Below are 57,671 nucleotides of genomic sequence, written 5' to 3' on the forward strand. Positions count from 1 at the left end.
TTCTTGCATATTGCTATCGAAACCACCGCCTTGGATCATAAACCCCGGAATCACGCGATGAAAAATGGTGCCATTATAAAATTGACTATTTACATAGTTTTTGAAGTTTTTTACTGAGATGGGTGCTTGCTGGTCATATAGTTCAATTTCTATATCACCCTGATTGGTTTTAATTTGCATATGTGTGTTGGCAAATATTGAACTCGAAGCCACTAAAAGTAACAACGATAGACTCAGTTTTTTCATGCTTTATTCCTTGGCTTAAATTTCAGTTCTTATAGACTACGATGAACTAGCATGCAGTCTTTATCAATAATGCTTTTATTTACCATTGGATTTAAAGAAGCTGAATGTAAAGCTGAACTCGGGTTTTAGAAATGCTTTCATTTCACATAAAACAAAAGTATTTCTCTAGATCTCATGATTATTTATTTTTGTCCCAAAATTTTCTGAACTCTCTACTCATTTCAATCACGTTTCTTTTTGCTTTTCGTGAAATTGGAGTCAAGTTGATAAAACCATGCGTTTGATCTTCGTAATCATGATAATGAACTTTGACATTGTTTTGACGTAGCTTATAAGCGTAAATTTTACCTTCGTCATGCAATACATCATGCCCTGCTGTAACAATGAAAGCGGGTGGTAATTTCTTAAATGTGCCATAGGTTGGTGAAATTATGGTTGCATCAAGTGGTACATTGTATTTTGTCGCATAGTATTCAGTCACATAGTCAATGTCTGAGCTAGTTAAAACCAAACCATCCTTATAGGCAAAGAATGATGGATGACGGCTCTTAAAATCGACCGCTGGATAAATCAAAAACTGTGCTTCAGGTGCATAAGCTTTATTTACTGTTCGTTGTGACAGGACTGCACAAATATTTCCACCTGCACTATCGCCTGCAATCGCTATACGATTTTTAAATATTTTGAATTGATGACGGTTCTGATAGACCCAAGCCAACGCATCTTCACAGGATTGAATTAAATCATAAGGTCCAACCTCTGGTGCAAGTGGATATTCAATACTCAGTACTTGTACTTTGGCATGCATGGCAATGAGTCGACAGACTTCATCATGCGTGTCCACACTTCCCACCACAAAACCACCACCATGATAAAACACCACGATAGGTAGTTTTTTGCTTGGTGCAGGATGGTAATGGCGTGCATAGATACTGCCACTTTGCAAAGGTAGACGAATGTCTTCAACAAATTGCACAGATGTAGGTCTGTTCACAATCGATTGCATTTGCATTTCAAATTGTTTACGTGAAGATTCAACATTTGCACCAATAAATCCAGCCTTACCCTGTTTTAATTGGGCAGCCATCATACATTTAGTGAAACTGTCTAATTGTGGGTACTGATAGGGATAGCCCAATAATTTTGTTAATGATTCTTGCACAAACTTAGGTAAACGATCCAAAGAACGCGCCGCAGGACCTTGTGCCTTTTCTATTAATTCTTGGATGTTATTGTTCAAAGCGACCATAGCTCGTCCTTCTGTTTACTTGATTCTTCATATTTTCTACACGATCAGCCTTTAGCTGACTATATTTGTATATAAGTCTCGCAATCCATATACAAATATAAAACTCAGATACGCTAATCTGACTACATAGTGCTTGTCATTAGCATTTTTGCTTTAAATCAGTTTTTTTATGCTATTCGGTTAATTTATTTTGGAGGCAGTCAAGATGATGAAAACAATTATTGTATCAATAACAACTGCTGTATTGACTGTCGGTTGTGTGGCTTTTCCTGATGATGGCTCTTATCGTCAAGGTGGTTATTACGGTGGAAATTATGGCGGTTATGATCGCGACCGCCGCTATGACCGCGATCATGATCGTGACCGTTGGGAAAGAGAACGCGCTTATCGTTTACAGCAAGCTCGCTTAGAACAACAACGTCGCCAACAACAAGTTGACCGTGATCGACAACATCAACGCGACTGGCAACAACGCGAAAGACAACAACATTTAGATCGTCAACGTAGAGAACGTGAACAGCAACGCTTACAACAAATCCAAAGACAGACTTGGGAGCAGCGTCAGCAGCAGAAACCAAACTTTGACAACAATAAACGAAAATGGGAACAACAAAACCAACGTCGAGATGATAAAAAACGTGATCAGCGCAGAGAGCATGATCGTGACTAATCACCTCTATACATCATAAATCAATCAAAACCTGTATTCACGCAGGTTTTTTTAATTCAAGCTTAAATATCTTTAAATCTCAATACTTAAAAAAACAAGTCATTAAAAAATAGACAGTAAGGCATCCTAACTACTGTCTATCTATTTCACCTAAATTTAACGGTTATTGTGCAGCAGGCTGCTCAACCACATCGGCTTCTGGATTCACTTGCACAGGTGCAGCTTGTTGTAATGTTGGGTCAGATTGCACCGCAACACCTGTTTGTGATGATGTCTCCACGCTTGCAGCTTGTGCAGAGCTATCTACTGGTGCTTGTTGTGTTGCTGCGGTTTCTGGTGCAGTGCTCGATTCTGTTGAAGTACATCCAACGGCAGCCAAAGATACGCCTGCCAATACAAGTGAAATTAAACCTAACTTTTTCATTTAAAAATACTTCCTTTCTAGACTCTATAAACAACACAAAGATTCAAATTCTTTGTGTTGCCTATGATTCCTGATATTTATTTGCATTGCGTGTGTTCTTAGTTAGACTTTTAAGCACATCAGGTAAAATGTTGTAGATATTTTATTAATGTTTAAATCGGTCTATTTTCATTAAAATTAGTCTAAATAATCTACTGTTTTTAGAGTAAAAATAGATAAAATTTTGCTTTAAATTTAACAGATATCCGCACAACCTCAGTTAAATATCGCAATATAAAGCTCTATTTACCTTACATTGTAAAATCGATATTTTAGCCAAAAAAAAGCGTATCCAAGAGGGTCGGATACGCATTGAAAAAGTATTTCTAAATTACACAGGATTAACTACAGCGAAAAGAATAGCGCTTTCAATCCAAAATAAGAAAGATTTTATTTTAATCACATTATTGGTTTTATGTATAAATATTAAGCAGCAAACAAAATGATTCGTACCAACAAAATGCTGATGAGGGGTAAATTTTTGCGAATTTCTCTGTAAATTCCCTACAAAAAATATCAAATTGTAAGTAAATCTTAGAAATATACGAAATAACAGTAAATAATCACCGCAATAACTTGAATTTTTTGGCGATGCCCACACATTTTGAGTATTAACAAATTAAACACTCATGGCAGTTCAGCTTAAACACAGTGAACCCTGATGCCAAAAAGGACTGTACATGTTTAAGAACCCATTTAAACGGAGTAAATCTATGGCGACTGAGCAAAACCAAGACGCTCAAGATCTTCAACAAGAGCAAGCAGAACAGCAAACTCAAGCTGAAACCGAGCAAGCTGAAGTTTCAGTTGAAGATTTACAAGAAAAAATTGCACAGCTTGAAGGTGATTTAAAACTTGAAAAAGCACGTACTGCCAATGCTGTGTATGAAGCACAAAAAAGTGTAGAGCGTATTCAACGAGAGTCTGAAAAACATAAAGACACGGTACTCGAAAAATTTGCTAAAGAGTTATTGGATTCTGTTGATAACCTTGAGCGCGCGATCCAAGCCGCAGGTGAAGACAATGCAGTACTTGAAGGCGTGAAACTTACCCTGAAATCATTACTTACTACACTGGAGAAATTTGGTGTTGTAGAAGCAGATACAGCAAATGGCTTTAACGCAGACTTACATCAAGCAGTAGGTATTGATCCAAATGCTAAAGCCAATGAAATTGGCAACGTTTTACAAAAGGGCTACACCCTAAATGGTCGCTTGCTCCGCCCTGCAATGGTTATGGTCGGTCAATAAGGTCAAAATATTTGAGAGTTTTTTAAAATATTTTCTAAAAAATAACTTGAAAAATTTTGAATGGCTCTCATATCGGATTACAAGAAAATGCCTTTTGTATTCCCTAATGAATAAAAGGGAAAACGAAAGGATTCAAAAGAATTTAGAGGAATAAATGAATGGCTAAAATTATTGGTATTGACTTAGGTACAACAAACTCATGTGTTGCAGTACTTGAGGGTGATAAAGTTAAAGTAATCGAAAATGCTGAAGGCGCACGTACAACTCCTTCTATCGTTGCTTATAAAGATGGCGAAACTTTAGTGGGTCAATCTGCTAAACGTCAAGCAGTGACTAACCCTAAAAATACATTGTATGCAATCAAACGTTTGATCGGTCGTAAATATCAAGACCAAGCAGTACAAAAAGACATCGGCATTGCACCATTTAAAATCGTGAAAGCGGACAATGGCGATGCTTGGGTTGAAGTAAACGACAAAAAACTTGCACCACAACAAGTTTCAGCAGAAATTTTGAAAAAAATGAAAAAAACTGCTGAAGACTATTTAGGTGAAACAGTAACAGAAGCAGTGATTACTGTTCCTGCATACTTCAATGATGCGCAACGTCAAGCAACAAAAGATGCAGGTAAAATTGCAGGTTTAGATGTTAAACGTATCATCAACGAACCAACTGCTGCGGCACTTGCGTTCGGTATGGACAAAAAAGAAGGTGACCGTAAAGTTGCTGTATATGACCTAGGTGGTGGTACATTCGACGTATCTATCATTGAAATTGCTGACTTAGATGGCGACCAACAAATCGAAGTATTGTCTACAAATGGTGATACATTCCTTGGTGGTGAAGACTTTGATAATGCATTGATCGACTATTTAGTTGAAGAGTTCAAAAAAGAACAAAACTTCAACTTAAAACAAGATCCGCTTGCACTTCAACGTTTAAAAGAAGCAGCTGAAAAAGCAAAAATTGAGCTTTCTTCATCGAACTCAACTGAAATTAACCTTCCATACATCACAGCTGATGCAACTGGTCCTAAACACTTAGTGATCAATGTTACACGTGCAAAACTTGAAGGTTTGGTTGCTGACTTGGTTGCTCGTACCATTGAGCCATGTAAAGTTGCGCTTAAAGATGCAGGTCTTTCGACTTCTGACATCTCTGACGTAATCTTGGTGGGTGGTCAGTCACGTATGCCACTTGTACAACAAAAAGTACAAGAGTTCTTCGGTAAAGAGCCACGTAAAGACGTGAACCCAGATGAAGCAGTGGCGATTGGTGCTGCGATCCAAGGTGCCGTACTTTCAGGTGACAAAACTGACGTACTTTTACTTGACGTAACACCGTTGACACTTGGTATTGAAACAATGGGTGGTGTATTAACACCAATCATTGAGAAAAACACAACGATTCCTGCGAAGAAATCTCAAGTGTTCTCAACTGCTGCGGACAACCAACCAGCTGTAGACATTTCAGTTTACCAAGGTGAACGTAAAATGGCTCAACAAAACAAGTTGTTGGGTAACTTCCAATTAGGTGACATTCCCCCTGCTCCACGTGGTGTGCCACAAATTGAAGTATCGTTCGACATCAACGCTGATGGTATCTTAAAAGTATCTGCGAAAGATAAGAGCACAGGTAAAGAGCAATCAATTCAAATTAAAGCAAACTCAGGTTTGAGCGATGCTGAAATTGAAGCGATGATCAAAGATGCTGAAGCAAATGCTGAAGAAGACCGTAAATTTGAAGAGTTAGCAAAAGCACGTAACGAAGCTGATGCACTTGTATCTTCTGCTCAAAAAGCAGTAAAAGATTTAGGCGAGCAAGTGACTGCTGATGAAAAATCTGCAATCGATGCTGCTGTGTCTGAGCTTGAAGTTGCTGCAAAAGAAAATGACGTTGATGCGATCAAAGCAAAAACTGAAGCTTTACAAAACATCATTATGCCAATTACGCAACGTGCGTATGAAGCGGCTCAAGGTCAAGGCGGAGCTCAAGGTTTCGACCCGAACCAATTTGGCGGTGATGCTGGTCAACAACAGCAAAAAGCGGATGATGGCGTAGTTGATGCTGAGTTCACTGAAGTGAAAGATGACAAAAAGTAATTTGTCGCTTTAAATAAAAAACCGCTCAAGAAATTGAGCGGTTTTTTTATACTTCAATTTACTCTATATTGATCACGTTTATAAAATGAGAATGACAAGAATGCAAAAATCCCCTGCTATTTCTTTACCTATATTTTATAGCTTGATTGCAGCCCAATTCATTCTGCCAATCATTGCAGCATTGGTCGATATACTCAGTCCACAACCTGAACTTGCATTACTCGACAAAACCTTATATATCGAACCACAAAGCCTTGAACTCTTTATCATCACAGGCGCAACGATTCTAATTTCCATCATTAGCATTGGCTTATTTTTACGAAAAAATTGGGCTCGAAAAGCTTATTTATATACATTTTTCCCAGCCTTTCTCATCTACTTTTTGCCTTATATGCACTGGATTTATATGAGCAGTTTTGCCGCTATTTTCAATGACTTGGCTTTTGTAGCTGCAGGCATTTTGCTAACAATCTTAGCAATTCCAGCATTGTATCAGCCTTTATTTGAAGAAAAAAATTAATTTCTTAAGATTTCAGCATAGCGCACACTTAAAGTTCACTTGCGCATTTTTGAATTTAAGTTAAATTAGCAATATTGCAACTTTCAAATATAAAAAATGCGCTTTTGGTTGATTGTTTTCACGATTATTTTTACTGCTTATTTTTCTATACAGCGTTATTTACACCCGCACCTAAACCACAATTCTACGATTGACCGCATTTCTCACCCGCTAGATACTCGCTTACGTTATCGCATTGGTGAAATTGACCCACGTTTTCATATGAGTCGTGAACATTTAGCACTTTTAGCACAACAAGGTGCAGATATTTGGCATCAAGGTACAATGAAAAGACTATTTGTTTATGACCCTCACGCCAAATTAGCCATTAATTTAATTTATGATGAACGCCAAGCAGAGTCCACAGCACGCCAACAAGAATTAAACATTTTAGAAAATACACAACAATATCAAAATAATGAAAGATCAAATATTGAAAAATTACGTGCCGAATTAGATCAGTCTAATCGTGAAATAAACATCTATAAAGTAAATTATGAAAGCAAAGTTTCCCAATATAATCAGTTTGTGCAAAGTATTAATCAATTACATCAATCCTTGCATCCATCAACGCAAGCACAATTAGAACAATTAAAAAATCAACTAGATACTGAACGTATTAATCTCAGTCAAAAACTGGCACTACATAATCAAAAAGTAAATCAACTCAATCAACTCGTGGATGCCTTAAACTCAAATACCCAACAATTCAATCATTCAGTCGATCAATTTAATGCTCGTTTTCAACCGCGCCAATTTGATAAAGGTGTGTTTAATGGTGAAAGTATTAATATTTATGAATTTCAATCTGATGCAGATCTGCGTGTAACGATTGCACATGAACTTGGTCATGCACTCGGACTTTTACATAATACCGACCCAAAAGCACTGATGTACCCTATGATGAAAGAACAAGATTTGCAAAACTTTAGATTAACCGCTGCAGATTTAGCCATGCTAAACTCACGCTAAACATGATTTTATGCTTATTTAAAACCCATATTATAAATAAGTATTAATTTTATTTTCTGAAAATCATGCTATGGTGATCATAGATATTTAAAGGAGATTCCTGTGAGTTATTATCATATTATTCTTGAAGTAAATGATCATATCAGCACGATTGAACAAACACGTGATATTGAAATTTTTGATATTACTGAACTTCAACCTTATCTCCATGCTATTTTATTGCCTTATTTCAATGAACAACAAATCGAACTCGAAGATGAAAATATCGAATTCGCTGATATTTTACATATTGAAATTAAACAAACTTTGCTCCCGATCCAACATTTAATTGAAGAAGAACAAAAACAATTACCAAGCGATACAGATGTAACCATCACCGCTTATGAAATTTTCAATGATCGTGATCATACGCAAGATGTTACGGCTGTGATTTTAGATTTATTAGAAGCTGTGAAAATTGATCAAATAGATATTGAATAAATCTTTATACCTCACTACATCATATAAAAAGGTCTGCCATTGCAGACCTTTTTTAAAATTTAAGTGATCAATACATTTTACTGCATCATACTTTTTGCCGCCTCATTACGAAATGCTTTTAAAATCTGCTGCCCTGCACGACCTGTTGGCTTTAAACCCAATTTATTTTGTTCTTGTTGAATGGCTTGACGGGTTTTATCGCCAATCAAACCATCTGCATCACCAATATCATAGCCTTTTTTCAACAAATAATTTTGAATTTCACGACGTTCCGCACGAGATGTTCCCGCATCATCTGTTGGCCAAGCTGTTTGGAAAGCTCCCTTACCTTGTAAACGATCAGATAAATGAGCAATCGCCAAAGCATAACTTTCTGCTGCGTTATAACCATAAATCGCATCAAAGTTTTTAAATACTAAAAATGCCGGACCATTCGCACCTGCAGGCATCATCAAACCTGCTGATGACGCACCTGATAAATTACCTTGAATAATCGGTGTACCATCTACACGGGTAAAACCACGACTTTGCCAAGAACTTAACGACTTTTTATTACGTCGACTTTCACCACCAACCGAAGCACCATCGGGAATTCTGACTTCAAAGCCCCATGGCATACCTGTTTGCCAACCACGTTTTTTCAAGAAATTTGCAGTAGATGCTAAGGCATCAGCAGTACTTGAAACTAAGTCACGACGACCATCTCCATCAAAATCAACGGCTAATTCTTCATAAGTAGATGGCATAAATTGAGTATGACCAAATGCCCCTGCCCACGAGCCTTTTAATTGTTCTTCACGTAGATCACCGCGCTGTAAAATACGCATAGTGGCAAAAAATTCACCTCGGAAATAATCTTGACGACGCCCCTCACAACTCAAAGTGCCCAAAGCTTGTAATAACGGATATTTACCTGAAATATCACCAAAATTACTTTCTACACCCCATACAGCAACAACCGTTTCAGCAGGCACACCATATGCCGCAGCCACACGATTTAGAATATCGCGGTGCTGCGCTAACATTTGACGACCTTTTTCTACACGTTCCTCATCCACCAAACCCGAAAGATAATCCCAAATCGGGGTAGAAAATTCAGGTTGATAATTCAACTTCGCAATCACTGAATAATCAGGTGTTAAATTCTGCGTATAACGGTCATAGGTTGAACCACTCACGCCTGAAGCAATCGCACGTGAACGTAAATTGGCTAAACAACCTTGAAAATCACGTTGGGGGGAATAATCTGAAGTTGTATTGGCAATCACAGAAGTTGCACTAACGGATGATGTTTGACCATTAATCACCAATTCAGCATTTGCCTGTGTCATGGCTAAAAGAGCAGTACCACATAAAAAAGATAAGCTACGCATATAATCCACAAAATCTTTGTTCATTAAAATTATGTAATTAACATACCATTCTGTGGATAAAATGACAGAAACAAAACGTAAATTTTAAATTCATTTTCTACTTTTTAAATTCATAATTCACTTTTGAATTTAAAAAAACTATCCACAGACTAAACATTCTTTAATGTTTGAATTTAAAACTATCTCAAAGTTTTAAATTCAAACTATTATCAAAGTTATCCACAAACCTTTCGATTTTAAATCTTGCAAAAATAAGATCTAAAGCATTTAATTTTATTCATTTTTATTTAAATTCAAAAGCGGATTTTTTAAATTTAAAAAGCAATTTAGATTGAATTTAAACTTTACCTTTTTAAATTCAAAATTTTTGAATTCATTTCTCAGAATTTAAATTCAAACATTGCAATAGGGTCAATTTAAATTCAAAAATAAAAGTTTGAATTTAAATCATGAATTAGCATAATTAGAGGAGATTAATGTTCATACATGCTCAATGCTGAGATGATGAAAATGAAAGGTCGACATCATACTGAAATAAAAAAAATAAAAAAGCGACCAAAGGTTTGATCGCTTTTTTTACATGCAAATTTAGATTTAAATGCTCATATCTTCGCTAAGTGCCAAAGGGTTTGGTAAAATTTTCGCCAATTGACGGCATAAAGTCGTCAATTCAGCGCTGTCATTTGGCATCAATGTAATATGACCAATCTTACGACCTTCACGCTCTGTTTTATTGTAAAGGTGTAAATGAGCACCATTTAACGCTAAAACTTCTTCAGATTTTGGATATTGCCCAATGATATTGATCATCACCGTTGGACGAACCACTTCAGTTGAACCAAGCGGTAAACCTGCCACTGCACGAATGTGATTTTCAAACTGAGAGCATACTGCTCCTTCAATCGACCAATGTCCTGAGTTATGCACACGTGGTGCCATCTCATTGGCATATAAGCCTTTTTCAGTCACAAACAACTCAAGGGTCAGCACACCAACATAGTTCAAATGATTAAGCAGGCGAGTGATGTAGTCTTGTGCCACAGGTTGTAAATCTGTGCTATTCGGTGCAGGTACAATCGAATGTGACAAAATACCATTGTGATGATGATTTTCAGCCAAAGGCCAAGTTTTCACATCACCATCTATACCACGTACGGCAATAATTGAAACTTCACGAGAGAAAGTCACAAAACTTTCTGCAATGAGTTCACCTGCTGGACCTAATTCTGCCCATGCTTGATCAATTTGATCTGCTGAGCGCAAGACGAACTGACCTTTGCCATCGTAACCACCACGAGAGGTTTTCAGCACAATGGGTAAGCCAAGTTCTGCCACTGCCGATTGCAAGCTTTCCAATGAAGTTACTGCTTTATAGGGTGCAACAGGAATCGCAAGCTCATCAAATAAAGCTTTTTCAGATAAGCGATGTTGTGCAATCGCTAAAGCTTGACGTGGTGGGTGTAAATCTTTTTGCTTGGTCAATACATCAACATCAATCAACGGCGTATTTTCAAACTCAAGACTAAATACATCTGCACTGGCAATGAAGTCTTGTAGACTATTTGCAGCCTTGGTTGAAAATACTGGGCCTAATGCTGCAGAAGGACAGTCTGTATTGGCTTCAAAGAAAGTACATTGAATATTGAGCGGTAAGGCAGCTTGCGCCATCATACGACCCAATTGACCGCCACCAAAAATCCCAATGGTTTTATTCATAATCTATGTCCTATGTTCAGCTTGGCTTTAGATTTGACCTGGAATATTTTTGCTCGCCACTTTTTCAGTTTGCGCAGCACGGAATTCTGCAACATTTTTTGCGATTTCAGGACGTGTTAAACCTAAAATTTGTGCTGCCATAATGGCTGCATTGGTTGCACCTGCAGGACCAATTGCCAATGTACCTACCGCAATTCCCGCAGGCATTTGTACAATTGAAAGTAATGAATCCACACCATTTAAGATCGAAGATTTTACGGGTACGCCCAATACAGGAAGATCAGTTTTTGCCGCACACATGCCCGGTAAATGTGCTGCGCCACCTGCACCTGCAATAATCACTTGAATACCACGTTCACGTGCAGTTTCAGCATATTCAAACAAACGATCTGGTGTACGGTGTGCAGAAACAACTTCCGCTTCAAAAGGAACACCAAGCTGTTTAAGCATATTGGCAGTGTTTTCTAAGGTTGCCCAATCTGACTGAGAACCCATGATAATTCCAACTAGAGGTTGAGCGTCTTGTGCTGCGGCCGCATTCATTGCAAATTTTCCAGAGATTAAAAAAGTAGAGATAAATCTCGACGAGAGAGCCAAGCTTTAATAAGAGCCCCATATTATAGACTGATTTTTCATCTCAAGAAAATTTAACGGACGTAGTAGGGCGATATTTTCATTATTTTTTTGGAGAATATGAAAATTATTTAAATACTTTGGTTTATTGACTTCTAAACACAAAATATACACAGCCCAATAAGCATAAACCTGCCCATACATAATCAAGTTTAAAGGGTTGTTTAAATAGGAAAATCATAAAAGGAACAAAAACCAGTAGAGTCACAACTTCCTGTGTTATTTTCATTTGCCCAATAGCCCAACCTTGTTGTGCTAAAAGTTTAGTTGCAGGAATCATTAGACTATATTCAAACAGGGCAATCACCCAACTGAATAAAATCGCCTGCCAAAGCGGTGCATCGTGCGGTAAAAATTTTAAATGCCCGTACCATGCAAGCGTCATAAAACAGTTGGCAAGGATGAGGAGTAAAAAGGGAAGCAGCATGTTATTTTAAACACAGTATAATGATGCTAAATTACACAAAAATATCAACAAAAAAGAAAGCTATTATTTATAAATTTTTATTGGAAATAGACGTATGGGTATAGATCTTGATCTTATAAATTCTCAATTAGATTTTTCACACGAAACTCCTCAATATTCAGAAATTCAAGCCTTATTCAAGAAAAGTTTAATTGAAGGAAATACTGAATATGCACAATCAATTTACTTTCATCATGATCACTTTCAAAATACCTCCAATTCATTCGAACTGGATGAATTTGCCATCCGCTCTAAAGAGCAAATGTATGTTGACTGGAGAAAAATAGATGCACTAGATGTAGCAGCATCGCCATACAATTACATGTTATTTGCATTTTACTTATATCTTGCATTATTTAAACAACAAACCATTACGCTTCATTTAAATCATAAAAATTCTTTTATTGATCAAATCGTTATTAAACCTATAGCATTTTATCAATTTGATATAAATATAGAAAAAATAGAATATTCATTTAGCGAAATTTATTCATATCTAGATGCCTTATATCAAACTAAACAAAAATTAGAATTTATTCAAACGACAGGTTTAGATGAAATTGAATCTCATAAAATAAATTGGGAAAAAGATCGCAAAACTATTCTTATTCAAGGAGATTTTTTTCGCCTTTTTCATACTGCTGAATTGATTCTAAACTTTATCCACCCATTAAATACCACTGATGAGTTAGAACTGACAGGCATTGTAGGATATAAAGAACACTTAACGGCACTCAGTGCAAATATTGTTTTTTGGCGACCAAATTCAATCGGGTACTTTCTAGGTTGGGATGAGGGAGAATAGATCATTAAAACACAACAAGAAAAACTATCTTTTCCCTTAAACCCTTGCTATCGTTGCTTTCAAATCGAATCAACCTTTTAAGTTAAATTTATAATGACAACACCACAACAACAAAGTGATGTGTCTATAAAAGCAGTGGAGTAAGAACGAATGCATCTGCATATTTTGGGTATTTGTGGCACTTTTATGGGTTCATTGGCACTGTTAGCACGTGACTTGGGACATAAGGTGACAGGTTCAGACGCAAACGTCTATCCACCCATGTCAACCCAACTTGAAAATGCAGGCATCACCTTGATGCAAGGCTATGACCGCAGTCATTTACAACCCCATCCTGACCTTGTCATTGTGGGCAATGCCATGAAACGCGGTATCGATGCTGTGGAATATATGCTCAACGAAGGTCTACCCTATATCTCAGGTCCACAATTCCTTGCAGATCACGTATTACAAGGCAAGCACGTACTGGGTGTTGCAGGCACACATGGTAAAACCACAACCACAACCATGTTGGCTTGGGTACTTGATCAGGCAGGTTTAAATCCAGGCTTTTTAATTGGTGGTGTTCCTTTAGGTTTTAGTGAAAGCGCACGTTTAGGCGGTGGAAAATACTTCTGTGTTGAAGCCGATGAATACGATTCTGCATTCTTCGATAAACGTTCTAAGTTCGTGCATTACCATCCCAAGACAGCCATTTTAAATAACCTTGAATTTGACCATGCGGATATTTTTGATGACTTAGCCGCAATTCAAAAACAATTCCATCACTTAGTTCGTACCATTCCAAGTGAAGGTCGTATCATTGCGCCGATCACTGAAAGCAATATTGATGAAGTCTTGGAAATGGGCTGTTGGACACCTGTGGTTCGTACTTCTTTAGATGCAAATGACTCTACTGAAGTCTATGCAGAACAATTGTCTGCGGATGGTTCACATTTCAAAGTCTTACAACACGGCGTTGTCAAAGGTGAAGTGAAATGGAACATGACAGGGCAACACAGTGTCGCCAATGCTTTGGCGACGATTGCAGCTGCTGAACATGTCGGTGTTTCAATTGAAACTGCATGTGAAGCTTTATCTAACTTTGGCGGTGTAAAACGCCGTATGGAACTGCTTGACACAGTGAATGGTATTGAAGTTTATGATGACTTTGCACACCACCCAACGGCGATTGATACCACACTTGAAGGTGCACGTAAGCGCTTAGGTGAACGTAAACTTTGGGCAATCATTGAACCACGTTCAAATACCATGCGTATGGGTTCGCACAAAGATGGTTTGGCGCATTCTGCACGTTTGGCTGATGAAGTCATTTGGTATCAACCTGAAGGTCTAGACTGGGATTTACAACCTGTCATTGATGCCGCACCGAATAAAGCTGTGGTTGCTCGTACTTTGGATGACATCATCAACACTATAGTTGCTGAAGCAGGTGAGGGAGATGCGGTGGTGATTATGTCCAACGGTGGTTTTGGTGGTTTACATCAAAAATTGATTACGGCATTAAAAGCTAAATAAGCTGTTATAAAACCATTAATTTAAAAAAACCCGCAAAAGCGGGTTTTTTTATGTAGTGAAAACATGGCGCTTAAAAATAATTTTGATAACCTCGATTTTGATAACCAATATGATGTTTTGTAGGTTTTTCTACATTTGCAGTCTGTAATAAAATTTTGAGAAAGCCATCCATCTGTTCGACTGTTAATAAATTAGGCTTAAAATGGCTTAAGCCAATATTTTTAAAGTAATTTGAAATTTTAGTATTAGGATTTACATATTTCATCGACCATTGTTTAAAACTCAATTCAGTAATAGAGCAAATATGAAATAGATGAATATCAGTATGTCGAATATCGCGTTGGATCGACTCAAATAATGCAAAAACGTGTTCTCTTTCACCTTCGAGACATTGAAAAAATGAACCCTCAGCATAATACAGTACCCCGACAATACCTTGTTGGGCATTAAATCCTCGCGCTCTGGATAAAATATCACTTAAATCAAGCAGCAAATCATTGTCACTTTCTACTCGAACACTGGCATAGCATAAGCGAATCATAACTTTTCTTCTTTATCATGGTTAATTTTATTATTGCTCATTTTTTAATCATTTGTAATTTTTTTCTCACAAAATTCATCTGTTCTGATCACTCAATTTTCTCTGACCACTAAGCGATAATAAGAAATAGGAGAAGTAAACCGATTTTTCCCTGAGTGAACCTAATTGTTAAGTTTTTTTATTCGAGAATAAAATGATTAAAAATTTATTATTGCTCACGATCCTACAAATTTTTTACATTGGTCTTGTACTATTCTTACATAAACTTGGGTTGAACGAGTTTATCAATATTGCCATCATGTCATTTATTTTAGGTATATGTAGCCATTATCTACTTAACACTTGGATATTTAAATTAATACTAGTTTTTTGCCTATCCATACTCTTTATTGCTTTACATGGTTATCTGATGTGGGCTGTATTTATGAGTTGTTATGGTTTAGCACTCACGATTTTTCAATTTAATCTCAATCATTCTGTCCAAAGTAAATATAAGCTTCATCCCCATTGAGGCTTATATTCCTGCAATACATTTCTTTTATAGCATCACATCAGCAAAGCTTTTATCACGTCTAAACATAACATCCACATAGGAGCAAGTCGGCACAATTTTTAACTGCTTTTTACGTGCAAAATCAACCAAGGTATCCAATAACTGACGTGCCATACCTTGCCCACGTAGAGAGTCATCTACCCAAGTATGATTAGCGATGATCTTATCTTCACCACTCCACACATAACTGATCTCAGCGATGCGTTGACCTTGCTCATTTTCTAAAAAAAATTCACCTTGATTTGCATCATCAATATGTTGGAATTGCATATTTTTATCTCATCAATAATTTATCAATATAAATTTAACAAAGTTCATGCAAAAAGAAAATTTGATTAAACAAGATCCTTACGATGAAAATAACACATCACGAATAGATTCATCTTTATCAAAGACTGACTTTGCAAAAGGACAAAGCGGTATCACTGCTATGTTTTTTTCACGTGCAAATTCAACTAAATTATTTAACAATTTACGTCCTACACCTTCACCACGCAATTCATCTTCAACTGTGGTATGGTCAATAATCAATTTATCCTCACCTGCCCATGTATAGGTCATTTCAGCCAAACGATGACCTTCCTCGCCAATATAAAATTCGCCTTTTTTAGCATCATTTTTATGCTTGATTTCTAACATTTTTCTACCTCTTGATAAAATCAGTATTTTTCAACATGCCATAAATATTCAATATTTTCTGTTAAGTTTTTTTATAAATTTAAAATCATCAGCACAGCACTTAAAGTCAATAATCACAAAATCTTCAACTTAAAATATAGCGTAAAATGCTGTTAGACTCAGGTTTATCGCATTCTACTCACAGATCAAAGAAGGGCACTATGAAAAAATGATCACGACCAACTAATGATCTTCTTTCTACATATTTCTAAACTTTATTTCACTTAACAAGCCCGCCAAATCAGCCTAAAATTTAGCACGGATCATTTAAACGATTGACAATGTCAGCCTCTACTCCCCAAAACCCAAGATCAGCATCCACACCAAATCAAACACAACAATGGATCAGTGTCATTAGCCTTGCTTTTGCTGCATTTATTTTTAATACCACAGAATTTATTCCTGTTGCTTTGCTCAGTGATATTGGTCAAAGCTTTGCTATGCCTGCCACCGATGTAGGCATCATGATTACCATTTATGCATGGGTAGTTGCACCGATTTCCCTCCCCATCATGTTATTGACTAAAAATTTTGAACGTAGATTTTTACTCATCGCATTATTTTTAGTCTTTATTCTCAGTCATACTTTGTCTTATTTTGCATGGAATTTTGAAGTTTTATTGCTCAGTCGCATTGGGATTGCTTTTGCCCATGCTTTATTTTGGTCAATTACGGCTTCTCTTGCTGTGCGTGTTGCCCCTCAGGGCAAAGCATTTCAAGCCTTGGGTTTACTTGCCACAGGCACGGCTTTGGCCATGGTCTTAGGCATCCCATTTGGGCGCATCATTGGTGAAACATACGGATGGCGTAATACTTTTGCACTGATTGCCATTGGGGCTGCGATTGTTTGTTTAATTTTAGCCAAAACTTTACCCAAACTTCCGAGTGTCAATTCAGGCTCATTAAGCAGTTTAAAAGTATTCTATCAACGTCCAGCCTTAATGATGGTGTTCGCACTCACCATTATTGTGATTACGGCTCAATTTACTGCATATAGTTATATTGAGCCTTTTGCCCTAAATATTGCACATTTCAGTTCATCACAAACGACAACCTTATTGCTGATCTATGGTGCTGCTGGCTTTTTAGGCTCTTATTTATTTGGAAAATTTGCTAAAAAATATCCAAAACTCCCGATCCCATTGAGTAGTGCTGTACTTGCCATTTCAATGCTATTGCTGATTCCACTTGCAACTGACTTTATGTATTTTAGTGTGGTGAGTTTATTCTGGGGAATGGCGATTATTTGTTTTAGCCTCGCACAACAAGCCAAAACCCTAAATCTAGCCTCGGATGCCACAGATGTCGCAATGGCAATCTATTCAGGACTTTATAATGTCGGCATCGGTGGCGGTGCTTTACTAGGTGGGTTCGTCACAGCGCATTATGGTTTAAATCAGATTGGCTTAGTCGGAGGTGTCTTAGCACTGCTCGGCACAATATTGGCCTGCATTTTAGTGACTCGTAAAGATTTTTAACTGCAATTATTCTGAGGAAATGTGTAAAAAGAAATTGCGTCAGTTTAAAAATTATGCAATATTAATCACATTAAGTATCCACGTTTGATACTTATTCCAAATTCATTGAACAAGGGGAGTAGCCTCTCCAAATGATCTCTATAGGATTATAAATTTTATATAGAGACCAGATGTCAGAATATCGTCATTACGCATTTTTTATTTACACAAATAAAAAAGCCGGTATCTGAGCATTATCTGTCACAGATAATGTAGGCAAGACTTTGATCATGTTGATACAGATGTTTAATCGTCTGGCAACTGGTCAAGGTCTTTTTTTATGCCTGATTGATTGCCAGAAATGGAGTTTTTATGGAATCAATCGGTAATCTTTGGCTGTATTTTGCATTTTTTGCAATTGTTGCAGTCATGCTTCTCATCGACTTTCTAGGCTTTAAACAAAAAGAAGGGCAAGAAGTAAAAGTTAAAACCGCAGCGTACTGGAGTATTGCTTGGGTCACGGTTGCAACTTTATTTGGTGGTGGTTTGTGGTTGTATCTACAACAAACCGCAGGTGTGACCATCGCCAATACCAAAACCATGGAATATTTTGCAGGTTATTTACTCGAAAAATCCCTCGCAATTGACAACGTTTTCGTCTGGATGATGATCTTCGCAGCTTTTGCTATTCCGCCCGCTTTACAACGTAAATTATTACTCTACGGCGTACTCGGTGCAATCGTATTAAGAACCATTTTTATCTTTATTGGTGCATGGTTCGTTCAAGAATTTTCGTGGATTTTATATATTTTCGGTGCATTTTTGGTCTATACAGGCTTTAAATTATTGAAAGGTCAAGATGAAGAAGACAGCAATATTGAAGATATGGCGATTCTAAAATGGTTGCGTAAACACATGCGAATTATGCCGAATTTGGAAGGTGGAAAATTCTTTGTCCGTCAAAATGGCGTGTTATGGGCAACGCCATTATTCTTGGTCTTGATTTTAGTGGAAGCATCTGATGTTATCTTTGCGGTCGACTCTATTCCTGCAATCTTTGCTGTCACAACCGACCCCTTTATTGTATTAACCGCAAACCTCATGGCGATTTTAGGTTTACGTGCAATGTTTTTCCTGCTTTCAGGTGCAGCAGCAAAAATGCATTATTTGCCATATGGTCTTGGGATTATTCTCGTTTTCATCGGCTTTAAAATGTTAATGCTCGATGTGTTCCATATGCCAATTTGGATTTCGTTAGGCTTTATTGTGATTGTCTTAGCGATCACAGCATGGTTATCGATTCTATATAATAAGAAACAAACACTAAACTCTTAAGTTCCGTTTAAAAAGCCTTTCTCAATGAAAGGCTTTTTAAAAATCAATATCAGGACACAATCTCTAACTTTTCCCATCGCTGCAAAAACCGTTTAGACATCACACGTTGCATAAACACATCATGGCTGACCAACCGATCATTCCAGCGTAACTTTAATGCAAATAAATCATACAAACCGAAGGGTGCAATGATCTCTAAATCATCATTTTCTAATAAACGTATTGCGATTGCAGTGGCTGTTTCAGGCCAAACGGACAAAGCCTCATGTAACGAAGCATAAGGCAAAATCGACTGACCATTTTCCGTGCTATACCATGTATGCACAGTGGCTTGATTCACAACATCCCACTCATTTTCAGGGAAATTTTGGATTAATTGTCTCGTAATTTCATGGGTTATTCTTTGATGCTCTTCATGCTCATCAAAGAAAATGACGTCAATTTCGCTGTGTATCACATCATAGGTTTGACCATGTAAAACTGACCATACAAGGTTGCGAATCACACCCGCACTCAAATATGCATCGGGTGCAATGTGTCTTAAATAAACCAATCTTTGCCACAAGGCTTGTTCACGAAAAATTATTTCTATCAGGGCCTGATCAAAATTCTGTTTTGTAAAATCAAATAGTTGTAGGTTTTTCATGCGCTTTCAACATGCTTTTTTGGAAAAATAGTCACTGTACAATTTCAGCACATGCCCATATTATACAGCGCATAAAATTTGTTTTAATTTTTATTCTGTTAGAAAGCAAATAGATAAAAATACTGAAAATGCAAGGCAGACCATGCGTTCAAAAAAAATCAGTTTAGTCATTGTGCCACTTTTGATGACTGCGTGTAGTAGTCATGATAAACCACTTGTTCAAGATGTTTATAACAGCCAATATGATTGTGCATACGATTGGGATACAGAACTCTGTGAAGAAGAACAAACCACGAGTTCATCCCATAGTGGCTATTATGGCGGGATACGTTATATAGGCCCGCAATATTATCAGGGCAATCGTAAAGTGAATTTTGCAGGGCGTAAAATCCAACCCTCAAGCAATCTCAGTGTTGGGCAACCTTATATTTCCCAAGTCGCCAAATCAAATAGTAAATCTTCACCTGTGCGTGGTGGTTTTGGACGTAGTGGCGGATCATTTGGTGGTTAAAACTCACATCCTGAGTTTGCTGTAACAATTCATTTAAAAGTTATTGATGACATTATGAAAAGAAAACTGTTCCAAGCCCGTCCAAACTGGCAGCAAGAACACGAAAATATTGGCTTTGATTATTATAATTTACCTTCTGCGGATGGCTCGATTTATTGGTCTGAAGGGGTAGCATATGAGTTTAGCTTAAAGCAAATCGAACAGCTTGAAGATGCCTCGAATGAACTGCATCAAATGTGCTTACACGTGGCAGGGGAGATGATTCAGCAGGGTAATTATCCTGATTATTTTCAAATACCACACAGCGCTATTCCGCTCATTGAACATTCATGGCATCACCATGCACCCATGCTTTATGGACGTTTTGACTTTGCCTATGATGGTCAACAAATCAAGATGCTTGAATACAATGCCGATACCCCTACAGGTTTACTTGAAGCATCAGTTGCACAGTGGCATTGGATTGAACAAGTTGAACATATTGCAAACCGTGATCAATTTAATAGTATCCATGAAGACCTCATTAAACGCTGGAAAACAATTTTTCCACGTGGCGCACATATCCATTTTGCAGCATGCCAAGAAGCAGGACGTGAAGACTGGGGCAATCTGGAATATTTAATGGATACAGCCTTTCAAGCAGGGCATAAAGTGTCTGAGCTTTCGATGGAAAATATCGGTTGGGATGGCAACAACTTTGTCGATTTGAATGATCAAGAAATTCAAAATTTGTTTAAGCTGTATCCTTGGGAATGGATTTGGGAAGAAAATTTTTCTCAGTACTTAAAACCTGAAACTCATTGGGTTGAGCCGTGTTGGAAAATGCTGTTGTCCAATAAAGCACTGTTGGTCGAGCTTTGGAAGAAGTTTCCACATCATCCGTTATTACTCGAATCACATGCATTTAAATCTGATATGCAGCTGCATGGCAAATGGGTCAAAAAACCTATTTTGGCACGTGAAGGTGCCAATATTCGTGTAGTACAGGACAATGTCGACCAAGGTGCTGCATCGGGTAGTTTCTATTTCGATGATTATGATAAATATGGCTACATCGCCCAAAAATGGGTAGATACGCCGTTATTTGATGGCAAACTGCCCACCTTAGGTTTATGGATGGTGGGACACACCTGTGCAGGTATGTCGATCCGTGAGGACGAGTTTGACATTATTGGCAATGATGCACATTTTGCAGCACATTATTTTGTGGAATAAACACGATGTACTTAAAATGTACATTGATCTACACAAAGCAAAGATGATTTCAAAATTAATCACTCAAAATCAGATCAGATAAAATTCAACAAATTTATTGACCCTAAAATAAAAAAGCCGATCTTATCAATATCGGCTTTTCAACAACATAGACACTCGATGAGATTAAATCGTATGCTCGGCTACTCGTTTCATGTATTTATTCAAACGAGTAAAAAATAAAATCTGTAAAAAAATGGTAAAAGCAGAGACACACCATTCATACCATAGATCAAAAGCAGTATTTTCTAGTTGGAAAAACTGATAAATCCCCAGTAATACCAAGCCAAATACAATACCTGCGACTGTGGTTTGCAACAAAATTGGAAATGATAATGCCGTGATCCGATTCATAAAATGCACACCATGATCACCACCATTGGCAATATAGGTGCGCTGAATCCCAATAAACATAATGATTAAAGTTAAAATTGCTTCCACCCCAATCACACGTATATCGTAATAAGGTGAATACATACCATAGTAATACACAGCACTGACCACCAATGCGGCGATCAAATAATAATTTTTATAATGGCGTTTCTCTAAAGTGTCTTCTGAAAGTTCATGCGCTAAGGCTTTGGTATTCCAAAAATACATAAATATTGTTATCTCTTATTCGTTGATTTGTGCACACTTTACGCATTCTTTTCACAAAGATAAAGCACTAAAACCAACACTTTCATGGCAGCTGTCACTATGCATTCAGACATAAATTACTGAAGCATGCTACTAAATGGGCTACAATCAATCGAAAAAATTCACAACGTAGGTTCAAAATGTCTTCTATCATTGCAACGACGGCAATTCGCGGTCGCTTCCTCGATATTCAGAATACGGTTGCCCAAGCGCGTGATATTCACGACCAAGTGCGATATGTAGAAGATGGTTTATTACTCATCAATGACGGAAAAATTGTTTGGTTTGGTGCTTGGACGGAAGGGCAAACCTATTTGCCTGCTGATCTCAAAGTTGAACATTATGCAAATCAATTAATTGTTCCAGGTTTTATCGACACACATATTCATTTTCCTCAAACAGAAATGGTCGGTGCCTACGGTGAACAACTTTTAGAATGGCTTAACACCTATACCTTCCCAACTGAAATTCAATTTCAAGATAAAGATTATGCTGACCAAATTGCCCATTTCTTTGTCAATGAACTTCTGAAAAATGGTACAACCACAGCTTTAGTATTCTGTACAGTACACCCACAATCAGTTGATGCCTTGTTTGAGGCAGCTGAACGCCATCAAATGCGTTTGATCGCAGGTAAAGTCATGATGGATCGTCATGCACCTGAAGCACTCACAGACACAGCAGAAAGTGCGTATGATGACTCTAAAGCCCTCATTGAAAAATGGCATGGCAAAGGGCGTAACCTGTATGCGATTACCCCACGTTTTGCTCCGACCTCAACGCCTGAACAATTGCAGCGGGCAGGGCAGCTCAAAGCTGAATATCCTGATGTCTATGTACATACGCATTTGAGTGAAAATAAAAATGAAATCGCATGGGTTAAAGAATTATTCCCTGAACAAAAAGGGTATTTGGATGTGTATCACCATTATGGCTTAACAGGGGAACGTTCGGTTTTTGCCCATTGTGTGCATTTGGAAGAACATGAATGGGATTGTATGCATGATACAGACTCAGCCATCGCGTTCTGTCCAACCTCAAACCTGTTCCTCGGCAGTGGTTTATTTCCATTGAAAAAAACATGGGACAAGCAAGTCAAAGTTGGACTCGGAACTGATATTGGTGCAGGGACATCATTCTGTCAGTTACAAACATTAAATGAAGCCTATAAAGTACAGCAACTACAGGGTGACAAACTGTCTGCCTTTGAGTCGCTTTATCATGCCACGCTTGGCGGTGCCAAAGCCTTAGACTTACAAGATAAATTGGGCAACTTTAATGTTGGCAAAGAAGCAGATTTTGTGGTTTTGAACTTAAAAGCCACCGCGCTACAACAGTTACGTCAGCAACGTGCCAAAAATATTGAAGATGCGTTATTTGCCTTATTGACCATGGGGGATGATCGTAATATTCAAGCCACGTATATCTATGGAAATAAAGCCTATGAACAAAGCTAAACAACCACAGCAAAAGCTGAAACAATCCAAGAAAAAATTGATTTTAATTGGAACAGTTTTTGTGGTCTGTGCGTTCCTGCTGAAAAAAGATGCTCACTAAACTTTAGCGTTTTTACATTTCAACTGGCAAAAAAGATGCATCTTCAGTCGATATGTTTTAAAATTGATGCATCTTATAGGTGTTGCTCGTCAACACCTTTTTTACTTTGCGAATTTGATATTTTTAGTTTTAGGTATTTCCCATGACTGTTGAAATGAAAGTAATGATTTCTGCTGAAGAAATTCAAGCAAAAGTTCAGGAACTTGGTCAGCACATTAATGCGCATTATGCCAATAGTGACAAAGAGTTGGTATTAATCGGATTATTGCGTGGTTCAGTGATTTTCATGGCAGATCTTTGCCGTACAATCACCAAAGAACATGAACTCGACTTCATGACCGTATCAAGTTACGGTGGTGGGACAACTTCAACACGTGATGTCAAAATTTTAAAAGATCTTGATGGTGAAATTCGTGGTAAAGATGTACTCATCATCGAAGACATCATCGACTCGGGCAATACCCTAAGCAAAGTGCTCGAAATTTTAAGCACGCGCCAACCCAACTCGATTGAACTTTGTACTTTAGTGAGCAAACCTTCACGCCGTGAAATCGAACTCGATGTGAAATTTTTAGGTTTTGAAGTCGAAGATAAATTTATTGTGGGTTATGGTCTGGACTATGACCAAAAATATCGTCATCTTCCATTTATTGGTGAAATTGGTCTGTAATTCAGCTTTGATATAATTTCCCCCCAATACTTAAGCGGCTTCGGTCGCTTTTTTTTATGTTTCATTTCCACTCCTTTAGAACAAAAATGCAACAACTTGTAGCATATCAATTCTTTCAATCATCATATAAATATTCAAAAATAACAATCAGGTTAACGTTCTAAATTCAAGATCAGACAAAGAAAAGGAGAAGGATTATGATGGCACTGATTGGCGCAATCATCATCGGTTTTTTTGCAGGTCTCATTGCACGTGCAATTCATCCAGGGAATGATAAAGCAGGCTTCATTGTCACAGTTGCTTTGGGGATTATCGGTTCATTGGTTGCAACCTATGGCGGTCGAATCATCGGACTCTATTCTGACGGCTCATCAGCAGGCTTTATTGCCTCTGTGATTGGTGCAATTATCGTTTTGTTTATTTACAACATGGTCACCAAGAAAAGCTAATGCAAACGTGAAAACTTAAAAGCATCTCCATCGAGATGCTTTTTTTTATTTTTTACAAACCAAAATTTTGCCAAATTTTTTCAATTTCTTCGGCAGGGTAGGCACCCATCACAGTATGACCATTCGAGAAAATAATTGCAGGTGTCCCATGTAGACCCAATTGTTTACCCAAAATCAAATTACGTTCAATGGGTGTGGCACAATTGGCTGCAGCTGTGGGTTGAATATTGTTTTGAATTAAATTGTGCCATGCATAGGCTTTATTGTCAGAACACCAGACTTGTTTAGAGGGCAGAATCGACTGATTTTTAATAGGATAAATAAAAGTATAAATCGTGACATTATTCAGCTTGGCTAAATTCCCTTCAAGACTTTTGCAATATGGGCAATTTGGGTCAGAAAAGATGGCGAGCTGACGCTGACCATTCCCCCTGACTGTTTTAATTGCATCATTAAAGGGGAGCTTTTTAAAATCAGCTTTGGGGCTATTTTGAAGTGCTAAATCTTTGGTGAGGTTTTTTTGGTCTTTCAGCCGAATCATTGAACCAATAAACAGATGCTGCACATCTTCATTAACGTAAACCACCTGACCATCTAATGTACCACTGTACAAGCCTTGCATTTCAGTGGCTTGTACATTGTCGATTTTGACATTTGGATATTGCTGCGACAGTTTGGCTTTAACACTGTCAACATTGGCAAAACTACTGCCACAAACAGCGAGACTTAAACTCAATGCGATCAATTGCTTTAACATATTGAATAAATATCTTAGAAATTTAAATAATCAAAATATTAAAGCACAATCTAACACCCCTGATGTTGAAGAACTGTTGTTTCAATGCGTTTCACGTGGAACAAAGTTAAACATTGCAGGACGATTGATTTCCACAGAAATATGTACCAATTCTTCATGTATGGCTAATGCCTGACGAATACGATCTGCGGTTAAGTCCTGCAGTGGTGTTTGCAATGCTAAAATCACTGAAAACTTGCCTTTACCCACTTTCCAAACGTGCAAATCTGTAATCTGAATATCCAATTTTAAATCTGAAATCACTTCGCGGACCTCATCTACGACAGGATGATCCATTTCAGCATCTAATAAAGTTTTTCCTGTTTCCTTGATCAATCCAAACGACCATCTACCCACTAAAATTGCACCGACGATTCCCAATAAAGCATCTAAAAAGTCCCAACCAAAATATTTTCCTGCGAATAAAGCAATGATCGCTAAAACAGACGTTACAGCATCTGCAACTACATGTAAAAATGCTGCTTTTTGGTTTAAATCATGCTCATGATGCTCGCCATGTTCATGAGGGTGATGGTGATGGTGATGGTCATCATGCAATAACCACGCACACATCAGGTTAATCCCTAAACCTAAAATCGCAATAACAATTGCTTCATTATAATGAATCTGTACAGGGTGAAATAGGCGCTCAACCGACTGAAAAGCCATAAATAAAGCCACAACCATCAACAAAATTGCACTGCTATAACCAGCAAGAATCTCGATTTTCCAAGTCCCAAAACTAAAACGGGCATCTTGTGCATAATGCCGTGCTGCTCGATATGCCATATATGCCAAGCCCAGCGCTAACATATGGGAACTCATGTGCCAACCATCAGCAAGTAAAGCCATTGAATTAAAAACCCAACCGCCTGCAATCTCAAAAATCATCATCAGCCCTGTCAAAATCGTGGCAAATAAGATTTTCTTCTGTGCTAAAGGATTGCCTTCGTCAAATTGATGAGAATGCTGCCGTTGAATGGTTTTAAATTGCATGTGAATTGAATCCAATATACTCCCCCAGAGTATATTCTCGGATTTTAAAATATACTATAAGAGAGTATATTTTTTTGGAGCCAATGGATGGGACATTTACATCAAGATCAAAAAGTTTTAAATCGGGTCAAGCGTCTCAAAGGGCAGATCAATGCAGTGGAAGAGTCTTTAATCCAACAGGACAAATCCTGTATTGAGATTTTACAGCAGGTGGCAGCCATTAAAGGTGCAGTAAATGGCTTGATGAATGAACTGATTGAAGCCCACTTGAGAGAACATGTTATTTCAGATCATCAGGCTATAGATGAAGCAGAGCTTGAAATTTTTATGCAATTGTTAAAACGTTACGGATAATTTGACCAACGAATTAAAAACACATTGACCTGTTGCTGATTAAGTTTTAATCTGACATCCAATCAGACTCCTCCCGCCAAACTCAATTTCTTTGAGCTTGGCTTTTTTTATCTGCAAATGATTTAGAAATTAAGTGCTCAATACATGAATCAGCAATCATGGCGTCCATTTTTACTCGTGAGCCTAGCCCTGTGTATCGGAACGATTGGAACCGCATTAGCAAGTCCCTTATATCCGATTTATCAACAATTCTGGCATCTACTTCCAAGTCACATTACTTATATTTTTGTGGCATATATGTTTGGTTGTATGACAACTTTATTATTTTTAGGACGCAGCAGTAATAGTTTTGGATTTATTCGTACCCTGCAAACAGGTTTACTCTTTGCCATCGTTGGCTTGGGACTTTCTGTCTTTGCGAGCAATGCTTATTTTTTAGGATTTGGACGCTTTATTATTGGGATTGCTTCAGGTCTCATCAGTACTTCTGCTATGCTTGGACTGATTTATACGATTCCAGACACACATAAAAACAGTGCTGCACAGCTCAGTTCAATCATCACGGTATTGGGCTTCGGCTTTGGCCCTCTGATTGGTGGTGCAATTGCACAATTTTCGGATGCCCCCTTAGTTACCCCCTATATTCCCGTCATTATTGCAGCAGCGATCAGTTTTTTCAGTTTATTTAGCATTAAAATCATTCAGTTTGAAAAACAAGTTTTTTCAGTTGCACCACATTTAGAACTGCCCGAAATACACTTTAAAACGCTGTTTTATCTTGCCAGTTTTACCGCTTTTTGTGCTTTTGGTTCATTTAGTTTATTCGCTTCACTTGCACCCTCATTTATCAAAGACGTGATTCCTTGGCACGGTCCTTTGGTGAGCGGTGCGACCATTGCCAGTATTTTATTGGTTTCAGCCTGTGCCCAATTTATGGCGAAATCACTGAACATGCATAAAGCCTTGAATGCAGGTTTAATCTTGTTATTGCTCAGTTATCTAATTCTTACGATTTGCATGACCATGCACCTGAGTTTTTTATTCTTTTTGAGTGTTGTTTGTGTGGGCATGGGACATGGCTTAGGTCTACTCGGTGCTTTTGCCTTGATTCATCACATGACCAATATTGATAATCGCGCAGCAGTGGTTTCCACATATTTGTTTATTGCCTACTTTGGTACGATTGTTCCGATTATTGGCGCTGGTTATTTGTCAGATCATTTTGGTTTAATGACAGGCGTATTGGGTTTCTGTGTGGGTATGGGTTTACTGTCTCTGTATTTATTGATTCAGCATTTAAAAATTAAAATAATTCCAAATAATTCATAGATAAAATGAGAATGTAGGGATCACACATTTCGGTATCCCTACATATTTTTATACCAAAAACTTAAGGTAAAATTTCAAACTTTACGACGTCAATGTCTGTCAGTTTATAACGATGCGCATCCACTTCAATATTGATCGTACCTGTATGTGATGTGTGCTGATAAAAACGGAGACTTTAACTTGGTAAACTAAACTTACTCAACAGGAGTTTACCATGAGTAAAAAGCAAAAAATTTATACAACAGAATTTAAAGCTGAAGCAATAAAAGCCATTGAAGAAAACAAAGGTAATGTTTCCGAAACAGCACGACAACTCGGTATTTCCATGCAAACGCTATCGAATTGGCATAAAAAAGCAAAGGCAGGAACATTAGCTGGCACACAACAATATTCGCCTGATCTCGTTGCTCTACTCGAAGAAAATAAGAAGCTGAAACAACAACTTAAAACTTCCGAAATGGAAAGAGAATTTCTAAAAAAAGCAGCGGCGTACTTTGCCAAGGAAAATCAGTGAAGTACGCTTATATGAAAGAGCATAAAAACACATATCCAACAATAATGATGGCTAGGTTGCTAAAAATTTCAATATCAAGGTTTTATGATTGGTTAAAGCGGGGCTTAAGTAAACGAGTTATTCAAAGAAACCAACAGACCATCTTGGTCAAAATTGCCCATCAAGAAACTAAAGAAAGTTATGGACATATTCGCTTAACAAGGTATTTACAGTCACAAGGCATTCAAATTAGCGAGTATGCAGTACGTTGCATTAAACAGCAGAATCATCTGTATTGTAAGCGTTTCAAAAGGACAACAAATAGCGATCACAATCGTTATGTTTACAATAATTTGTTAGAGCAAAACTTTATAGAGACTACCCCAAACATTGCGTGGGTAAGTGACATTACATATATATGGACAGCTGAAGGCTGGCTGTATTTAGCTGTGTTAAAAGACCTTTGCACTAAACAAGTAGTTGGGTATAGCTTGAGTGCAAGGATGACAACACAACTTGTTTGTAATGCACTGAGTATGGCTATTCGCAATCATAAACCACCTCGAAACTTAATTATTCATTGGGACAGAGGCAGTCAATATTGTAGTCATGAATATCGGAATATGCTTGAAAAATATAGTTTTCAAGGTTCGATGAGTAAAAAGGGTGACTGTTTTGATAATGCACCAATTGAAAGTTTCTCGGGTGAGGAACAACGTTCCGCAAGTAAGAACGAACTTGTACATCATCGGAACTATAAAACGAGGGAAGAAGCTAAGGCAGATATTACAAAATACATAGAGCTCTTCTATAATCAGCAGAGAATTCAGAAAGGACTGAATTTTAAGACACCAAATCAAATGGCAGAGGACTTTTACAAGTTAGTTGCCTAGAATCTCCCAAGTGGAAGTGTCCTGTTATTTCAGCACACATCAATTGGGGGGATGTATATTGGCAGTTTGACGGTGAAGAATAAGTGAAAATATGCCCTTCGGGGCAGTTTTTGGGCATAAAATGGATTTAGTTAATATAAAAAGACAACAATTTCTTACACCTCAAATGTATGAAACATTAAAGGCGGAAACTCTGAACACTATTGAAACTTTTAAAGTAAATCCTACAGGTGTTGGTGATTCAATAGAAGAAAGATGGGTATACTCTTATGCTATCGTAGCAGAGGACTATTTAAATCTGCTTATATTGGAATATACAGCTGGCAATAGTTTACCTTTTATTAGAAGCCAAATTGAAATAGTTATTGACTATTATGAGCAATATGTAAGTAAATTAAGAAGTTATCATAAAAATATAAACTTACCAGTTTTTGAATTATTTACTATTGATGGCTATTGTCCATGTATTTGGTTAATCAGTTTGTGTTATTTACTCCACCGAAAGGATTTGCTACCTAGAGTTGCGAAATTAATTGACGGGGAAATGAGAGAAAATGTTGCTCAAGATTGGTTAATTGAAGAGTATTTATCTTTTTCAGATGAAAATAGATATGATTGTTCAACAGTATTAGTACCAAAACCTTACTTATTATTATGTGAAGCATTTTCAAATCAAGATAATGAAATTTCTTTAACTTTTGTCCGTAAGTTTTTAAAGAATTGGTACAAAGATTTATCAGGTGCACCTTGGCATGATACCCATAAATCAGAGGGTGGATATTATGGATATTGGGCTTTTGAAGCAGCTTGCGCTGTTATTCTATTAGAAATAGAAAATGATAAAGAATTTCATGAATACCTCTATTATCCAAAAGACTTAATAGAGTTCTATCGTACATTTAAACCTAGTAGTGCTGAAATTGACCTCCTAACTAAATATCAAAAAGTATCAATTCAAGCAGGTGAAAAATGTCCTCAATCGGGATATTGGTTCACTGTAGCTAAGGAAAACACTCGTAAATACTTTAAACAAGGGGAAATTTTCCCTGATTTTGAAAGTGATTGGGGGGATGTATATTGGCAGTTTGACGGTGAAGAATAGCAATCAATTTACAAGATAAGCCACCTTCATTAGGTGGTTTATTTTTTAAACCCGATTACATAAGAATAAGAAATTAGACCCAAATCAAAAGTATATAGATGCAGAAATTGAGAAGAGTAATTTTCATTTAAAACATGGATTAAATTTACCTTGACAAAAAGCTTCATGGGGTTGTTTTGCAAAACAGCTAAAACAACCCTAAACAATTAAGCTAAACAATAATTAATAACTGATAAATATAAATAAATTAAAAATATAGTCATATAGCATCGTAATCTAATACTTTTTGACAACCATTTATCATTATCAGTCATTTTAAGTCACGTAACTAATTAGTGACTAAAAAAATCATAGCATTAGATGAGTACATAGAACATATAGGAACAATAAAAAGGTAATAAAAAAGCACTAAGTATTTAAAACTTAATGCTATTTGATTTATATAATAACTTACTGGAACATATTGGATTTTTATTATTTTTTGAAATTACTTTCCAATACAGAACGATCCGAAAATTACCCCTAACAAATCATCTGCACTAAAGTCACCTGTAATTTCACCGAGTGCATTTTGCGCCAACCGAAGCGACTCTGCGACCAATTCCCCCGCGTGATATACCACCAACTGCTCATGTGCTTCTGCCAGATAGTGCTGAGTGCGCTTCATTGCGTCTAAATGACGAGTTCGAGCAATAAAGGTATCTTCTTCAGGCTGAAAACCTGCATGCGCTGTAATCGCATCTATGAGCGACTGAACACCCATATCTTGTTTTGCCGATACAGTGATATGCCTAAAACCATCCAAATCACTTAATGCAGGTTGTTGTGTAGTTAAATCACATTTATTTCCAATCAGCATCAAGCGTTTTGGTTCTATATGATCCGCAAAATAATTCTTTGCCAATTCCAAAGGATTTTCACCTTGGCTTAAGTCATATACCAACAGTAAAAGATCGGCTTGTTCAATTTCTTGAATTGCACGACGAATCCCTTCTTTTTCGACAATATCGCCAGTTTCACGTAAGCCTGCGGTATCCGTTAAAGTGATTGGTAAACCATTTAAAGTGATTTTTTCATGTAACACGTCACGTGTAGTACCAGCGATATCGGTCACAATGGCACGATCATTGCCAGCCAAAGCATTGAGTAATGAAGACTTACCTGCATTCGGTTTACCTGCAATCACAACTTGCAAACCTTCGCGAAGCAATTGCCCTTGTCGTGCTGACTGTTGTACAGCGGTGACAGAAGATTGAACATCTTCGAGTAAATTTAAAATTTTACCATCAGCCAAAAAGTCGATTTCTTCTTCAGGGAAATCGATCGCTGCTTCCACATGTAATCGCAAATGAATCAATTTTTGCAGAACAGAATTCACTTTATCTGAAAATGCACCTTGCAAAGAACGTACCGCTGAACGTGCAGCTGCCTGTGAAGTCGCATCAATCAAATCTGCAATAGCTTCCGCTTGCACCAAATCCATTTTGCCATTTTCGAAGGCACGCATCGAAAACTCACCAGCTTTGGCTGCAGTGGCACCCAGTTCCAATAAACGTGCAAGCAATGCATTTTGAATCACAGGGCCACCATGCCCTTGTAGCTCCACCACATCCTCACCCGTAAATGAGTTTGGGTTCGGAAAGCAAATCACTAAGCCTTCATCCATCACTTCATTTTTTTCGTCCATAAACTGGCGAAACCCAGCAAAACGTGCCTTGGGTAAAGCTTTAGCTGTCAAAGCTTCAGCAATGGCATAAGCCTTTGGACCAGACAGACGAATCACCCCCACACCACCACGTCCTGGGGGCGTTGCGATTGCTGCAATGGTGCTTTGGGATACTACATTCGTCATGTAAAGTCTCTATTATCTAATCAATAAAAAATCCGCCTAAGATTACCATCTTAAGCGGATTTAATCAGCTATTGCTTAATTTTTTAAGCTTAAGCTGCTTCTCGTTTTAAACGATCTTTTTCAACAGATTTATTAATAAACCATTGCTGTAAAATTGTGATCGAGTTGTTCACAATCCAGTATAAAACCAAGCCAGCAGGGAAGAACAGCATAAATACTGTAAACATGATTGGCATGATTTTAAATACTTTAGCTTGCATTGGATCAGCAGGTTGTGGGTTCAAACTTTGTTGAACAAACATGGTTACACCCATCAACAACGGCAAGATGAACCAAGGATCCATCGCTGACAAATCTTGAATCCACAGCATCCAAGGTGCATGACGAAGTTCTACAGACTCCATCAGTACCCAATACAATGCTAAGAAAATCGGCATTTGTAGCAACAATGGTAAACAACCAGAAAGCGGATTCACTTGTTCGCGTTTGTAAAGTGCCATCATTTCTTGTGAGAAACGCATACGGTCTTCACCAAACTCTTCTTTCATGCGTTGCATTTCAGGTGCAATCACACGCATTTTCGCCATTGAGCGATAGCTCTTAGACGATAATGGCCAAAGAATCAGTTTCACTAAGATCGTCAATAGAATAATTGACCAACCCCAGTTGCCCACTACGTTATGGAACATTTGTAAGCCCATAAACAAGAGTTTTGCAATCGGCCATAACCAACCATAGTCTACAGTTTGGTTTAAGCCCACAGCTAAATCTTTCAATTCAGATTGAATTTTAGGACCCGCGTAGAATGTTGCATCAATGCTCATCGCTTTACCAGCAGGAACATTAATGGTTGGAGATGTAAATCCAATGATATTCATACCATCTGCAGATTTACGCGACTCCAATTTCGCTGTGTATTCTTGACCACCAAAATGACCAGGAATCCAAGCGCTTACAAAATAGTGTTGAACAACAGCAACCCAACCGCCTTTTGCTTGTGTATCAAGTTTCTCTTCCGAGAAATTAGCAAATTTGAGTTTGTTATAATGTTCATCAGGCGTTCCCCAAGCACCACCTAAGAATGTACCCAAAGTGAAAATACCTTGGTCAGACTTACCTGGGTCTTCAGAATTGTCACGTTTGAGTTGACCAAACATTTGACCCTGCCAATTTTGTGCACTACGGTTGACCACCTGATAGCTCACTTCAATTGGATAATTACCTTGCTTAAAGTTAAAGGTTTTAATGATTTCCACGCCATCAGCAGTTTTGAAAATCATTGGTACAGCAAGTACCTTGATTGCTTTGCCGTCTTTGTCTTTAGCATCTTTTAAGTCTGCTAAAGTATACGCAGTTTTTTCAAACTCATAATTTGGACGACCTGCACGGCTGCTGTCTGGACCATTTAAGCCAATTAAGCCTGATTGTGCGACATAAGTTCGTTTAGGATCACTTTCAAGCATGACAAACGGCTGATCGCTGTTTTTACTTTGGTCATGATTAAGTAATTCAATACGCACAATATCACCACCTTTCGGACTGATCCAAAGATGGTAAAGGTCAGTTTGTACTGAAATCAGTTGTTGATTTGCGGTTGCTGGTACAGTTGTCGGTTGTTGTGCAGCAGCAATATTTGCTTGCGGAACATCGCTAGTTGCCGCAGTCGTTTGACCATTTGGCAAATCGGCAGAAACATCATGCGCTACCACAGCTGCTGGCTGTGTTTTAGTAGTGTTCGCATGACCATAATCTTTTTGCCAAGCCAAAATAAGCAAATATGCGACGACAAACATGGCCCCGAGGATTGCAAACCTGGCCCATTGTTGCATATCTATTACCCCAAGTGGTTAGAGTGATGTTGGTTCGAAAAACGTTCACGCAAGGGTACAGCAACATGAAACGTTTGAGAATCTATTTGCTGAAATGAAATAAAACGAATTGCTTTTTTAGGCACAGGATCATAACCAAATCCTCCCCAAGGATGGCACCGACAAATACGCTTGGTGGCGAACCAACTACCTTTTAAGGCGCCATGGGTGTGGATTGCTTCTAACGAATATTGAGAACAAGTTGGAATATAACGACAACGAGGTCCAATGAGGGGACTAATCGCAACTTGATAGAAACGAATCAACCAATGCAATATACGAACCATTGGCTTGCTCTAATTTTGAGGAGAGGAAATTGCTATTTTATGGTGCTTTTTAACAAGACGCTGCAATTTCTGCCATGCAAACTGTAACTGCTGATGTAATTCAGCATTCGGAATTGCTTCAATACCCATTTTAGGCATCACCACAATATCTAATAAGTCTATATGTTGCTGATTTAGGCGAAAACTTTCACGTGCTAAACGTTTTATTCGATTTCTTTCATGTGCACGGCGCACTTTTTTCTTAGCAACAACAATACCCAAACGGCTATTCGGCTGTTCGGTTACTTTTGCTAAAAATAAGAAATGGGGTTGATGCACTTTAAAAAGCGCACCATCAAATACACTTTTGTAATCTGCAGCACAGTGGAGTCTCACCGCTGGACTGAAACTATAAAGTGACATAACACCCAAATCGTATAACTTGACTATTTAAAAAATTAAACAGTTAAGCTATGACGACCTTTTGCACGACGACGAGCTAATACTTGACGACCAGCTTTAGTTGCCATACGAGCACGAAAACCATGAACGCGTTTGCGCTTTAATTCAGATGGTTGGAATGTACGTTTCATGTTGAAACTCCAATGTTGATCTTTTCTAAAGGTTCGCGATTGTATTGTGCATTCTTTATGCTGTCAATGAATATAGACTTTTCTTTTACTTTTTTTATATATTTTCATATTTTTAATTTCAGCCAACAATTGAATATTTTTAATTGTTTTGACCAAAAACAAATAATATACACAGCTTATGCTTTTGTTTTATAAAATATAAAAACTTATAAACATTTATATCAACAAACTTATCCACAATAAGATTCACTTTTAAATTTAATTTCGTAAGATTTTAAATTTAAATTCATAACTTAAGTTTATCCACACAAAACCGTCTGCTTATAAATAAATTCAAATTTTAAAATTTAAATTTATTATTATTAGGTTGCTATTTTTCTGAGGAAAAGCTACTTTTATTTTTTATAAATATAAACTTAACTTGTGAATAAGTCTGATCTTCAGGTGTTGATAAAATGTGGATAAATACACACCTTTTTTTATCCACAGGTTGTTCTAAAACTTATCCACAATAGGTTTAAATTTAAATTTATTTGCGAAAAGACTCTTTTTTAGCCAATTTGGGTTGAATTAGTCATGACAGATGTGGATAACTTGGTTAGAATGGCGACCCCCGTATGGTCGGGCCGTATTTTTAAATTTAAATAAAGGAGTTTCACATGCTTTGGACAGACTGCTTAACTCGCTTGCGACAAGAGCTCTCTGATAATGTCTTTGCCATGTGGATTCGTCCTTTGGTTGCAGATGAAACGGACGATACATTAAAATTGTATGCGCCAAATCCTTATTGGACTCGTTATATCCAAGAGCATCATCTGGAACTCATTACCATATTGGCTGAGCAACTTTCTGAAGGTCGTATTCGTAAGGTTGAAATTTTGGTTGATTCTCGTCCAGGTGCGATTCTGTCTGCATCAGAACAGCCGGCAACCACAACGGCAGCGTTGGACAGTACACCTGTGCCAAGTGCAAAACCAAAGAAAGACAAAGAGCCAGAATTGGTTGTTACAAAAAATGCGAAAAAGAAATTACTTAATCCTCAGTTCACTTTTGCATTATTTGTAGAAGGGCGTTCAAATCAAATGGCAGCAGAAACCTGTCGTAAGGTGTTAACGCAATTGGGAGAGTCACAACATAATCCATTATTTTTATATGGTCCGACAGGCTTGGGTAAAACACACTTGATGCAAGCTGTTGGTAATGCATTATTGCAAGCGAAACCGAATGCTCGTGTGATGTACATGACAGCAGAAAGTTTTGTACAGGATTTTGTCAGTTCTTTGCAAAAAGGAAAAGTTGAAGAATTTAAGAAAAATTGTCGTTCTTTGGATTTGCTGTTAGTGGATGATATTCACTTATTGGCAGGAAAAGAAGCCAGTTTGGTTGAATTTTTTTACACGTTTAATGCTTTATTAGATGAATCAAAACAAATTATTTTGACATCAGACCGTTATCCAAAAGAATTGACTGAACTCGATCCTCGTTTAGTTTCACGTTTTTCTTGGGGGTTATCTGTTGGTGTAGAACCACCTGATATTGAAACTCGTATTGAGATTTTACTTAAAAAAGCTGAAAGTAATGGTATCGATTTGCCAAGAAATTGTGCGTTGTTTATTGCACAGCAAGTGGTTGCCAATGTTCGTGAGCTCGAAGGAGCGTTAAATAAAGTTGTGGCGATTTCACGCTTTAAAGGTTCAGCTATTGATTTGGATGTGGTACGTGAATCTTTGAAGGATGTACTTGCGATTCGTGCGCGTACTATTAGTACTGAAAATATTCAGCGTGTGGTGAGTGAATATTTCCGTATTCCTTTGAAAGAGTTAGTTGGACCAAAGCGTACACGGATCTATGCGCGTCCACGTCAGTTGGCAATGGGGTTAGCCCGTGAGCTGACAGGGGATAGCTTCCCTGAAATCGGTATGGCATTTGGTGGTCGTGACCACAGTACCGTGATGCATGCATGCGAAAAAGTGCAAAGCTTATGTAATGAAGACCCGATTTTTAATGAAGATTATAAAAATCTCATGCGCTTACTTCAAAGCTAATTTTTGATCAAATTATGTTCTTGCAATGCGATATAATCTGCCGCATAGTACAGGACTAAAAATATATTTATCCTATCATTTTTAATTTGTGTTTAGAGGAATTCCACAGTGCGTTTGAAAATCGCGAAAGAGAGCTTACTCAATGTTTTGTCTAATGTAGTGGGTGCTGTTGAACGCCGTCATACCTTAAACATTCTTTCAAACGTTAAAATCCAAGTGACCGAGCAGGCATTAATCATTACAGGTTCTGACTTGGAAGTGGAATTGGTCGCAAGTACCACCCTTGCTGAAGGGGCATGTATCCAAGCAGGTCAAACGACTGTTCCTGCGCGTAAGTTGATGGATATTTGTAAGTCTTTACCGACAGCAGCATTGATTGATTTACAAATTACTGAAGATCAGCGTTGTATTTTAAAATCAGGCAATAGCCGTTTTGTGTTGGGGACTTTACCTGCTGAAGACTATCCATTATTAGCTAATGAAAATAGTCAAGGGACACAAGTTCAAGTGACTGAACGTGAATTAAAACGTTTATTTGAAAAAACGGCATTTGCAATGGCAGTGCAAGACGTGCGTTTCTATTTGACAGGGACATTGCTTGAAATTGATCAAAATCAATTGCGTGCAGTTACTACAGATGGTCATCGTTTGGCAATGTGTGAAACCTTAGCTGAATCTAATGCAACACAGTTGGTACAAGCGATTGTGCCACGTAAAGCGGTTGCAGAATTACAACGTTTATTGAGTATTGAAGATGATCAACTGGTTTTATTGATCGGACGTGAATTACTCAATGTGACGATTCAAGCACCGAGTCGTGATAAAGAACAAGGTGACATTACAGTACGCTTCACGACCAAACTTATTGATGGGAAATTTCCTGATTATCGCCGTGTGATTCCACGTGGTGGTGATAAAAATGTATTGATTGCACATGATGTGTTTAAGCAATCTTTGCAGCGTGTGGCAATTTTAAGTAATGAAAAATTACGCGGTGTATTCTTAAACTTCAATGCTGATTCTTTGCAATTGCGTGCCAATAACCCAGAGCAAGATGAGGCGGTTGAAGACTTAGCGATCCAATATAACAACACTCCAATGGAAATGTCTTTTAATGCACAATATATCTTAGAGGTATTAGGTGTGTTAGATGGTGATGATGTGTCAATGACCATGACTGAGGCAAATCAGTCGGTATTGGTGCAAGATCCAACCCAAGACAACCAAACCTATGTTGTGATGCCGATGCGTGTTTAATCTTCGGTCTAACGTTTAAGATCATGCAGATTACACGGCTTAATATACAGCGTGTTCGAAATTTAAAAGCGGTTGCACTCCATGAGTTGCAGCCGTTTAATGTCTTTTATGGCAAAAATGGTTCAGGAAAGACTTCTGTTTTAGAGGCGATACATTTGCTTGCGACAGGGCGTTCGTTTCGAACGCATATGCCAAAACATTATATTCAAAATGACACTGCAGATGCGTTGATCTTTGCTCAATCTGCGACTGAAAAGATTGGAATGCAGAAATTACTCAGTGGTGAGCAACTGATTAAGGTCAATGGTGACTCTGTCGCAACACAAGGGCAGTTGGCTAGGATTCTACCTTTACAACTTATCGATCCTTTAAGCACAGATATTATTGATCATGGGGCAAAACCTAGGCGACAGTTACTCGATTGGCTTATGTTTCACGTGGAACCTGATTTTTATCATGCATGGCAATATTATTCACGGGCGTTAAAACAGCGCAACAGTCTCTTAAAAATGCAGCGTAATCTCAGCTTACAAGATCTTGAGCCGTGGAACAAAATGCTGAGTGAATATGGTGAGATTTTACATTCACAACGCGTGGAAATTGTTGAGCAATGGAAAACCTATTTGGCAGAAGATCTTGCTGTATTGTTGCCAAATTTAAGCATTGAAATGGACTATAGTGCAGGGTTTCATGTAGAGCAAGGACTAGCACAAGACTTGATTCAATATCATCAAAAAGATGTTGAGCGCCGCTATACGGAGTATGGCCCACATCGTGCTGATTTGCGTTTAAAAACCACAACAGGCGATGCTGATGTAGTGCTATCTAGAGGGCAAAAAAAGTTGCTCATCATAGCATTAAAACTGTCACAAATTGCCATGTTACATGCCTGTAATAAGGAAACTGTGGTATTATTAGATGATGTGACAGCAGAATTAGATTTAACTGCACAACAGCGTTTAATTGAACGATTAAGCCAACTTGGGAGTCAGGTTTTTTTGACGACTTTGGATCAAGATTCAGTAAAAAAACATTTACATGATTTGTCTATTTCCTACCAATTATTCAATGTTGACAACGGTCAAGTTCAACGTGTTGCGCCATGATTTTTTATTTTACGCTAATTCATTTAGACCTATTTTTCACTAGGGAGAAACCATGAGTTCAGAAGATCAAATCGCTTCTCAAACAGATCCAACCACTGAAAAGGCTTATGATTCCTCTAGTATCAAAGTATTACGTGGTCTAGACGCAGTCCGTAAGCGTCCTGGAATGTATATTGGTGATACAGATGATGGTTCAGGCTTGCATCATATGGTGTTTGAGGTTGTTGATAACGCCATTGATGAAGCTTTAGCGGGTCATTGTGATGAGATTATCGTCACCATTCATGAAGATGAGTCGGTGAGTGTGTCTGATAATGGACGCGGTATTCCAACAGATATTCACCCTGAAGAAGGTGTGTCTGCGGCAGAAGTTATTTTAACGATTCTGCATGCAGGCGGTAAGTTTGATGATAACAGTTATAAAGTATCGGGCGGTTTGCATGGTGTAGGCGTTTCGGTTGTAAATGCTTTATCGAGTAAATTGGAACTCACCATTAATCGTGCAGGACATATTCACCAACAAGAGTATAAACATGGTGATCCTGTTTATCCTTTAAAAGTGATTGGTAATACAGAGATTACGGGAACAACTGTACGTTTTTGGCCGAGTGCTGAAACTTTTAGTCAAACCATTTTTAATGTTGATATTTTAGCGCGTCGTTTGCGTGAACTGTCTTTCTTAAATGCGGGCGTTCGCATTGTTTTACGTGACGAGCGTATTCATGCTGAACACATTTTTGATTATGAAGGTGGTTTATCTGAATTTGTAAAATATATTAATCAAGGTAAAACACATCTCAATGATATTTTTCATTTCACTTCACAAATTGCTGAATCTGGCATCACTGTGGAAGTGGCTTTGCAGTGGAATGACAGCTATCAGGAAAATGTGCGTTGTTTTACCAATAATATTCCACAAAAAGACGGCGGTACGCATTTAGCAGGTTTCCGTGCAGCGTTAACACGTGGCTTAAATCAATACCTTGAAAATGAAAATATTCTCAAGAAAGAAAAAGTTGCGGTGACAGGTGATGATGCACGTGAAGGTTTAACTGCGATTGTGTCAGTCAAAGTGCCTGATCCAAAATTCTCATCACAAACCAAAGAAAAATTGGTATCGAGCGAAGTGAAACCTGCGGTTGAGCAGGCGATGAATAAATCCTTCTCTGAATATTTATTGGAAAATCCTGCGGCGGCTAAATCGATTGCAGGTAAGATCATTGATGCAGCACGTGCGCGTGATGCAGCACGTAAAGCACGTGAAATGACACGCCGCAAGAGTGCTTTGGATATCGCAGGTTTGCCAGGTAAATTGGCAGATTGCCAAGAGAAAGATCCAGCATTGTCTGAACTTTACTTGGTCGAAGGTGACTCTGCGGGCGGTTCTGCAAAACAGGGTCGTAACCGTAAGATGCAAGCAATTTTGCCGTTAAAGGGTAAAATTCTGAACGTGGAACGTGCACGTTTTGACAAAATGATTTCTTCACAAGAAGTAGGTACGTTGATCACAGCATTAGGCTGTGGCATCGGACGTGAAGAATACAATCCTGATAAGCTGCGTTATCACAAAATCATTATCATGACCGATGCGGACGTGGATGGTTCACATATTCGTACGCTTTTATTGACATTCTTCTTCCGTCAAATGCCTGAATTGGTGGAACGTGGTCATATTTATATTGCACAGCCACCATTGTATAAATTGAAAAAAGGTAAGCAAGAACAGTACATCAAAGACAATGATGCTTTAGAGACTTTCCTGATTTCAAATGCAATTGATGAATTAGAATTGCATATCAGTGCAGATGCACCTGCAATCCGTGGTGAAGCATTGGCAAATGTAATTGCTGATTATCAAACATCACAAAAAAGTTTGCATCGTTTGACAGTGCGCTATCCTGCAACATTATTAGATGGTTTGCTCGGCTTAGAAGCATTTAAGTTGGATCAAACGACAGATCAAAACTATGTACAAGATTGGGCTGAGAAGCTTCGTGTGGGAATTGAAACTGCACAACCAAGTTTACGTCCTGAATTGAGTATTGAAAGTTTTGATCGTGAAGATGCTGAAGGCATTCGCTCAACTGTTTATTTCCCGCGTATCACCATTTATGTGCATAATTTACCGCATCACTATTTGTTAGATGCAGGTTTATTGGGCTCAAGTGAATATATTCGTTTGTTGAAAAACTCGAAAAGTTGGTTCGCTTTGTTGGAAAATGGCGCATATTTACAAAAAGGTGAGCGTAAAATTAATGTGTCAAATTTCCATCAAGTTTGGCAGCACATCCTTTCTGACTCACGCCGTGGCATGATGATCCAACGTTATAAAGGTTTAGGTGAGATGAATGCGGAACAACTTTGGGAAACCACGATGGATCCTGAAAACCGTAATATGCTACAAGTGACGGTGGATGATGCGATTGAAGCTGATCGTATGTTTGCATGTTTAATGGGTGATGACGTTGAACCACGCCGTGCATTTATTGAAGAAAATGCGTTAAATGCAGATATTGATGCTTAATTAATTTCTAGCCCAATATGTTTAGATCCCCCTGAATATGAGTATTCAGGGGGATTTTTCTTGCTGTTTTGTATTTATTTTTAGAATCTTTGTACGTTCATGATTTTTTTATCAAAATGTCTTATTTCTATGCCACTATCTTGTTAGACAACATGAGATAAAACAAGGGGCTAGAGTTATGGATAATCAGTTAGAACATACGCGTGATATTTGGGTGAATGCTTTTTTTACAGGCAACTACGAGGTTTTAGCGCAGTATGAAGATGCGCAATTTAAGGTGGTTTATGAGCAAGAAGGGCGTGTGGAGAGTAATTTTACGCGCTATGAAAAGATTGCTCATGCTGTAAAAAATGGCGTGTGGAAGCCACAGAAACCTAATGTACAAAGTGAGGATTATGAGTTTAATCGTGATCAAACAGTATGTTTAATAAAAATTTATTTAGAAGATGAAAGTACAGTGATTCAGGAAAAATGGACATTTCAAGAAGATTGGAAAATTACTGAACTCAGGTTTTGTACAACAGAACATCATATTGAATCATAATTTTATACTTCGTGTTTCATGTTTGAATAAAGGCACTTGAAATAGCATGTTTAGGTGCTTTTTATCATGCTTAAGAGATCCAAATGATCTTTTATTGATAAAAAATAAAGAAAAATAACCTAAAAAATCTTAAATAAAGCTGTGGATAACTTTAATTTGTCAGGTTAAAATACGCAAAAATAAGTAAAATCATCGAAAAAAATATCAATATATTCATTTTTCAGTTCTAAATTTCATTTGTTGATCGTTCATTTGGGATTTTTGAATTTAAAAAAATAAGCTTTGTTTTATATTGTAGGGGGAAATGAATTTAAATTTAAAAGAGATGAGTTTTTGAAGCTTGTCTAAGATGTTGGAGTTGAAACAGAGAATAAATCACATATCAGTATTTTAAATATGTTCCACGCGGTAAATATTAAGCTATAACTAAAAGTTATAATTTAAGTTTTATGGTTTTTAGAATGTCTACATGCTTGAAATATAATCATTAAAAAATATAAGCACGGACAGAAACAGCAGAACCAGAAGGGAGATAAAAGAGGCAGAGAAAGTAATATCAAAATTACTTTCTCTTGATCAAACATTATTCTTCAAAAGAACTCTCAAGCGCTTCGAGTTCCATCATGAGTTCAAGCATCTGTTCTTCTGCTTGTTCAAGTTTAGTTTTTAATTCAGTTTGTTCACTCATGAGTTTGAGTAAATCATCTTTACGGCTTGCATCATATAATGCTGTATCCGCAAGAGACTCCTCAATTTCAGCTAAACGAGGCTGAATTTTACTGATTTGTGTGTCTAATTTTTCGATATTTTTGCGAATAGGGCGGGTTTGTTCACGGCGTTGTGCGGCAAGCTTACGTTGTGCTTCTTTATCGACTTTAGAAACTTGAGGTTTTACTTCGACTTGAGATTGTAATGGGGTAACAGGTTCTTGACCTTTTTTCATCATTTCAACACGTGCTTGACGTAGCCAAGTTGCATAGTCTTGTAAGTCACCATCAAATTCTTTGCTTTGACCATTGTGCACCAAAATCAGTTCATCACAGACGGAGGCGATCAGTTGGCGTTCGTGTGATACTAAAACGACAGCACCTTCAAAATCTTGTAATGCCATGGTGAGTGCGTGACGCATATCTAAGTCTAAATGGTTGGTTGGCTCATCGAGAATGAGTACATTCGGTTTTAACCAAACAATCAGGGCTAATGCTAGACGTGCACGTTCACCCCCTGAAAAGCTTTCACTCGGAGTATCCATACGTTCGCCGCTAAAACCAAAGCTGCCTAAAAATGAGCGTAGCGTTGCTTCGCTGATTTTAGGGTCAGCAATACGGGCAAGTTGCAACATTGGGCTAGCATTGCCATCGAGTGCATCCATTTGATGCTGTGCAAAATAACCAATATTGAGTAATTCAGAAGGTTTGCGAATGCCTTGAAGTAAGGCTAAGTCACCTACGAGCGATTTAATTAAGGTCGATTTACCTGCACCATTCATCCCTAATAAGCCAATACGACTACTTGGGGTAATTTGTAAATTAACATTGGTAATAATCAGTTTATCGCCATAACCGACATCTGCGTGTTCTAAAGTCAGTAGAGGTGAACTCATTTTACTTGGTTCACGAAAACTGAAGGTAAATGGCGTGTCGATATGTGCAGGTGCAAGTTCTTGCATACGCTCAAGTTGTTTTATTCGGCTTTGTGCTTGGCGTGCTTTGGTGGCTTTGGCTTTAAATCGATCAATAAATTTTTGTAAATGTGCTTTGGCTTCTTCTTGTTTTTCAAAAGCTTGTTGTTGTTGCGCTAAACGCTCTGCACGGGTTGTTTCAAAAGTAGAATAATTACCTGTATATAAAATTAATTCTTGATTTTCAATATGTAAAATATGATCGGTAATTGCGTCTAAAAAGTCTCGGTCATGCGAAATTAAAATTAATGTGCCTTCGTAAGCTTTTAACCAATCTTCTAACCATAAAATTGCATCTAAATCCAAATGGTTGGTCGGCTCATCAAGTAACAGCAAATCGGAACGACTCATCAGCGTACGTGCCAAATTGAGGCGCATCCGCCATCCACCTGAGAAACTTGAGACTAAGCGTTCAGATTGATGCTCAAAAAAACCTAAACCTGCCATCAATTGTGATGCTTTTGATGGTGCTGAGTAACCATGAATTTCGTCAAAACGACTATATAAGTGTGCTAATTCAGTATCAGTTAAATTTTGAGGATCATTGAGTTTGTGTTGAATTTCCCAATATTCTTCATCACCCGACAGCACAAAATCAATTGCTTTCATCTCTAAAGCTTTAATTTCTTGTGCCATGTGTGCCACAGTCCATACATTTGGACGTGTGAGGCTGCCACTGTCAGATTCGATTCCACCTAATAATGCTGAAAATAAGGTTGATTTACCTGCACCATTGACCCCAGTTAAACCAATTTTCCAACCTGGATGAAGTTGCATGGATGCCTTTTGAAATAAAATACGTCCACCGCGGCGTAAAGAAAGTTGTTCTAACTGAATCATGAATAAAAGCTATATTGGAAAATAGATATGCCATTTTAATAGATAATTTAACTTGAACCAAAATAATAGCGTGATTCATGATAATTTATCTATTTGGGTAAATATAAACTACTGCTTTTGTATATAAAAGCAGATAAAAATAATTTTTTGTGATACAAATCATATTAAAATATATAGGATAAAAACTGCAGTAAGGAGAAAATAAACTGTGTTTAAAATAAAAATATTAAATTTAGGGGCATTACTATCATGCATTCTGTTTAATTCAACATTGGTGCAAGCCAAACAAACAGTGTGTGTTTTTGATGTGCAAGGACGTTCAGGGGATATTTTTAAAGGCATGGAGGAGTGGGCTTTAGCATCCCAAAGTGCTAGAGCGGATATTAAATTGATTCCTTATCCTAAGGAAGAAGAAGCAGATGCAGCTTTTAAAGCAGGTAAATGTGATGGTGTGTATCTGACATCGTTAAGAGCACGTTATTACAATAAATTTGCCGGTTCTATTGATGCATTGGGCGCTGTACCTAATATTACCATTGCTGAAAAAGCCATTAAGTACGCTTTGGATAAAAGAAATGCGAAGCGCATGATTTCTAAAGTGAATGGAAATACCTTTGAAGTGGCGGGGATTGACCAAATTGGGACAGCTTATTTATTTGTAAAATATAATAAAATTAAAAATCCTCAAGATCCAATCAAAGATTTAGAAGGACAGAAATTTTCATTTTTGGGCTATGATGAAGCACAAAGATACATGTTAAAAAAAATAAAAGCTGTTCCAGTTTCATCAGAAATATCTAATTTGGTTGCTAAATTTAATAATAATCAAGTGGATATGACAGCCGCACCGGCTTACCTATTTAAACCTTTTGAAATGCATAAAGGTCTTGGTGCGCAAGGGGCAGTTGTGATGTTTCCTGTGGTTAATGTGACGATGCTGATGGTGATACGACCTGAAAAATTTCCTTTAGGTTTTGGTGTAAATTCACGAGAAATTTTTGTTAAAAATTTACCAAGAACATTAAATTATGTAAAACGAACGGAACGCGATATTCCGAACAAATATAAATTAACCTTAACCAAGGAACAGACGACAAAATATCAAATGATCGTACGAGATGCTCGAGTAGAATTAACCAAACAGGGTGTTTATGACCCAACCATGATGTCTGTTTTAAAAAGAGCACGTTGTACGATTGAGCGGACAAACTTTGAATGTTCTTTAATGGATGAATAAAGTTTGAATGTTAAATGATGCACTACATGCTCGGTAGTGATCTTATGCTTTGAAATAAAAATCCCCAATATTTTGTTATTGGGGATTTTATTTAAAATGCTGTTACTAATAGTGAATTTGTTTTAATCGACAAAAGTCACTTTTGCGATGGCTTTCTTACTGGCTTGAATAATCAAAGTGACATTTTCTTTAACCATATAACTTGCATCTACAGCTTGCCAATCTACTTTAACGGCTCCACGTGAAACAGCATCCTTAGATTGTGCTGAATTCTTGGTTAAACCTGCTGCACGAAGAATTGAAATAATAGATACTTCACCACCAAACTCAGCACGTGAAATCGTAATTTCAGGTGTACCTTCAGGTAATTCACCTTCAGTAATCAGGTTACCTGCACCTTTATGTGCATGTTCAGCGGCGTCGCTTCCGTGAAAACGTTCTACTAATTCAAGTGCAAGAATTTTCTTCACTTCTTGTGGATTTCGTCCTTCTTTAATTTCTTTAAGTAAGATTGCAATTTCATCTAAAGATTTAAAGCTAAGAAGGTCGAAATAACGCTCAATCAGGCTGTCAGGCATCGACAATACCTTTTGGTACATCGCACCAGGTGCATCAAATACACCGATATAATTACCTAAAGATTTAGACATTTTATTTACGCCATCTAAACCTTCAAGAATAGGCACAGTAATACACACTTGTGCTTCTTGGTCATAACGACCTTGCAATGTACGACCCATCAGTAGATTAAAGGTTTGGTCTGTACCACCAAGCTCTACATCCGCTTCAAGCGCAATGGAATCATAGCCTTGAACAAGTGGGTATAAAAACTCATGAATCGCAATCGGCTGATGATTACTATAACGTTTGGTAAAATCATCACGTTCTAACATACGTGCCACAGTTTGTTGTGATGCCAATTGAATTAAATCAGCAGCAGTTTTTGTAGCAAACCATTCAGAGTTAAAACGGATTTTAGTTTTATTTGGATCAAGAATTTTGAAGACTTGTTCTTGATAGGTTTTTGCATTTTCTAAAACTTGTTCACGTGACAATGGTGGACGTGTTGCACTTTTTCCTGTTGGGTCACCGATCATTGCGGTATAGTCACCAATCAAAAAAGTAACTTCATGACCTAAATCTTGGAAAGTTTTTAGTTTATTAATTAAAACTGTATGTCCTAAATGTAAATCAGGTGCTGTTGGATCAAAACCTGCTTTAATTTTTAGAGGACGATTTTCCTTGAGTTTCTTTAATAGATCCTCTTCAGAAATAATTTCATGGGTTCCTCGTTGAATGAGGGCGAGTTGTTCTTCCGCAGGAAGGAAATTTGACATCACAAAATCCAATACATCAGTTATCTCATTTGTGCGATATACTAACATTTTTTCAGCAAAATGCAGGCAAAGAATCTCTCATGACAACAATCTATATTGGCGTAATGACTGGAACCAGCATGGACGGCGTCGATTTTGTTGCCGCTTCATTCGATCCTCTACATATCCATGCCACTCTGACAGTGCCATTTGATCCCGATTTACGTGATGAATTGATGGCACTGACTTTACCAAGTGATAATGAAATAGATCGAATGGGTAAAGCAGATGTTGCGCTTGCTACCATGATTGGTCAGGCAATCAATCAACTGATTCAAGAAAACAACTTAGATAAATCAAAGATTAAAGCCATTGGTTCACATGGGCAAACCATTCGTCACCGTCCTGAACATGGTTTTACCTTGCAAATTGGTGATCCCAATATTATTACTGAAATCACTCAAATTCCTGTCATTTCAGATTTTCGTCGCCGTGATATGGCGGCAGGTGGGCAGGGTGCACCACTCGTTCCTGCTTTTCATCAGTCACTTTTTCAACATCCCACGATTCATCGCGTAATTTTAAATTTAGGCGGCATTGCCAATGTGAGTTTATTACCTGCAGGTCAGCCTGATGAAGTTTATGGTTTTGACACAGGACCAGCGAATATTCTTATGGATGCATGGTGCCATCGCTATACAGGGCAACCTTATGACGAAAATGGCAATTGGGCCGCATATGGACAACCGATTCGTAGTTTATTAGACCGTTTACAAGCACATGAGTTTTTCTCTAAAGAACCACCCAAAAGTACAGGACGTGAAGACTTTAATTTAGAATGGCTAGATGAGCAGATCGCAGACTGGAAGAATGATCTAGAATATGATGAACTTGAAGATACGCCTGAAAATGTGCAAGCAACTTTATTAAAACTTACAACCCGTGCAATTAAAAAAGCCATCTATCGTTCACCTTTAGATACAGGTGAAGTCTATGTCTGTGGCGGTGGAGCTTATAATTCACATTTGCTTGAGCAATTACGTTGGCGTTTACGTAAACACAATTGGTCAGTACAAACGACATCGGCATTAGGATTGTCCCCAACTTGGGTCGAGGCAACAGCATTTGCTTGGTTGGCAATGCGTTTTGATCAACAGCTTAGTGGTAATTTACCTGCTGTGACAGGGGCAAAGGGTTATCGTGTTTTAGGGACGATCACAACGGTTTAATCGCTCTTATCATTCAATTTAAAATATAAAATGAGGTCGAAATTGTTAAACAATTCTCGACCTATTTAGCCTGATGTATGTCCTATTCTGCTGTTAAAAAAAGTGCCATAAACTCTCAATATCAATAAAAAATTGAATTGAGTATAAGTATGGCTTTACAAACACAACGTTTAACTGAATATCAACGTGAAGGTCTGCATTTTGATGTGATTGACTCAGGTCCTTTAGATGGACAGATTTTTGTTTTATTGCACGGTTTTCCTGAAACAAATAAAAGTTGGCAAGAAACTGCCCAGATTTTAAATGAGGCAGGTTATCGTACTTTTACAGTTAACCAAAGAGGCTATAGTTTAATGGCACAACCCAGCAAACGCCGTGATTATCGTAGTTCGGCATTGGTTGAAGATGTCAATGCTTTACTTGATTTGATTGCACAATCTGTCTATTTGGTGGGGCATGATTGGGGCGCAGTGGTGGCTTGGGATGTGGCACAGCGATATCCTGAAAAAATCAAGCATCTGATTACTATTTCAGTACCGCATAAAGCAGCTTATATACGTTCCATGTTAATGAGTAATCAACTACTGAAATCCTATTATATGGGGTTATTTCAACTACCTAAAATTCCTGAATTACTCTTTGAAAAATTTCCAAAAATTGGTTTGGGGTTATTGAAAAATACTGGCATGACAGAACAACAGTTACAAGACTTTCAACAAGATATTGTGACTGAAAAAAGATTAAGCCCTGCATTAAACTGGTATCGAGGCATACCCTTTAGTTCCAATAAAAACTTACTCAAAGCTGTGACTGTACCCACATTATTTATTTGGGGGAAACACGATGCTGCGATTGGTTATAAAAGTGTGGAACTCAATCATCAATATATCGATGCCCCGTATAAAGAAATTATTATGGATGCGACGCACTGGATTCCTGTGCAAAATGCCAAGGAACTGAGCGGATACATTTTAGAAACTGTGGCTTAAATGATGATATAAATTGCAATAAAAATGCCCTCGAAGTTCAGGGCATTTTAAAAATCTGTTTTAATCTTAGATTGAAAATGAAGAACCGCAACCACAGGTTGTTGTTGCATTTGGATTATCTACAATAAAACGAGAACCTTCTAAACCTTCAATATAATCGACTTTTGAACCGACTAAATACTGGTAGCTGAGTGAATCTACCAACATTTTAACATCGCCATTACTAAATTCAGCATCATCATCATTCATGCTTTCAGCAAAGTTAAAGCCATAAGAAAATCCTGAACAGCCGCCGCCAGTGACATAGACACGTAACATAAGTTCTTGATTACCTTCACTATCACGAAGTTGACGAACTTTATTCGCTGCATTATCAGTTAGTTCAAGAGCTTGGGCATTCATGGGGATATTCCTCAAACGAGTTCGATTGTGTCTTACAAACAAAAAGACCATATATAGTATACCTAATATATGGTCAGTCTGTGAACTTTAAAGTCAATTCTGAGTAAAATTGTTGGTTTTTACTCTAAATTATTTATAGTTCTCGTCTTGAAGGGCGCATTCAAAGTTTTTAGGGTCATTTTTACAACGGAACTGCCATAAAAGTTTCATCATTTGCTTATTATAAACCCCTTGCTTTGTTAAGCTGATTCGAGATTCACGCATTAGTTTTTGATAGCCTGGTTTATCGGCAGCTGGAACTTGCATCCAATATTTTGCTGGAATATCTGCTTTCATTTTACCGATAATGCCAAAAGCACGTGGTAATTGCGCTTTGACCCAATCACGAGATTTTTGCCCAAAACCTTCTGGGAATTTGTCTTTGCGAATAATTAAATTACCTGTCACTTGTAAAATAGGGTAGTTCACAATCGCACCTTTCGTGCCTAAACCTTTATGTAATTCTAAGGGTTTAAACACCGCAGCAGGCGCACCAATAATATCTACCTGTCCGTTATTGAACTTTGCACCAAAGTTGGTAACATCCGCACTCACCGCTTGGGCACCCACTTGTTGTACCATGATTTTTTGTGCTTGGTCATAGTCTAGAACTGCAATTTTTTTACCAGCGGCTTTCGCCACAGTATTGATATTACGATCATTGACCATCAAGAATGCATCACCTACAGGAATGACCCCGACAACCTCATATTGACCGTTAGTCATATATTTTGCAAAGTTCGGTGAACTTAAACCTTGCATAATTTTAACCGCAAGATTTAAGTCAGGAATAGCCCCAATTGCATCGAGTGAACCTGTAAAATTATTAAATTGACGACCACGCATGCCTGTGACACTGATCCCATCACATTTTCCTGCTTTGAAATCTTCTGCAATGACGGCTTCGTTTTGATTAACTTTGAGTTCAATGTCAGCCCCCCATGTTTTAGCGGCAAGCTGATAATCTTTCATGAGATTAAATACGTCACCATTTTTTCCAACTAAGTCAAATACACAGACCACTTGTTTGGCTTGGGCGCTGGAGATTGCAGTACATAAACCTGCTGCAATTAAGAGTGTCTTAGACCAACTCATTTTATTTTCCTTTCCGTGATTAAATTATTGTTTTGATAGGTGCTGTGTGAAGAGTCTTATTCTTGCGCAGGCATCTTGATATAAGATTAAGTGTTAAGCATTTGCTCAACAATGACTTAAATGACAAATTATAAGCTAAAAAAAAACCCAGAATTAATTCTGGGTTTTTCTTTTTAAATCAATATTATTCGCCTGCTAAAGAGCACTCGAAGTTTGCTTTATCGACAGAGCAGCGTGCTTTTTTCAATACAGACATCATGCTCGCATCATAGATGCCCATTTTTGTTAATTCTAAACGTCCGTCACGCATGAGCTTTTGATATTTTAATTTATCATCAGCAGTCAAGTTTACTTTATATTTCGCTGGGATAGATGCTTCTAAGCGACTAATCATTGAAAAACTCTTTGGTAAGTTCTTCACGAAATAATCACGAGACTTTTGACCAAAACCTGCAGGGAATTTTTCTGGGCGAATTAAGAAGTCAGCTGTAATTTGTAGCACTGGGAAGTTAAATACTGCACCATTTGCACCTAAGCCTTTGTTTAATTCTAAAGGTTTATATGCATATGCTGGCGCACCGATCATATCAACTTGACCGTTATTGAATTTTGCAGCAAAGTTAGAGATATCAGAAATAACCGCTTGTGCACCAACACGTTGTACCATAACTTTTTGTGCTTGGTCATAGCCTAAAACTGCGAATTTTTTACCCGCTGCTTTTTCAATTGAGTTAATGCTCTTGTCACGAACAAAAATGAATGCAGAACCTAAAGGTGCAATACCTGCAACTTCATATTTTTTACCACCAAGATTCGACACCATTTTGCCTGCGTTACGCGCATCAAGAGCAAAAGTAATCGCTTTTTGTGCAATCGCATTACTTGGCGCACCACCTAAAGAATCGATAGAACCAACAAATTTGTTATATTGACGTGCACGCATTGCTGTCATGAATACGCCGTCACATTTACCTGCTTTAAAGTCGTTATCAGCAACAGCTTCATCTTGTTTAGGGATCAGAGTCACATCTGCTCCCCAACCTTTTGCAGCTAAAGCCCATTCTTGTGCCATTTGGAATGATTCACCAGATTTACCAAGTAAATCAAATACACATACATTGATAGCCGCATTTGCATTGGCAGCGGTTAAACCTAAGATTGTTGTTGCAGCGAGCGCTATTTTTTTCATAATTTGGTCCTTGTCAATTATACGTCCATAATTGGAGTTTCTTTTAAACGCAATCTTAATCAACTTTTTTTAAAAAAAATAGAGCTTTTACTCCATTTTTTTATCTATTTTAGATCATTGCATTATTTAAATTTTCATTGTAAATCAGTTAAAAAAAATTAAGTTAAATTATTTAAGATTTTGTATTTTATTGTATTTTTGAATTTATATATTATGCAATATTTTATAAAAAATAATTTGTGTATTAAAATACTGAATAAATTGAACGTAACAGTTTATGTTTGATTACAACAAAAACCTCTTTTTCCTACATTAAGCAGAGTGAATCTTTCACAAGCCGAATCGTTTTTTATGACAGACAGCTAGGAGTCAACAGGACTGTAAATAAAATGTGCATATTATACAGTCCTGATACGGTTATTCATCAGTCAATGAGCATTCAAAGTTAGTACGTTCTACGGTACAACGTGCACGCTTAAGAACGGACATCATGGTTGCATCATAAACGCCTTGTTTTGTCAGTTCTATACGGACTTCGCGTAAGAGTTTTTGATATTTGATTTCATCTTCTTTTGAGATATTCAGTTTATATTTTGTGGGAATTTCAGCCTCTAGCCGCTCAATAAGTTTAAATGTTTTTGGCAATCTTTTGAGCGACCAAGCACGTGATTGGCTACCAAAACTATTAGGAAATTGGTCTGCTTTGATGATGATGTCTGCTGTGACATGCATAACGGGATACGTAAACATGGCACCTTTAGTACCTAAGCCTTTGTAAACTTCTAAGGGTTTAAAGGCATATGCTGGTGCAGGTACAGAGTCAACTTCACCTGAATTAAATCTTTTGACAAAATTTGATAAATCGGAAGGAACCCCGATTGCGCCGACACGATCAACCGCAGCTTTTTGTGCTATATCATAATGTAAATAAGCAAATTTAACCCCTTTAGCTTTTTCAAATGAGTCGATTTTGCGGTCACGAACGAAAATATAAGCCATACCCAAGGGACTGATACCCGCTAGTTCATATTTGATACCATTTTTAACAGAAATGAGTCTTTTATCATTACGTTTATCAAGTGCATAGGCAATTGCTTTTTGGGCAATTGCATAGCTTGGAACACTTCCTAATGCATCAATAGAGCCACCAAACTTATTATATTCACGCGAACGCATTGTGGTCATCGCAACAGCATCACATTTATTCGTTTTAAAATCTTTATCAGCTTGTTCTTCTGACTTGTAAGCAACGAGGTTGATATCTGCCCCCCAATTTTTAGCAGCTAAAGCCCATTCTTCCATGACTTTATATGATTCGCCAGCCTTACCTAAAAGGTCAAATACACAGACATTTTGTTTTGCTTGTGCTATTGAAGGAATACATATCCCGAAGGCACAAACTAAAAATAATTTTTTTTTCATTGTTATTTCCTTAACTTTTTATCTAACTTAACCCATAAGTTTTTATTATTTTTAACATAAAAAGAGAATCATAATCCAATACTAAGCGCTGAGTGGTAAGGAGATACTCAACCTTAAATTTTTTAAAGATCACGCAATATATTTAGTGCTTGTTTAAATATAGATGATTTGATCTTATAAAGCGGAAAATGGAGAATACAGAAAAAACTTGAAGTTTGAAAAATGAGCAATTAATATAGCGCTCAAATCAGCCATTGTGGCTTTGATCAATAATGATTTCAATTGACATTTAACCTTTATTCATCTTGTACGTTGCCTTTGACAAGAGTCTCTTTACACTTAACTGGTTGCAGGATGACCATAATATCTTGATTTAACCCGCCATTTATTTGATCCAAAACAGCAGAATTGTATTTGGAATATTCGGGAGAAAAATCATGTTGTTAACTGTACTTATGCACTTTGGTTTGCAATAAAACCATATAAAACTGAACGCTTTAAATTGCGTGAAAAATTTAAAAACTTTTTAAAGAATATAAATGCTTTCGGTACGTTGTTTTAATGAAAAATGACGCGCGTACTGACATTTAAAAAATTGTTAGTGAAAATATGAATAAATATGTAAATCAACCTTTTGCCAATGATGTGCAACAAGGTGAGATGGAGAGTTTTACTGAAATTCATCCATTGGCGAAGCTATGGGCTTTTCGTTTTTTAGTTGAATTAGGTGGTGCAAAAGAGTTTATTTCAGACAATTGTTTTAATAATCAGTGGATTGCAAAACAGTTGGGCTTTTCTGAACCTCTGTTAAATGATCAATTTAACGAGCAAGCTGCCTATCAAGAACTTAAACAGCTTCATCAAAATATTGAACAGCAGCATTTAAATCAGCCATTTCAATTTAGTGAAGAATTACAATTTAATCTTAAATTATTACAACAGCTTTTAGATTTAAATGATGTTGAAAGTCTGATTTTAGGTTTTGTGATTTTACTCAATAGTGAACAACTTTTAGATGATATTGCAGATACATTAGGCGAGTTAACAGCGTCTAAAACCTTACGTGCGTTAGCGATTGTGTTGGATGTGCCTTATGAAGAAATTCGTCAAGCACTCTCTACACAAGGACGATTACAGCGTAGTGGTTTAGTCAGTTTACAGCAGTATTACCGTAATTATTTACGTATTAAATTAAGTTTAGTCTCAAATCAATTGGTGGATAAATTACTGGTTAAAGCCAATGATGTGATGGATTTGTTCACGGGTACGATTAATAAAAGTGATAGGGCTGAACTTACGATTCAAGATTATCCTCATCTACAAAAAGATTTAAATTTATTGTTGGCTTATTTAAAACAAGTCAAAAATACCAAACAAAAAGGTGTAAATATCTTCCTTTATGGAAGCTCAGGTACAGGTAAAACGCAGCTATGTAAAGTCTTAGCTGCTGAGTTAGCGGTACAACTTTTTGAAATTTCTTATGAAGATGCGGATGGTGATGCCATTTCTGCAACAGGACGTTTATGTGCTTATCGTGCAGCACAATGTATTTTTGACAGCCAATCTGCTTTATTGATGTTTGATGAAGTTGAAGATGTATTTAATGATACTGAAAATGGAATGGGAATGAAAAGTACTGCCCAGAGTCGTAAGGCTTGGGTAAATCGTATTTTAGAGCAAAACCAAACACCTACCATTTGGGTGTCTAATTCTGATCAGCTTGATCCTGCATTTATTCGTCGCTTTGATATGGTCTTGGAAATAAAAGTACCGCCGAAAAAGCAACGTATGAACTTTATTGTTAAACAATGCGGTCATGAATTAGACCGAATGTATCAAGAAGCATTTTCAAATATCGAACAGCTTTCACCTGCGATTTTAAATCGTAGTTATAAAGTTGCGAAAATGGCAAAAATGCACAATGACAATTTAGCGTTACCCAATAGTATGACGAAATTAATTTCAAATACATTAAAGGCGCAAGGTTTTCGTGCAGTTAAATTACAAGACAGTAATGCTTTGCCACAATTTTATGACCTGAGCTATATCAATACATCCTCTAACCTAAAAGACATTGCCACAGGAATTCAACGCCATGGTTTTGGTCGCTTATGTTTATATGGTGCATCAGGTACAGGTAAAACGGCATTTGCACGTTGGTTGGCTGAATTCATTGATCAACCTTTGCTGATCAAGAGAGGCTCTGACTTAATTTCACCTTGGGTTGGGCAAACTGAACAAAACTTAGCACAAGCTTTTGCTGAAGCTGAAGAGCAGCAAGCGGTATTATTGTTAGACGAAGTCGATAGCTTATTACAAGATCGACGACAAGCAAGTAAATCTTGGGAAATTTCACAAGTAAACGAGTTCTTGGTTCAAATGGAAAGTTTTAACGGCATTGTTGTTGCAACGACCAACCGTTTTGAAGAATTAGACCAAGCTGCTTTACGTCGTTTCGATTTTAAAATGCACTTTGATTTCTTAACCTATGCACAGCGTTTTGCTTTATTGGAAAATGTTTGCCAACAATTAAATCTTGAAATAGACGAAGTTCAAATCAAAGCACACCTACAAGGACTAAATCGTCTTTGTGCAGGAGACTTTGCTGTTATTGTTCGCCAAGCATGTTTTCAGCCATTTAAAAATGTAAATGCTGTACTACAACACTTACATGAAGAAATGGCTGTTAAATATAAAACTTCACAAAGTATTGGATTTACCGCATCAAATTGATGCGGTTTTTCTTTTTTAATCGAAAATTAAAAAATGTAGACTAAATTTTCAGCAGTGATAATGAAAAATAAATTACAAAAATGCTTTAATTGTGAAAAAAATAATTAAAATTGATTAAAAAATAGATAAAAAAACATTTTTTTAACGATTTTCGTAGAAAAAATACCCATGCAATAAAAAACTTTAAAAAAAGGGGTTGCGTCGTATCTGAAATGCTGTAGAATGCACATCCATCGGCGGTGATGAAGATTAAAACTTCTGATAAAACAATAACTTGATTGAATTGATTAAGTTGGGTTTTAGAAGGAAGGATTAAAAATAATTTTCATTACATGTTGACTTTCTAGAGATAGAGAGTAATATAGCCGACCTAGCTTGATGCTGACGAAGCATTAAGAAGATCATTAAGAGAATATGAAGAACAACTTGTGTGGATTTTTACTGGTTGATTGATCGAAATTATTTTCATTGATTGATGGTAGAAATTACTCGAAGTTTATTTGAGAAATTAATGTCAGAAAATTGATGAGCCAAGATTTGGTGTTTTGAATAAAGCACTATTGATTTTAAACTGAAGAGTTTGATCATGGCTCAGATTGAACGCTGGCGGCAGGCTTAACACATGCAAGTCGAGCGGGGAAAGGTAGCTTGCTACTGGACCTAGCGGCGGACGGGTGAGTAATACTTAG

53 protein-coding genes and 1 rRNA gene (2 of these 54 cut by a window edge) are annotated in these 57,671 nt (G+C 37.4%); 29 read left to right on the forward strand and 25 right to left on the reverse strand.

Annotated elements, in window-relative coordinates; all coding sequences use genetic code 11:
* Positions 1-246, reverse strand: partial view of a peptidylprolyl isomerase gene (locus HUV91_RS15815; protein WP_174494041.1) — the start only. It extends 318 nt beyond the left edge of the window; the window shows 246 of its 564 coding nt (coding positions 1-246); its start codon is at positions 244-246; the stop codon falls past the left edge of the window.
* A gap of 178 nt (positions 247-424) precedes the next feature.
* Positions 425-1,495 (reverse strand): alpha/beta hydrolase, encoded by a 1,071-nt coding sequence (locus HUV91_RS15820; RefSeq protein WP_174494042.1) that lies wholly within the window; start codon positions 1,493-1,495, stop codon positions 425-427.
* Positions 1,496-1,700: 205 nt separating this feature from the next.
* On the opposite strand from HUV91_RS15820, the gene HUV91_RS15825 reads away from it, so the two are divergent.
* A complete protein-coding gene (locus tag HUV91_RS15825; protein ID WP_174494043.1) occupies positions 1,701-2,165 on the forward strand; it encodes a hypothetical protein in 465 nt (154 codons plus the stop codon).
* A 163-nt stretch (positions 2,166-2,328) separates the two neighbouring features.
* Here the strand turns inward: HUV91_RS15825 and HUV91_RS15830 are convergent, their stop codons facing one another.
* Positions 2,329-2,589, reverse strand: a complete 261-nt coding sequence (locus tag HUV91_RS15830; RefSeq protein WP_130075155.1) for a hypothetical protein — start codon at positions 2,587-2,589, stop codon at positions 2,329-2,331.
* Positions 2,590-3,341: 752 nt separating this feature from the next.
* Between HUV91_RS15830 and grpE the strand changes: the two genes are divergently transcribed.
* The 5 genes from grpE (at position 3,342) to HUV91_RS15855 (ending at position 7,991) form a co-directional block, all read left to right on the forward strand.
* Complete coding sequence (gene grpE, locus HUV91_RS15835) at positions 3,342-3,878, forward strand: nucleotide exchange factor GrpE (protein WP_130075161.1); 537 nt, start codon at positions 3,342-3,344, stop codon at positions 3,876-3,878.
* Between the two features lie 158 nt (positions 3,879-4,036).
* The gene (dnaK, locus tag HUV91_RS15840) at positions 4,037-5,980 is read left to right on the forward strand and encodes a molecular chaperone DnaK (RefSeq protein ID WP_174494044.1); all 1,944 of its coding nucleotides are present in this window, start codon (positions 4,037-4,039) and stop codon (positions 5,978-5,980) included.
* 100 nt (positions 5,981-6,080) lie between these two features.
* Positions 6,081-6,500, forward strand: coding sequence for a hypothetical protein (locus HUV91_RS15845; RefSeq protein ID WP_130075153.1), 420 nt, complete (start codon positions 6,081-6,083; stop codon positions 6,498-6,500).
* A 96-nt stretch (positions 6,501-6,596) separates the two neighbouring features.
* On the forward strand, positions 6,597-7,511 hold the full coding sequence (locus tag HUV91_RS15850) for a matrixin family metalloprotease (RefSeq protein WP_174494045.1): 915 nt from the start codon (positions 6,597-6,599) through the stop codon (positions 7,509-7,511).
* Between the two features lie 102 nt (positions 7,512-7,613).
* On the forward strand, positions 7,614-7,991 hold the full coding sequence (locus HUV91_RS15855) for a hypothetical protein (RefSeq protein WP_130075151.1): 378 nt from the start codon (positions 7,614-7,616) through the stop codon (positions 7,989-7,991).
* A 77-nt stretch (positions 7,992-8,068) separates the two neighbouring features.
* On the opposite strand, the gene HUV91_RS15860 is transcribed toward HUV91_RS15855, so the two are convergent.
* The 4 genes from HUV91_RS15860 to HUV91_RS15875 all read right to left on the reverse strand — a co-directional run bounded on the left by HUV91_RS15860 (position 8,069) and on the right by HUV91_RS15875 (position 12,140).
* Complete coding sequence (locus HUV91_RS15860; protein ID WP_174494046.1) at positions 8,069-9,364, reverse strand: lytic murein transglycosylase; 1,296 nt, start codon at positions 9,362-9,364, stop codon at positions 8,069-8,071.
* Positions 9,365-9,958: 594 nt separating this feature from the next.
* On the reverse strand, positions 9,959-11,080 hold the full coding sequence (locus HUV91_RS15865) for a 5-(carboxyamino)imidazole ribonucleotide synthase (protein WP_174494047.1): 1,122 nt from the start codon (positions 11,078-11,080) through the stop codon (positions 9,959-9,961).
* Positions 11,081-11,107: 27 nt separating this feature from the next.
* On the reverse strand, positions 11,108-11,623 hold the full coding sequence (gene purE, locus HUV91_RS15870) for a 5-(carboxyamino)imidazole ribonucleotide mutase (RefSeq protein ID WP_130075148.1): 516 nt from the start codon (positions 11,621-11,623) through the stop codon (positions 11,108-11,110).
* A 175-nt stretch (positions 11,624-11,798) separates the two neighbouring features.
* Positions 11,799-12,140 (reverse strand): DMT family protein, encoded by a 342-nt coding sequence (locus HUV91_RS15875; protein WP_174494048.1) that lies wholly within the window; start codon positions 12,138-12,140, stop codon positions 11,799-11,801.
* A gap of 94 nt (positions 12,141-12,234) precedes the next feature.
* Here HUV91_RS15875 and HUV91_RS15880 point away from each other — a divergent pair, with 94 nt between their 5' ends.
* Positions 12,235-12,984 (forward strand): hypothetical protein, encoded by a 750-nt coding sequence (locus HUV91_RS15880; protein WP_174494049.1) that lies wholly within the window; start codon positions 12,235-12,237, stop codon positions 12,982-12,984.
* Positions 12,985-13,134: 150 nt separating this feature from the next.
* A complete protein-coding gene (gene mpl, locus HUV91_RS15885; protein ID WP_174494050.1) occupies positions 13,135-14,502 on the forward strand; it encodes a UDP-N-acetylmuramate:L-alanyl-gamma-D-glutamyl-meso-diaminopimelate ligase in 1,368 nt (455 codons plus the stop codon).
* A gap of 70 nt (positions 14,503-14,572) precedes the next feature.
* On the opposite strand, the gene HUV91_RS15890 is transcribed toward mpl, so the two are convergent.
* From HUV91_RS15890 to HUV91_RS15900, 3 genes are all read right to left on the reverse strand, one after another.
* Positions 14,573-15,043 (reverse strand): BLUF domain-containing protein, encoded by a 471-nt coding sequence (locus tag HUV91_RS15890; protein ID WP_174494051.1) that lies wholly within the window; start codon positions 15,041-15,043, stop codon positions 14,573-14,575.
* Positions 15,044-15,581: 538 nt separating this feature from the next.
* Positions 15,582-15,866 (reverse strand): GNAT family N-acetyltransferase, encoded by a 285-nt coding sequence (locus HUV91_RS15895; protein WP_174494052.1) that lies wholly within the window; start codon positions 15,864-15,866, stop codon positions 15,582-15,584.
* 78 nt (positions 15,867-15,944) lie between these two features.
* Positions 15,945-16,235 (reverse strand): GNAT family N-acetyltransferase, encoded by a 291-nt coding sequence (locus tag HUV91_RS15900; RefSeq protein WP_174494053.1) that lies wholly within the window; start codon positions 16,233-16,235, stop codon positions 15,945-15,947.
* 320 nt (positions 16,236-16,555) lie between these two features.
* Between HUV91_RS15900 and HUV91_RS15905 the strand changes: the two genes are divergently transcribed.
* Together HUV91_RS15905 and HUV91_RS15910 are read left to right on the forward strand one after the other, a co-directional pair.
* On the forward strand, positions 16,556-17,752 hold the full coding sequence (locus HUV91_RS15905) for a sugar transporter (protein ID WP_174494054.1): 1,197 nt from the start codon (positions 16,556-16,558) through the stop codon (positions 17,750-17,752).
* A 351-nt stretch (positions 17,753-18,103) separates the two neighbouring features.
* A complete protein-coding gene (locus HUV91_RS15910) occupies positions 18,104-19,066 on the forward strand; it encodes a TerC family protein (RefSeq protein WP_174494055.1) in 963 nt (320 codons plus the stop codon).
* A gap of 49 nt (positions 19,067-19,115) precedes the next feature.
* On the opposite strand, the gene HUV91_RS15915 is transcribed toward HUV91_RS15910, so the two are convergent.
* Positions 19,116-19,712, reverse strand: a complete 597-nt coding sequence (locus HUV91_RS15915) for a nucleotidyltransferase family protein (RefSeq protein ID WP_174494056.1) — start codon at positions 19,710-19,712, stop codon at positions 19,116-19,118.
* Positions 19,713-19,854: 142 nt separating this feature from the next.
* Here HUV91_RS15915 and HUV91_RS15920 point away from each other — a divergent pair, with 142 nt between their 5' ends.
* Both HUV91_RS15920 and HUV91_RS15925 read left to right on the forward strand, forming a co-directional pair.
* The gene (locus HUV91_RS15920) at positions 19,855-20,223 is read left to right on the forward strand and encodes a hypothetical protein (protein WP_130075138.1); all 369 of its coding nucleotides are present in this window, start codon (positions 19,855-19,857) and stop codon (positions 20,221-20,223) included.
* 54 nt (positions 20,224-20,277) lie between these two features.
* A complete protein-coding gene (locus tag HUV91_RS15925) occupies positions 20,278-21,438 on the forward strand; it encodes a glutathionylspermidine synthase family protein (RefSeq protein ID WP_174494057.1) in 1,161 nt (386 codons plus the stop codon).
* Between the two features lie 165 nt (positions 21,439-21,603).
* Here HUV91_RS15925 and HUV91_RS15930 read toward each other — a convergent pair whose 3' ends face one another.
* Positions 21,604-22,077, reverse strand: a complete 474-nt coding sequence (locus HUV91_RS15930) for a hypothetical protein (protein WP_174494058.1) — start codon at positions 22,075-22,077, stop codon at positions 21,604-21,606.
* A 179-nt stretch (positions 22,078-22,256) separates the two neighbouring features.
* Between HUV91_RS15930 and guaD the strand changes: the two genes are divergently transcribed.
* The 3 genes from guaD to HUV91_RS15945 all read left to right on the forward strand — a co-directional run bounded on the left by guaD (position 22,257) and on the right by HUV91_RS15945 (position 24,792).
* The gene (gene guaD / locus HUV91_RS15935) at positions 22,257-23,573 is read left to right on the forward strand and encodes a guanine deaminase (protein WP_130075135.1); all 1,317 of its coding nucleotides are present in this window, start codon (positions 22,257-22,259) and stop codon (positions 23,571-23,573) included.
* Between the two features lie 242 nt (positions 23,574-23,815).
* Positions 23,816-24,343: a hypoxanthine phosphoribosyltransferase gene (gene hpt / locus HUV91_RS15940; RefSeq protein ID WP_130075134.1), complete on the forward strand. Its 528-nt coding sequence runs from the start codon at positions 23,816-23,818 to the stop codon at positions 24,341-24,343.
* A 197-nt stretch (positions 24,344-24,540) separates the two neighbouring features.
* Entirely contained in the window at positions 24,541-24,792 is a 252-nt protein-coding gene (locus tag HUV91_RS15945) for a GlsB/YeaQ/YmgE family stress response membrane protein (RefSeq protein WP_130075133.1), read from the forward strand.
* A 52-nt stretch (positions 24,793-24,844) separates the two neighbouring features.
* Here the strand turns inward: HUV91_RS15945 and HUV91_RS15950 are convergent, their stop codons facing one another.
* Both HUV91_RS15950 and dmeF read right to left on the reverse strand, forming a co-directional pair.
* Positions 24,845-25,549 (reverse strand): DsbC family protein, encoded by a 705-nt coding sequence (locus HUV91_RS15950; RefSeq protein WP_174494059.1) that lies wholly within the window; start codon positions 25,547-25,549, stop codon positions 24,845-24,847.
* Between the two features lie 81 nt (positions 25,550-25,630).
* Positions 25,631-26,584, reverse strand: a complete 954-nt coding sequence (dmeF, locus tag HUV91_RS15955; protein ID WP_174494060.1) for a CDF family Co(II)/Ni(II) efflux transporter DmeF — start codon at positions 26,582-26,584, stop codon at positions 25,631-25,633.
* 87 nt (positions 26,585-26,671) lie between these two features.
* Between dmeF and HUV91_RS15960 the strand changes: the two genes are divergently transcribed.
* The 4 genes from HUV91_RS15960 to HUV91_RS15975 all read left to right on the forward strand — a co-directional run bounded on the left by HUV91_RS15960 (position 26,672) and on the right by HUV91_RS15975 (position 30,755).
* Positions 26,672-26,938, forward strand: coding sequence for a metal/formaldehyde-sensitive transcriptional repressor (locus HUV91_RS15960; protein WP_174494061.1), 267 nt, complete (start codon positions 26,672-26,674; stop codon positions 26,936-26,938).
* Positions 26,939-27,082: 144 nt separating this feature from the next.
* Complete coding sequence (locus HUV91_RS15965) at positions 27,083-28,267, forward strand: MFS transporter (RefSeq protein WP_174494062.1); 1,185 nt, start codon at positions 27,083-27,085, stop codon at positions 28,265-28,267.
* A gap of 214 nt (positions 28,268-28,481) precedes the next feature.
* Positions 28,482-29,653 (forward strand): IS3 family transposase gene (locus HUV91_RS15970; RefSeq protein WP_174494063.1). Its coding sequence is split into 2 segments (ribosomal slippage): positions 28,482-28,749 and positions 28,749-29,653, totalling 1,173 coding nucleotides; the frame shifts between segments, so codons are not numbered across the junction.
* A gap of 121 nt (positions 29,654-29,774) precedes the next feature.
* Positions 29,775-30,755, forward strand: coding sequence for a PoNe immunity protein domain-containing protein (locus tag HUV91_RS15975; protein WP_174494064.1), 981 nt, complete (start codon positions 29,775-29,777; stop codon positions 30,753-30,755).
* A gap of 487 nt (positions 30,756-31,242) precedes the next feature.
* Here HUV91_RS15975 and mnmE read toward each other — a convergent pair whose 3' ends face one another.
* From mnmE to rpmH, 5 genes are all read right to left on the reverse strand, one after another.
* Entirely contained in the window at positions 31,243-32,607 is a 1,365-nt protein-coding gene (gene mnmE / locus HUV91_RS15980) for a tRNA uridine-5-carboxymethylaminomethyl(34) synthesis GTPase MnmE (protein WP_130075124.1), read from the reverse strand.
* An 89-nt stretch (positions 32,608-32,696) separates the two neighbouring features.
* Positions 32,697-34,436, reverse strand: coding sequence for a membrane protein insertase YidC (yidC, locus tag HUV91_RS15985; protein ID WP_174494065.1), 1,740 nt, complete (start codon positions 34,434-34,436; stop codon positions 32,697-32,699).
* Positions 34,437-34,441: 5 nt separating this feature from the next.
* Positions 34,442-34,762: a membrane protein insertion efficiency factor YidD gene (yidD, locus tag HUV91_RS15990; protein ID WP_174494066.1), complete on the reverse strand. Its 321-nt coding sequence runs from the start codon at positions 34,760-34,762 to the stop codon at positions 34,442-34,444.
* A 9-nt stretch (positions 34,763-34,771) separates the two neighbouring features.
* The gene (gene rnpA, locus HUV91_RS15995) at positions 34,772-35,164 is read right to left on the reverse strand and encodes a ribonuclease P protein component (protein ID WP_130075121.1); all 393 of its coding nucleotides are present in this window, start codon (positions 35,162-35,164) and stop codon (positions 34,772-34,774) included.
* 35 nt (positions 35,165-35,199) lie between these two features.
* Positions 35,200-35,334 carry a 50S ribosomal protein L34 gene (gene rpmH, locus HUV91_RS16000; protein ID WP_000831329.1) on the reverse strand — a complete coding sequence of 45 codons (135 nt, stop codon included), beginning with the start codon at positions 35,332-35,334 and terminating at the stop codon, positions 35,200-35,202.
* Between the two features lie 659 nt (positions 35,335-35,993).
* On the opposite strand from rpmH, the gene dnaA reads away from it, so the two are divergent.
* From dnaA to HUV91_RS16025, 5 genes are all read left to right on the forward strand, one after another.
* Complete coding sequence (gene dnaA, locus HUV91_RS16005; RefSeq protein WP_130075120.1) at positions 35,994-37,379, forward strand: chromosomal replication initiator protein DnaA; 1,386 nt, start codon at positions 35,994-35,996, stop codon at positions 37,377-37,379.
* Positions 37,380-37,487: 108 nt separating this feature from the next.
* Positions 37,488-38,636, forward strand: a complete 1,149-nt coding sequence (gene dnaN, locus HUV91_RS16010) for a DNA polymerase III subunit beta (RefSeq protein WP_130075119.1) — start codon at positions 37,488-37,490, stop codon at positions 38,634-38,636.
* A 23-nt stretch (positions 38,637-38,659) separates the two neighbouring features.
* Positions 38,660-39,742, forward strand: coding sequence for a DNA replication/repair protein RecF (recF, locus tag HUV91_RS16015; protein WP_174494067.1), 1,083 nt, complete (start codon positions 38,660-38,662; stop codon positions 39,740-39,742).
* Positions 39,743-39,794: 52 nt separating this feature from the next.
* On the forward strand, positions 39,795-42,266 hold the full coding sequence (gene gyrB / locus HUV91_RS16020) for a DNA topoisomerase (ATP-hydrolyzing) subunit B (protein ID WP_174494068.1): 2,472 nt from the start codon (positions 39,795-39,797) through the stop codon (positions 42,264-42,266).
* Between the two features lie 178 nt (positions 42,267-42,444).
* Positions 42,445-42,810 (forward strand): hypothetical protein, encoded by a 366-nt coding sequence (locus tag HUV91_RS16025; RefSeq protein ID WP_174494069.1) that lies wholly within the window; start codon positions 42,445-42,447, stop codon positions 42,808-42,810.
* Between the two features lie 583 nt (positions 42,811-43,393).
* Here the strand turns inward: HUV91_RS16025 and HUV91_RS16030 are convergent.
* Complete coding sequence (locus tag HUV91_RS16030; RefSeq protein ID WP_174494070.1) at positions 43,394-45,331, reverse strand: ATP-binding cassette domain-containing protein; 1,938 nt, start codon at positions 45,329-45,331, stop codon at positions 43,394-43,396.
* 208 nt (positions 45,332-45,539) lie between these two features.
* Between HUV91_RS16030 and HUV91_RS16035 the strand changes: the two genes are divergently transcribed.
* Positions 45,540-46,568 carry a putative solute-binding protein gene (locus HUV91_RS16035; RefSeq protein ID WP_416377024.1) on the forward strand — a complete coding sequence of 343 codons (1,029 nt, stop codon included), beginning with the start codon at positions 45,540-45,542 and terminating at the stop codon, positions 46,566-46,568.
* 122 nt (positions 46,569-46,690) lie between these two features.
* Here HUV91_RS16035 and tyrS read toward each other — a convergent pair whose 3' ends face one another.
* A complete protein-coding gene (gene tyrS / locus HUV91_RS16040; RefSeq protein WP_174494071.1) occupies positions 46,691-47,905 on the reverse strand; it encodes a tyrosine--tRNA ligase in 1,215 nt (404 codons plus the stop codon).
* 80 nt (positions 47,906-47,985) lie between these two features.
* Between tyrS and HUV91_RS16045 the strand changes: the two genes are divergently transcribed.
* Both HUV91_RS16045 and HUV91_RS16050 read left to right on the forward strand, forming a co-directional pair.
* Positions 47,986-49,113, forward strand: a complete 1,128-nt coding sequence (locus HUV91_RS16045; protein ID WP_174494072.1) for an anhydro-N-acetylmuramic acid kinase — start codon at positions 47,986-47,988, stop codon at positions 49,111-49,113.
* Between the two features lie 149 nt (positions 49,114-49,262).
* Positions 49,263-50,102 (forward strand): alpha/beta fold hydrolase, encoded by an 840-nt coding sequence (locus tag HUV91_RS16050; RefSeq protein WP_228721889.1) that lies wholly within the window; start codon positions 49,263-49,265, stop codon positions 50,100-50,102.
* Positions 50,103-50,168: 66 nt separating this feature from the next.
* On the opposite strand, the gene erpA is transcribed toward HUV91_RS16050, so the two are convergent.
* From erpA to HUV91_RS16070, 4 genes are all read right to left on the reverse strand, one after another.
* Positions 50,169-50,504, reverse strand: coding sequence for an iron-sulfur cluster insertion protein ErpA (gene erpA / locus HUV91_RS16055; RefSeq protein WP_130075112.1), 336 nt, complete (start codon positions 50,502-50,504; stop codon positions 50,169-50,171).
* A 129-nt stretch (positions 50,505-50,633) separates the two neighbouring features.
* Positions 50,634-51,638: a putative solute-binding protein gene (locus HUV91_RS16060; RefSeq protein ID WP_174494073.1), complete on the reverse strand. Its 1,005-nt coding sequence runs from the start codon at positions 51,636-51,638 to the stop codon at positions 50,634-50,636.
* A gap of 184 nt (positions 51,639-51,822) precedes the next feature.
* Positions 51,823-52,827, reverse strand: coding sequence for a putative solute-binding protein (locus HUV91_RS16065; protein ID WP_130075110.1), 1,005 nt, complete (start codon positions 52,825-52,827; stop codon positions 51,823-51,825).
* Positions 52,828-53,244: 417 nt separating this feature from the next.
* Entirely contained in the window at positions 53,245-54,249 is a 1,005-nt protein-coding gene (locus tag HUV91_RS16070; RefSeq protein ID WP_130075109.1) for a putative solute-binding protein, read from the reverse strand.
* A gap of 609 nt (positions 54,250-54,858) precedes the next feature.
* Here HUV91_RS16070 and HUV91_RS16075 point away from each other — a divergent pair.
* Both HUV91_RS16075 and HUV91_RS16080 read left to right on the forward strand, forming a co-directional pair.
* Positions 54,859-56,982, forward strand: a complete 2,124-nt coding sequence (locus HUV91_RS16075; RefSeq protein ID WP_174494074.1) for an AAA family ATPase — start codon at positions 54,859-54,861, stop codon at positions 56,980-56,982.
* A gap of 568 nt (positions 56,983-57,550) precedes the next feature.
* A 16S ribosomal RNA gene (locus HUV91_RS16080) occupies positions 57,551-57,671 on the forward strand; it runs 1,416 nt beyond the window's last position.

Source organism: Acinetobacter sp. Marseille-Q1623 (genome assembly GCF_902809895.1).
GTDB lineage: Bacteria > Pseudomonadota > Gammaproteobacteria > Pseudomonadales > Moraxellaceae > Acinetobacter > Acinetobacter piscicola_A.

Excerpts from the sequence above, each read along its gene's own strand:
- HUV91_RS16075 (WP_174494074.1), top strand. The coding sequence starts at position 54,859 with ATGAATAAATATGTAAATCAACCTTTTGCCAATGATGTGCAACAAGGT.
- HUV91_RS15915 (WP_174494056.1), bottom strand. The coding sequence starts at position 19,712 with ATGAAAAACCTACAACTATTTGATTTTACAAAACAGAATTTTGATCAG.
- HUV91_RS15910 (WP_174494055.1), top strand. The coding sequence starts at position 18,104 with ATGGAATCAATCGGTAATCTTTGGCTGTATTTTGCATTTTTTGCAATT.
- HUV91_RS15920 (WP_130075138.1), top strand. The coding sequence starts at position 19,855 with ATGCGTTCAAAAAAAATCAGTTTAGTCATTGTGCCACTTTTGATGACT.
- hpt (WP_130075134.1), top strand. The coding sequence starts at position 23,816 with ATGACTGTTGAAATGAAAGTAATGATTTCTGCTGAAGAAATTCAAGCA.
- tyrS (WP_174494071.1), bottom strand. The coding sequence starts at position 47,905 with ATGTCAAATTTCCTTCCTGCGGAAGAACAACTCGCCCTCATTCAACGA.
- HUV91_RS15975 (WP_174494064.1), top strand. The coding sequence starts at position 29,775 with ATGGATTTAGTTAATATAAAAAGACAACAATTTCTTACACCTCAAATG.
- purE (WP_130075148.1), bottom strand. The coding sequence starts at position 11,623 with ATGAATGCGGCCGCAGCACAAGACGCTCAACCTCTAGTTGGAATTATC.
- dnaA (WP_130075120.1), top strand. The coding sequence starts at position 35,994 with ATGCTTTGGACAGACTGCTTAACTCGCTTGCGACAAGAGCTCTCTGAT.
- HUV91_RS15895 (WP_174494052.1), bottom strand. The coding sequence starts at position 15,866 with ATGCAATTCCAACATATTGATGATGCAAATCAAGGTGAATTTTTTTTA.
- dnaK (WP_174494044.1), top strand. The coding sequence starts at position 4,037 with ATGGCTAAAATTATTGGTATTGACTTAGGTACAACAAACTCATGTGTT.
- rpmH (WP_000831329.1), bottom strand. The coding sequence starts at position 35,334 with ATGAAACGTACATTCCAACCATCTGAATTAAAGCGCAAACGCGTTCAT.
- HUV91_RS15905 (WP_174494054.1), top strand. The coding sequence starts at position 16,556 with ATGTCAGCCTCTACTCCCCAAAACCCAAGATCAGCATCCACACCAAAT.
- HUV91_RS15875 (WP_174494048.1), bottom strand. The coding sequence starts at position 12,140 with ATGCTGCTTCCCTTTTTACTCCTCATCCTTGCCAACTGTTTTATGACG.
- erpA (WP_130075112.1), bottom strand. The coding sequence starts at position 50,504 with ATGAATGCCCAAGCTCTTGAACTAACTGATAATGCAGCGAATAAAGTT.
- yidD (WP_174494066.1), bottom strand. The coding sequence starts at position 34,762 with ATGGTTCGTATATTGCATTGGTTGATTCGTTTCTATCAAGTTGCGATT.
- rnpA (WP_130075121.1), bottom strand. The coding sequence starts at position 35,164 with ATGTCACTTTATAGTTTCAGTCCAGCGGTGAGACTCCACTGTGCTGCA.
- HUV91_RS15925 (WP_174494057.1), top strand. The coding sequence starts at position 20,278 with ATGAAAAGAAAACTGTTCCAAGCCCGTCCAAACTGGCAGCAAGAACAC.
- HUV91_RS15845 (WP_130075153.1), top strand. The coding sequence starts at position 6,081 with ATGCAAAAATCCCCTGCTATTTCTTTACCTATATTTTATAGCTTGATT.
- HUV91_RS15950 (WP_174494059.1), bottom strand. The coding sequence starts at position 25,549 with ATGTTAAAGCAATTGATCGCATTGAGTTTAAGTCTCGCTGTTTGTGGC.
- yidC (WP_174494065.1), bottom strand. The coding sequence starts at position 34,436 with ATGCAACAATGGGCCAGGTTTGCAATCCTCGGGGCCATGTTTGTCGTC.
- HUV91_RS15930 (WP_174494058.1), bottom strand. The coding sequence starts at position 22,077 with ATGTATTTTTGGAATACCAAAGCCTTAGCGCATGAACTTTCAGAAGAC.
- HUV91_RS15830 (WP_130075155.1), bottom strand. The coding sequence starts at position 2,589 with ATGAAAAAGTTAGGTTTAATTTCACTTGTATTGGCAGGCGTATCTTTG.
- HUV91_RS16065 (WP_130075110.1), bottom strand. The coding sequence starts at position 52,827 with ATGAAAAAAATAGCGCTCGCTGCAACAACAATCTTAGGTTTAACCGCT.
- HUV91_RS15860 (WP_174494046.1), bottom strand. The coding sequence starts at position 9,364 with ATGCGTAGCTTATCTTTTTTATGTGGTACTGCTCTTTTAGCCATGACA.
- HUV91_RS16045 (WP_174494072.1), top strand. The coding sequence starts at position 47,986 with ATGACAACAATCTATATTGGCGTAATGACTGGAACCAGCATGGACGGC.
- grpE (WP_130075161.1), top strand. The coding sequence starts at position 3,342 with ATGGCGACTGAGCAAAACCAAGACGCTCAAGATCTTCAACAAGAGCAA.
- HUV91_RS15890 (WP_174494051.1), bottom strand. The coding sequence starts at position 15,043 with ATGATTCGCTTATGCTATGCCAGTGTTCGAGTAGAAAGTGACAATGAT.
- dmeF (WP_174494060.1), bottom strand. The coding sequence starts at position 26,584 with ATGCAATTTAAAACCATTCAACGGCAGCATTCTCATCAATTTGACGAA.
- HUV91_RS15900 (WP_174494053.1), bottom strand. The coding sequence starts at position 16,235 with ATGTTAGAAATCAAGCATAAAAATGATGCTAAAAAAGGCGAATTTTAT.
- HUV91_RS15825 (WP_174494043.1), top strand. The coding sequence starts at position 1,701 with ATGATGAAAACAATTATTGTATCAATAACAACTGCTGTATTGACTGTC.
- HUV91_RS15850 (WP_174494045.1), top strand. The coding sequence starts at position 6,597 with ATGCGCTTTTGGTTGATTGTTTTCACGATTATTTTTACTGCTTATTTT.
- HUV91_RS15865 (WP_174494047.1), bottom strand. The coding sequence starts at position 11,080 with ATGAATAAAACCATTGGGATTTTTGGTGGCGGTCAATTGGGTCGTATG.
- HUV91_RS15880 (WP_174494049.1), top strand. The coding sequence starts at position 12,235 with ATGGGTATAGATCTTGATCTTATAAATTCTCAATTAGATTTTTCACAC.
- gyrB (WP_174494068.1), top strand. The coding sequence starts at position 39,795 with ATGAGTTCAGAAGATCAAATCGCTTCTCAAACAGATCCAACCACTGAA.
- mpl (WP_174494050.1), top strand. The coding sequence starts at position 13,135 with ATGCATCTGCATATTTTGGGTATTTGTGGCACTTTTATGGGTTCATTG.
- HUV91_RS16025 (WP_174494069.1), top strand. The coding sequence starts at position 42,445 with ATGGATAATCAGTTAGAACATACGCGTGATATTTGGGTGAATGCTTTT.
- HUV91_RS16030 (WP_174494070.1), bottom strand. The coding sequence starts at position 45,331 with ATGATTCAGTTAGAACAACTTTCTTTACGCCGCGGTGGACGTATTTTA.
- HUV91_RS15960 (WP_174494061.1), top strand. The coding sequence starts at position 26,672 with ATGGGACATTTACATCAAGATCAAAAAGTTTTAAATCGGGTCAAGCGT.
- mnmE (WP_130075124.1), bottom strand. The coding sequence starts at position 32,607 with ATGACGAATGTAGTATCCCAAAGCACCATTGCAGCAATCGCAACGCCC.
- HUV91_RS15965 (WP_174494062.1), top strand. The coding sequence starts at position 27,083 with ATGAATCAGCAATCATGGCGTCCATTTTTACTCGTGAGCCTAGCCCTG.
- HUV91_RS16060 (WP_174494073.1), bottom strand. The coding sequence starts at position 51,638 with ATGAGTTGGTCTAAGACACTCTTAATTGCAGCAGGTTTATGTACTGCA.
- HUV91_RS16070 (WP_130075109.1), bottom strand. The coding sequence starts at position 54,249 with ATGAAAAAAAAATTATTTTTAGTTTGTGCCTTCGGGATATGTATTCCT.
- HUV91_RS16050 (WP_228721889.1), top strand. The coding sequence starts at position 49,263 with ATGGCTTTACAAACACAACGTTTAACTGAATATCAACGTGAAGGTCTG.
- recF (WP_174494067.1), top strand. The coding sequence starts at position 38,660 with ATGCAGATTACACGGCTTAATATACAGCGTGTTCGAAATTTAAAAGCG.
- HUV91_RS15820 (WP_174494042.1), bottom strand. The coding sequence starts at position 1,495 with ATGGTCGCTTTGAACAATAACATCCAAGAATTAATAGAAAAGGCACAA.
- guaD (WP_130075135.1), top strand. The coding sequence starts at position 22,257 with ATGTCTTCTATCATTGCAACGACGGCAATTCGCGGTCGCTTCCTCGAT.
- HUV91_RS15945 (WP_130075133.1), top strand. The coding sequence starts at position 24,541 with ATGATGGCACTGATTGGCGCAATCATCATCGGTTTTTTTGCAGGTCTC.